Source organism: Streptomyces sp. NPDC001549 (genome assembly GCF_042894025.1).
Taxonomy (GTDB): domain Bacteria; phylum Actinomycetota; class Actinomycetes; order Streptomycetales; family Streptomycetaceae; genus Streptomyces; species Streptomyces kutzneri.
Genome location: NZ_JBIAVJ010000026.1, coordinates 1 through 55,909, shown reverse-complemented (window position 1 = coordinate 55,909; position 55,909 = coordinate 1). Strand labels below are relative to the sequence as shown.

Genomic DNA, 55,909 nt, shown 5'->3' with positions numbered 1-55,909 from the left:
TCGACGAGGCCCACCGCCGGGCTGCCCGTGGCGCGGATGTGGTGGCCGGCTTCGTGGAGTGCCACCGGCGCCGGCACACCGAAGCGAGGCTCGACGGCCTGGAGACCCTGCCACCGGCCGCCCGCGAGTACCGCGGTGGCCGGTACGCCGAACTGGACGGGGAGGCTCTGCTCGCCAGGCGGCCGCAGGTGGTACTGATCGACGAACTCGCCCACACCAACGTCCCCGGGGACGGGCGGCGCCCGAAGCGCTGGCAGGACGTCGAGGACATCCTCGCCGTCGGGATCGACGTCGTCACCACGCTCAACATCCAGCACCTGGAATCACTCAGCGACGTCGTCGAGAAGATCACCGGGGTGCCGCAGCGGGAGACCGTACCCGACGAGTTCGTGCGCCGCGCCCACGAGATCGAGCTGGTCGACATACCGCCCGAGGGGCTGCGGCGCCGGATGGCGCACGGCAACATCTATCCGCCGGAGCGGATCGATGCCTCGCTGGCGAACTACTTCCGTCCCGGCAACCTCATCGCACTGCGGGAGCTGGCGCTCCTGTGGCTGGCGGGACGTGTGGACGAAGCCCTCCACAAGTACCGCACCGAGCACGGCATCGGGGACGTCTGGGAGACCCGGGAGAGGGTCGTGGTGGCTCTCACCGGTGGCCCGGAGGGTGAGACCCTCATCCGCCGCGCGGCACGCATCGCGAGCCGGTCCGCCGGCGGCGAACTGCTCGCCGTACACGTCGCCCGGAGCGACGGGCTCGCCGTCGGCGTCTCGCATGCGGCGCTGGCCGGACAGAGGGCCCTCGTCGAAGGCCTCGGCGGCAGCTACCACTCCGTCGTCGGCGACGAAGTACCCACCGCCCTGGTGGACTTCGCCATGGCGGAGAACGCCACCCAACTGGTCCTCGGTACGAGCCGCCGCCGTCGGCTGGAACGATTCCTCACCGGCCGGGGCATCGGCGACACGGTCGTGGCGCTGTCGGAGGACATCGACGTCCACATGGTCACGCACGAGCGGGCCGGCCACGGCCGGCTGCTCCCCTCCCGCCGCCGTACGCTCCCCACGTCCCGCCTCATCGCCGGACCGGTGGCCGCCCTGCTGCTCCCCTTACTGCTCACCCTCACGCTCGACCGCATGCGCGGCACGCTGAACCTCACCAGCGAGGCGCTGTTGTTCCTCGTAGCCGTCGTGGGCGTGGCCTGCATCGGCGGGGTGGTCTCCGCTCTGATCGCGGCGCTCACCGCTGCCCTGCTCCTCAACTACTGGTTCATGGCGCCAGTGGGCGAGTTCACCATGAGCGACCCGGACAGTGTGCTGGCGCTGGTGGTCTTCGCCGTCGTCGCCGCCACCGTGGCAGCCGCGGCGGACCGGTCCCTGCGCCTCTCCCGCCGTGCCGCGCGGGCCACGGCAGAAGCGGAAACGATGTCGTCGCTCGCGGGCAGCATCATCCGAGGCGACCAGACGATTCCGGCCCTGCTGGAACGTACACGGGAGACGTTCGGCATGGACACCGTCGAACTGACTCCCGAACCGCCCGACATCGGTCCGGGAACGGAGAGCGGACGTCCCGCCCGTCGCGAGGCGGGCCCCGCCCTTGCGGTGGCGGCCGGGCACGAAGCCTTCCTCGTCCTGCGCGGTCGTACGCTGCCGTCCTCCGAGCGACGCGTGCTGGCCGCCTTCGCCGCGCATGTCGGCGCGGCGGTCGAGCGGGCCCGGCTGGCCGAGGCCGCCGCCGAGGTCGAACCCATCAAGGCCGCCGACCGCCTGCGCACCGCCCTGCTCCGAGCCGTGAGCCACGACCTGCGAACCCCCTTGGCAGGGGCGCTGGCCTCGGTCAGCTCGCTGCGCAACCAGGAGGTCGAGTTCTCCGCCGAGGACCGCGCGGAACTCCTGGAGTCCGCCGAGGTGTCCTTGAACCGGCTCAACCGCCTGGTGGAGAACCTGCTCGATCTCAGCCGCCTGCAAGCCGGCGCGCTCACGCTCGACCTGCGGGCCACCACGCTGGAGGAGGTCCTGCCGGCCGCACTGGAGTCGCTGGACCTGACGCCCGGGAGCGGGCCCGCCATCGATGTGCAGAACCTCGAATCGGTACCGGCGCTTCAGGCCGATCCGCCCCTGCTCGAACGGGTACTGGCCAACCTCGTCGGCAACGCGGTCCGCCACGCACCCGCGGACCGCCCGGTGCTGGTGACCGCCAGCGCCCTGGCCGGGCGGGTCGACATAAGGATCGCCGACCGCGGCCCCGGGATCGCCACCGACGACCGCGAGCGCGCGTTCGAGCCTTTCCAGCGCCTCGGCGACCGCGACAACACCGCCGGACTCGGGCTCGGGCTCGCCCTGGCCAGGGGACTCACCGAGGCGATGGACGGCACGCTCACCCCCGAGGACACCCCGGGAGGAGGACTGACCATGGTCCTGTCCCTGCCCGTTGCCACCGTTGTGACAGCAGGGCGGTCCTGATCGCATGTCCTCATCCTTCCGCACTCTCCACCTGCGAGCTGGACTCGGCTATCACGCCCATCACGTGGTCGTTTGCGGGGACGACGGCTTAGCGCACCGCGCGGCACAGGGCCTCTACGCCGTGTGCGGCGAGACCATCACGGTCGTCCTGCCGTCGCAACGAGAGAGCCTCCGGGCACTTCCAGCCATCGATCTCACCTGAACCGGAATCGCGGCGCCGGTCACCTTGAACCCTGGCCCGGTCCGGTCCGGTCCGGTCCGGTTACGTCATTTTCACCATGGGGGTCTTATGTCATTCGATGAGGAATGGGCGGAGCTCAGGTCAGCGGCTGCCCGGAACCAGACTGCGATGCGGCTCAATCACCTGGATCCCGGAGGAGGCGGCGGACCGGGGCCACAGGGGGATCTGGTGGTCGCCCAGAAGGACCTGGCTGCGGTCGGCGACGCGGCGTTCACACTGCGGCAGAGGCTCGGCACCGACGGGGACCACGCCAAGACGAGCACGCACGAGGCGGCAGGCACGCTGAAGAAGGACTTCGCCCTGGGCGCCGCCCTCTCGACGGTCGCGGAGAAGTGGCACGACCAGGTGGGCACCTTGCTGGACGCCTGCGCCCACATCTCCAACCACCTGGACTACACGCAGAAGGCTCATGCCGGCGACGAGTACCGGATCGCGACGCAGTTCAAGTTCGCCCAGCTGGACAAGGGCTTCGAGGAAAGGGCGCAGCACTGATGGATCTGGACGCACTGCGTTTCGCGGACTTCTCGAAGCTGTCCACCGCGGTGGCCGACTGGACGGCCATGGCCACGAAGCTGTGGGAGCTGGAGTCGGATGCCCGAGGCGACCTCGGCGGGAAGGCGGCCAAGGCCGACTGGGCGGGCGTGAACGCGACCGTGACCCGGGAGTTCATCGGCAAGACCGCCAAGGAATTCAGCGACGCCGCCACCGAGGCCACCAGCATCGGAAACATCCTGCGGGACACCCACAGCGAGCTCGTCGACTACAAGAAGCGGCTGAACGAGGCCATCTCACGCGGCCTCGAAAAGAACCTGACCGTGGTGCCGACGGGCGGCGGCTTCACCGTCACGATGAACATCCACCCCGACCGTGCGGCCAAGGGCGCCACTGTGCCCGAGCACACCGAGGCCGACGCCACCGCCCTGCGCGACGAAGTACAGCGGATCCTGGAAGGGGCGACCGAGAGCGATACGACTGCGGCACAGGCTCTGACGATGCTGGTCGGCCAGACCCCGTACGGGTTCTCCGACGCCGCGTACTACGACCGTGACCGCGCCGCGGACGCCATGAAGGACGCCGACCGGATCGCGAAACTCATGGGGACCAAGGGGGACGACATGTCCCCGGAGGAGTTCGACAGACTCAACCGCGATCTCGCCAAGTACAAGGACGATCGCCTCTTCCAGGAGAAGCTCGCCACCACGATCGGCCCGCGCGGCCTTCTCGACTTCTGGGCCGACCTCGCCGACCCCTCCGACGGCGGCACCTTGCAGCGCTCCCGCCACGACCAGCTCGGCGACTTCCAGCGCAACCTCTCCCTCACCCTGGCCGGCGCCACCCAGTCCGACAGCCCGGCCATGCGGAATTGGGAGAACGACATGGTCAAGCTCGGCGAGGAGCGCGTCCAGACCCGCGGCAGCCAGGTCTACGGCTACCAGGTGATGAGCAACCTCATGCGCAGCGGCGACTGGGACAACCGCTTCCTGAACGAATACGGCAACGCCCTCGTCGCCACCGAGAAGAAGATGAAGCTCCCCGCCAACTACTGGAACGGCGGCGTCCCCCCTGTCCCCAAGATGAACTTCATCGGCGAGGACTTCGGCCGCGACCCCCTGACCGGCTTCATGACGGCTCTGGCCGCCAGCCCGAACGCGGCGACGGAGTTCTTCAACACCACCCAGCCCACCGACAACGCCCAGTACGTCCTCGGCGACCGGCAGACCTTCGACGACACGCCCCTCAACACCAAGGACGGCAACGCCGCACGGGAGGCCACGGGCGCCGCCCTGGTCTCTGCAGCCACGGGAGTCGACCCCAACAACATGACAACGCGTCCCGACGACCTCACGCCTGAACACCGCCAGGTTCTGGACCGCTCCCTGAAGTACCTCTCCGAGCGCGGCGACGAGTTCCCCTCCGAGATGCGCGACGACATGGCCAAGGTCCTTTCCGCCCACAGCGATGTCGTACACCACTCGGCCAGCGCCATGTCGGACACGCCGGACGACCCCCGCCAGCTCGACCGCCACCACCTCCTGGAGGTGAGCAAGCAGGTCTCCCGCGACCAGAATTCCTACGGCATGCTCAACGAGGCCATGAACCGAGAAATGATCAAAGACATCCACGCAGAGCACCCGCGTGACCCCAACGAGACGCTGCAAAATGCGGGCCGTACGGTCGGCTTCCTCGAAGAGGCCCGCTACCAGGCCCTCAAGACCGACAAGGATGACCCCACGTGGGAAGCCAAGTGGCGTTACCACGGCTTCGGCGGAGCAGCCAACTTCATCCCCGTGGTCGGCGACATAGCACAACGGGGTGTCGACGCCCTCGCCTACCAGTGGCAGCTCGACGAACAGGCGCGGATCGACGCGGGAGTCCAGGACCAGAACGCGAAGACGTTCACGCACCGGGAGAACCAGCTGAGGGCGCTCTCCGAGGAATGGGCCAAGGCGAACCCCGGGCACTCCTACACTCCGCGCACGCTGGAGCAGGAGATCAACACGTCCGCGGTGACGGGAAACGTCTCGGCCAAGGGTTTGGCAGGCACCCCGTGAGGCGCCTGCGCACGGCCATGATGGCCGCTGCGGGGGCCGCGGCACTGATCGCAGTGACCGGGTGCAGCGAGGGCAGGGAGTACGCGCTGCCAGGCGACATATGCGGCGTGGCCGTCGATTCGGCCCTCATCGCACCGCTGCTTCCGCCTGGCGCCAAGCTGGAGCAGTCGACGTACTCAGCCAGGCCGCACGCTCCGCGGTGCGAACTGACCGTGGACAAGAACACCGTCCTGACTGTGAAAGGCGACGTGACCACGGCGGACGAAGACGTCATGGCTGGCATCGGACAGCGCTTGGCAAGCTCCGGCGATCCCGCACAGATCGACGTGGGCGACGCTGCCCGCGTTGCCGACTCCATGGCCGTCGCGGTCGCACGGTGCACTTACGAGGGCAAACCCAGCCAGTTCGTCGTCGAGATCTACCCGCCCATCAAGGCCTCCGACGTACCCGCACGCCGTGAGGCCCTCACCCGTCTCATGACCGTGTACTTCCCCGCGGCCCAGAAGGCAGTGGGCTGCACGTCCTGACCGGAACGGCCGCTGGGGAATCCGCGCCGCCCCATACCCTTCGACGTAGGACGCAGCCTGTGCATCACGACCACGAACCGGTCTTCAAGCGGAGCAAGTGGGGAACGAACCGCTATTACTACAACCCTCGCAACCCCGTCGGGCTCGCCCTCATCGTCCTCACCGTGCTCGTCGTCGGGACGATGCTGATCCTCATGGCCAACCGGGCCGGACCGTTCGAGCCATCGCCTGCCCCCGCACCGTGGAAGCCCGCGCCGGTCACCACCGGCCCGCCAGGCCACTAAACGGACTGGGGTTGGCCTCGGACCGGAGCCCCGTCAGAATGCCGTAGCCATCACATCAGCGGTGCGTCAGGGTCCGGTGCTCAGGCTCATACCGGCCCTAACGTCATCCCCATGGGACGACGTTTCGCTCAGTCCGAGACCGGCGCGCACGCCGGAGCCTCGGAGCATCCAGGGCCTCTCTCACACGACATCCACTGGGCCGGCGAGAGGCGCTCGGCCATCGGTGTCGCGTCCCTCCTCTGCACAGCCCTGCTCGCCATGGACGCGGGTTTCGGCAAGCTCGACGCGACCCGCGGCGCCCTCTGGACCGGCCTGGCCGCCCTCCTCTTCGTGATCCTGCTGCCGTCCAAAATCTCCGTAGGTCCCGGTCTGCTGAGCGCCCGAGGACTGCTGGTGGAACACACTGTCCGCACCGACTCCCTCGTCTCGGTCAGGTGGTCCGACGGGGTGGCCCAGCGGATGATCCTCCGCGACACGGAGGGAAGCCAGGTCGAGATCGATCCGACCGTCCTGGCCCGCAATCCCGCGATGTGGAACCGCCTCGACACGGACACCCGCACATCGATCCAGCGCGGCACTCTGCTGCGCGGCGAGATCGCCCTGCGCCGGCTGGCATCGCGTATCGACCGCGAGACGGCCCTCACAGTCTTCAAGGTCTCAGGCCTGCAGTGATCAACGGTCGGTGACTTCAGTGCACCCGGGCAGTGGCTGACGCGAGTCACTGATCCTCCGCCGGGGAGGGCGCAGACGGGGTGATCGGCCGCCGGGAGGCCGCCGCCGGAAGCGTGAGCGTCACGGGAAAGCCGGGGCCGACGGCTGCGGTTTCCAGGGTGCCCCCCATGGTCTCCGTGAGGTCACGGCACATCCGCAGTGTCAGACTGTCCGGCGTGCGACTCGGATGTGTGCCGCATTCCGCGCCCTGCACAGCGCCGTTGGTGCCGTCCGTCATATGGATTTCCACCTGACCGGACCGGGTCTTGCCTGTCAGCCGCGCGGGCCGGTCCGGCGGGCTGTGGCGCTGGGCCTCGGCCGCCAAGGCGGTCAGCACGCGCGTGAACACGGCCGCGTCGGCGATCACGTCAGGCAGTAGCTCCGGCAGGCTGCATTGGATCGTATGGCCACCGGGACCCAAGTCGTCCAGAACGGCGGTCAGCAGCTCGTCGAGATCGACCGGTCGCAGATACAGATCCAGCGCCCCGGCGTGCAGGCGGCTCAACTCGTCGAGATCCGAGAGAAGCTGGACCGCACGCCGCACCGACGACCGGGCTATGGCGAGGTTCCGGCTCTCCCTCGTATCCGTGCCGACGCCGACGCCGAGGCCATCCAGCGCTTCGTCGGCTGTGCGCAGTGGGCCGCGCAGATCGCGGCTCGCGGTGAGGAGGAGCGAGGCCCTGGTGTGCTCGGCTGCGGCGCGCAGGCCCGTTTCGGCATCGTGGGCAGCAAGCCGGCCGTGCGAGTAGGCCATGCCCAACTGGGCCGCTCACGCTCCCAGTACGCGCTGGTCGTCGCTGCTCAGCGGGCGCCCTCGGGCAGCCAAGGTGAGGTCGTCGCCGACGGGGCTGTCCACATCCGCGTCGTACGGGCGCTCGGGTGGATCCTCGCCGGTGCTGGCGACGACGTACCAGCGGGGCTCGGCGGCATGCCCCGTATCGCGTTCCAACAGACTCACCGCCTCCAGGCCGAAGTCCTCCCGTACCTGTTCGAGCAAGGTCGGCAGGTCCTGGCCGTGCATCATGGCGGTGGCCAGCCGACTCAGTGCCCGGGCCTCGGAACTCGCGCGGACGGCCTGGTACGTGCTGCGTGCGGCCGCACCCGCGGCCATGCCGACGATGACGGCCGTGACGACGTACACCACCAGCGCTATGACGTCGGCGAGGTGCTGGACGCGCAACGAGTGCATCGGCGGGGTGAAGTAATAGTCGGCGAGCAGTCCCGCGGCAAGAGCGGCCACCAGTGCGGGAACGAGGCCACCGACCAGGGCGACCACGACAACAGCCAGCAGGTAGAGCACCAAGGCAAGGGAGAGATCCACGTGCTCGCCCAGGAGAACCAGGAGGGCGGTCAGGCCCGGGAGCATGATCGCCGCGAGCAGCATCGCCGTCCAGAAGCGCCGTGGGCCGGTGGCGCGGCTCGGGTGCGGCAGTCGCAGGGCGGAAGTCGAGCCGGCGGCGTGCTCATGGGTGATCACGAGTACGTCGATGGGGCCGGATCGCCGGATCGTCCGGTGCCCCACACCGCCGCGGAGGAACGTGGAGAGCCTTCCGCGGCGGCTCGCGCCCAGCACGATCTGCGTGACGTTCTCGGCCTCCGCGAACTGAAGCAGCGCCTCGGGGATGTCGTCGCCGGTGGTCTGGTGGTAGCTGCCGCCCAGTGACTCCACCAGGGCCCGCTGGGCGGCGAGGGTGGCCGGATCGCCGTGGGGGAGGCCATCGCTCGGTACGACGTGCAATGCCAGCAGCTCACTGCCGGGGACTCGGGCGCTGATCCGGGTGCTGCGGCGGATCAGAGTGTCTCCCTCGGGGCCGCCGGTGAGGGCGACCATGATGCGCTCGCGGGTTTCCCAGGGGGTGGTGATGCCGTGTTCCGCGCGGTAGCGCTGCAGTCCTTCCTCGACGCGGTCGGCGAGCCACAGCAGGGCGAGTTCGCGCAGGGCCGTGAGGTTGCCGACGCGGAAGTAGTGGGTGAGGGCGGCCTCGATGCGGTCCGAGGGATAGATCTCGCCGTGCAGCATGCGTCGGCGCAGCAACTCGGGCGGCAGGTCCACCAGTTCGATCTGGTCCGCGCGGCGTGCCACCTCGTCGGGCAGGGTCTCGCGCTGCGGGACACCGGTGATCTGCCGGACCACGTCGCCCAGGGACTCCAGGTGCTGGACGTTGAGTGTGGTGACGACGTCGATCCCCGCGTCCAGGAGTTCCTCGACGTCCTGCCATCGCTTGGCGTGGCGGGAGCCGGGCACATTGGTGTGGGCCAGTTCGTCGACCAGGGCGGCCTGCGGCTGGCGGGCGAGCACCCCGTCCAGGTCCATCTCGGTGAAGCTCGCCTCCCGGTACTTCATGGCGCGCCGGGAAATGATCTCCAGCCCCTCGGCGAGGGCGGCAGTGGGCCGTCGCCCATGCGGCTCGACGAAACCGACGACCACATCAGCACCGGCCGAGGCCAGCCGCTGCCCTTCCTTGAGCATCGCGTACGTCTTTCCCACCCCCGGGGCGGCCCCGAGGTAGATCCGCAATCGCCCACGCGCCATCGACGGGCTCCTGCCCGCTCGTCACACCCCCTCGGCCCCCGCATCCCATGGTGCGCCCAACCGCGCTCCCGCGCTCGCAATCCGCGCGCAGGATCGCCGGTCAGACGCCCCGATACGAGAAACGGCTGCTCTCGGGCGGCATGGCTTCCCCACACACGGTGTCGAGGACGGCGGCGAGGCAGCGAATCGGACCGTCGTCCCCGGGCTCAGCCTCCTTGGCCTGTGCCTCTCGGACGCTGCGCACGCGTGATCAACACCAGGGCGAACAGCAACACCACGGTGCCGGGCATGGTGAACATGGTGCGGTAGGCGGAATCGACCGCCAGGAGACCGATCAGCTGGGTGCCCAGCGCGATCGCGATCAGGAGTTGCGCCCAGCCGAAAAGCCTGACGCGGACGATGTGTCGCCGCTGCCAGGGCAGCAGCCAGCCCCTGCTGAGTGTGGCGATGCCGGAGCCGGCGAGCAGTAGCGCTGTGACAGCGATCAGTGCACCGATGCCGTAACGGATCCCCATGCGGGCGCTCCTTTCAGTGGGTGTGTGCCATGGGTGATTGTTGTGGGCCGTACGAGGGCCCGGCCGACCGGGCCTGCGGATCGTGGTCGATGTTCTGACCCCTTCGGATCAGTCGGCTTCGACACGGGCTTCCACGTCCTCGATGCCGGAAGGACGTCCGGCTCGGACCCAGCGGAGGTAGAAGGCTCCGCCGATGGCGAGGGTGGCGACCAGGGAGAGGACGGGCCAGCCGCGGAGGAGGTTCACCAGGAGGGTGAAGGCCACCGCGACGGCCGCCATGGCATTGAGCCAGGCGAGGGCGGGCTTGCGCTCGGTACGGGCGAAGCGGGTCATGGCCATCAGCCCTACGAGGAAGCTGACGAAGACCGCGACCGCGTAGAAGAGGACGAGTTCCTGCTCCTCCCCTGCCGCGGCCACGATGATCACTGCCGCCGCCGCCAGGTAGACGAGGACGGACCAGTACGGGGTGTGGTGCCGGTTCGTCCGGCCCAGCGCTGACGGCAGGACGCCCGGGTGTTCCGGGGATCCGGCGAGGGCCTTGAGGAGTCCGGGGCCTGCCTGGAAGGAGGAGCTGGCGGCGGCGAGGAGCAGGAGGGAGCTGGTGAGCTGGAAGGCTCCGTAGAGCCAGCCGGATCCGGTGGCGGCGTGGGCGATGTCGGCGATCTGGGTGGAGTCCTTGCCCGGGATGCCGATGTGGAGGCGTACGGCGAGCGCGGTCAGCGCCAGGGTGAGGCCCCCGACGATGATCAGAAGCAGGGCAAGGGTGCCGCGCCCGAAGCGGCGGCGGTGAGTGTCGTCCAGCTGCCCGAGCTGGGCGATGGCCGTGGACGGCGCCTCGATGCCGGTGGCCAAGGCCATTGCAACGGGGAAGGCGAGGACGACCGCGAGGGCGGAGGAGCGCCCGGGTCGGTCGAGGCCGGGGCCTCACCGATCGCGTGCGGCGAGACGAAGCCGCGTACGAGTACGACGACGCAGACGAGTACGAAGAGCACGGTCATGACGGCGAACAGCAGCCGCCCGCCGTGTCCGAACCAGGTCAGCCCGGCGACGACCAGCAGCAGGAGGAGGGCGAGCGGGACACGGAAGGGCGCGGCGGCGGGGAAGAGGGCGATCACGGCGCTGGCGGCGGCCGCGATGGAGATCCCGATGGTCAGGACGAAGTCGACGACGAGCGCGCCGATCGGAACGAACGTCCAGCGCGGCCCGAACGCGCGCCCGGCCGCGGCCGCCGCCCCACCGCCCTTGGGAAAACGGCGCACCAGCTGCCAGTAGTTGGCGGTGACCACCACGACCAGGCCCACCACCAGCGACATCGTCGGCAGCAGAAGGGCCAGATCACCGTGCAGGGCGCGCAGCGCCGCCTCGATGGCGTACGCGACGGAGGAGACTGGATCTGCGATCACGGCGAAGGCGAACGCGAAGAAGAGGACCGAGCGGCGCGGACTGCGGCGGCCGGGCCCGCCTGGCAGGGGCGCAGGCGCAGCGGGCTGCTGTATGGCGGTCATGAGGGATGCCTTTCAGGGCGAGAGCCGGAGCCCACGGAATGGCCCATGGCTCCTGACCGCCGACCAGACTTCCCGGCACACCAGTCGTCAAGACTACGTCAGAAGTCCGTTAACGAAGAGCCGAAATCCGCTGTGTTGACAGGGCACTTGAACGCTGAGCCCGCTGGCCAGCCGCATGGCTGCGTCCAGTCAGCGGCCGGTGACCACGGCTGGTCCGGTCGTCGTCAGGTCGGCGGTGCGGTTCAGGCGTGCGTCGCGGTGAGCTTCGGCTGCCAGGAGTTGAGCAAAGACTTGGGAGGCTGCCCCTTTTCGCCGCCGGGAGTGGTGGTGGCGACATCGTCCCGCGTGGCGCCGGTACACCGCCGGTTCCTGCGTACCCAGGGCGCGTCGCGCCTACCGCTACTTCTCGTTCCTGGCGGTGATCGTGCGGCGGATCCCGTACGCGGCGGCGCCCGCGGCCAGGACCGCCGCGCCGGTGATCACCGATGAGCCCGGCAGGGCGAAGGCCAGGACCAGGCAGCCTGCCAGCCCCACCACGGGAATGATCCGCGCCGGCCGTCCTTCGGCCGCTGTGAGGGTCCAGGCGGAGGCGTTGGCGATCGCGTAGTAGACCAGGACGCCAAAGGAGGAGAAGCCGATCGCCCCGCGTACGTCGGCGGTCGCGGCGAGCACCGCAACGACCGCACCGACGACGAGCTCGGCCCGGTGCGGCACCTGATTGCGGGGGTGGACGGCGGCCAGGGCGTGCGGCAGGTGCCGGTCCCTGGCCATCGCCACACCCCGCGCAGGTACGGGAGTTGGGTGTGCCGGTAGTCCGGGACGACGATCCACTTCGCGCCGCCCTTGTCGCCCTTATCGCGTCGGATCTTCTCCCCCAGGAGGAAGCCCGAGGTGAAGTCCTTGATGTCGATCCTGAACTCGACCTTCTCACCAGAGGGCGTTGCGGGAACCGCTCTGATGTCGTAGCTGTCCAGACCGGGCCAGAGGTCCACCTGGACACCGCGCTCCCGCAATACCTCGAACAGGGCGATCTCCGTGAGACCGGGAACCGTGGTGTACCGCCACGGTCCACGCTTGAGCGCCCAGTGACCGGCGGCCGGGACCGCCACCGGGATCTCCCCACGCACCTCCGGGGCGAGCACCTTCGCCTCCGCCGATAGCCGCGGTACGTCCAGCGTCGGCAGCAGTACCGGGGGCGCACCGACCTCGGGGATGGAGAACATGTAGTGGGCGCCGAGTGTTTCGGCGTGCGCCGGATACAGGCACCGCACCCGGCCCATCCGCTCCCCGGGGCGCCCGTGGACGGTTACCTTCATCGGCCATCGGCAGAACGGACACGCGAACCACCACTGTTCGAACAGGGCCGCGTGATCGATCGGCTCGTAGAACTGGAAGATCCGAGCCGGGAGACCAAGCTCCGTGATCTCCTCTTCCGTCCCCGACGGCACCGTCGACAGGCTCCGCCGGCCGTTCACGTAGTCGCCCTGTCGGCCGGTCTGCCGCAGCACCTCGTTGACGATGACCTGATCCAGCTCCCCGTCCAGCTCCTCGATCGTCGGGGGCGAACCGTCGCGCCGGGTCTTATGCCTGACTGCGTCCAGGACCATCTGCTGCTCGTACGTGATATCGAACAGCTCGTCGGCGGGGTACCCGTCGGGGTCGATCAGATGGACCCCTTCCAGTTCCTCCGGCTCGACACCCGCTGGAAGGAGACCGGCGAGGTCGCCAGTGAGGGAGTCCAAGAAACCGGAGAACGTCAAAGGGTGCGCGGGGCCCCGGGCGGCGAGGATCTCGCCATGGGCATCCATCAGGGTCTGGAGCCGCTTCGTGGGTTCCCCGTCGCCGGCGGTGAAGGCCGGGACAGCACGGGCGGCCGCCTTCATCACCCGCTCCCGGGCCTCCTGGTCAGTCATGTGCCGTGCTGGCATGTCATGAGTCACGGCCGAACCCTAAAGGCCGCCACTGACAATGCCGCCGATCAGGCGGTTTCTTCACCTTCTGGGGTAGTGAACTCCACTTGGGGGTAGAGGCGTTCATACTCTGTGCGGTATGCGCGAATGTGTTCCCATCCCGCCTCGTTGACGAACCACCAGTACTCGCCGACAGGGCCCGTGTCGTCCGCGCCAGCGTAAACAGGGTAGGAAGCGATAAACCCGCGGGCAGCGTGTCCGCCCCGGATCTTCCCGGAGTCCAGGTACATGCGGGCCTTTCCCAACATCCGCTCGGGAAGGCCCTCGTCTCCTTCCTTCGCGAGCATCACCAACTTCTCCCACAGCCATGCCGAAAGCAGGTGCTTCGGGGGGCGCCCCGTGGGGGGAATATCCAGGCCGGCGCGCACGCAGGCTCGGCCAGCACGGGTCACCTTCACCATCACTTGGCGAAGGATTCCCCAGTCGGGGACCGTGACCATCTCCTCCTCCGTCTCGATGAGCCCACGCCGTGTCAAGGCCCGCAGCGTCGACCCTGCGGCGGTGTCGTGCTCACCCTCCGTCCGGAGACGCTCCTGAATCGTGGTGTAGTCGGCCGGGAGATCCCCATGCACCGAGAAGACGAGCCGCCGCCATCGCGCAGCCGGACCAGGGCTCTTACGGTTCGCACTTGCCCTCTCCGCTCGGCGCTCGGCACGCTGATCCTCCTCGAAGATCACCCTCAGGTATGTACGTTGCCGGTCGTTGAGGGCGACCCAGGCTTTCGCGGCCTTCGTCGTTGCAGGGCGGGACACGGGGACTGCGGATCTCGAACTCTTGCCGCTGCCACTGTTGTCGCCGGACTTTTCGGAGCGAGACAGTGTGAGCACCCAGGCATCCATCACCGCTCGCACCGGGACGCCATAAACATGCGCGAGAACGGCCTGTACGCGGTTCCGCGCATCCGGCGAGGCCCAGGAAGCTGGCAGCTCTCCTCTCTCCGCCCTCAAGAGTCTGGGGCGCGAGATGGGAACGGCAACTCGACCTAGAAGGGGTCCACACATGGCGACAACTTCGGCTGCGGTCAACCCTGCGCTCATGCGGAGATCTGCCAGGAGGAAGGAGTCCGGATCGGTCTGCATGAGGTAGGACGGTTCGCACTCCAGAACCCTTGCTAGCTGCATCAATCGGTTCGGGGAGGGAGCACTCTTGCCAGTCTCATAACTCGTGATGCGGAAGACATCGGCACCGATCAAGACACCCAGATCCGTCTGGGACAACCCCTTCGCCTTCCGCGCCCTACGCAGCCTGTCGGGCCAGATCGGAACCCGGTTCCTGGTCATGCGCTAACTCTAGACACCTTGCTGTCACGTGACACGCACTGGTGATGGAGCCTGTGCGTCAGCAACACCTCCATGCGCGTCGAACTCGTCGGGCTTGCTGTGGCATGACTCCGCTCTCAGAAGCAGTTGTCCTACCGATCAGTTCGCTTGGCGATCGAACGAGGGTTCCCGCCCGGGTGGTCTTCCGGTGGCCCTGGCATAGAGATGCGGCATCCTGCACAGCTCGTGGGTGTCGAAGCCCCACGAGCAACAAAGAGGCCCCGGTGTCGCAGCCTTGTGTGCCGATGTCCGCGGAGTCAAAACTCCGTTGCCGGGATTGTGTGATTGCCTCGCGCGCCTGTACGGAACGTCGCTGACGCTCCCGGGCGGGCGGGCCTATCCCTCCGACATGACGGATCCGGAATGGGCGACCGTGCGCGACCTGTTGCCTGTGCCGACCTGGATGACCGGGAGGGGCTGGCAGCCGGAGGGCCACTGTCACCGGGAGATCATCGACGCGATCCGCGACCTGGTCACAGGCGACATTACGCGGCGGGCGATGCCGGCCGACTTCCCTCTCTGGGACCGGTACCCGACCTGGCTTCCACCACGCCCACCAGCCACTGGTAGTCGGGGCGGCGCTGGCCGGTGACCCATCTCGGCGGTGGCGAACTGTCGTTGACTGTGGTGGACCGCATGAAGTGGCACGCCTATGGCACAGTCCAACACCCGCTTGGGGGGTTCGGGTCATGGTGGCTTTGGTGCCTGAGGAACATCCAGGGCCGAGGGGGCCAGTACCCACAGCAGAGCCCGGCCGGTCAGCGGTGTCGTGGCGATCAGGGCCAGGTAGATCTCGATGACCGATCCGTCACCGCTAAGGACGTCGAGGTCGCCGGACAACCGCGACAGCAGATAGACGGCGGCATCGACAATGAGCCAGGAGGCGAGATTGGCCCCGATCCACCATTTCCATCGTCTGGTGACCTTGCGGAGCACCAGCGACTGCGACAAGCCGAGCAGGGGCCCCAGGGCCAGGCTCTGGCTCGCTGCCAACAGGTAGGCCGTGGACACATTCTTGTGAGAGGTCTGCGCACTGATCACGGCAGGCATGATCACCAGCAACCAGGCCAGCAGCGCCGGGCCGATATTGGCAGTGACCCACGCCCTGCGCGGCACGGGCACCCGCTCCCGCACGACCAGCCACTGCAGTGCCCCCAGAACACCGCCGAACAGCACGGCTCCCAGCGTCGCCACGAGCAGCGCCACCAAAACATGGTGGCTGGCAAGACTCAGGTGGAGCACGTCACTGCCCAACAGCGCCAGCACAAAACCGACGGTCAGAACGATGAGGAACGCGATCGTGTTGTAAGCGATCCACCGCCAGTACAGGCGAGCGTCCCATCCGCTCGGCGGGGTCGCCCCAAGGCCGGAATCAGAAGCGGTCATCACCCACTCCTCTGATCTTCAGCCTAATCCGCCGTCACCTTGACCACCTTGTGGACCTGGGGTGTACCGCCCAGTTCCTTGAGCATTTGTGCCACGGCCCCGGTCTCGAAGTCCCAGGTGAGCACACCCACCGCTGCATGACCCGCGTCGAGGTTGCCGGCGATGCGCGCCGCTTCCTCCTCGGTCATCTTCAGGCCCTTGTGGAAGAACCCGCCGATGATCCCGCCTCCGGCTCCGCCGCCGAGCACACCTCCGGCCAGGGACAGGCCGCCGGTGGGTATCGCCGCGACCAGGCCCAGTGCGACGCCGACCCCCATGCCTCGCTTGCCGGCCTTCCTCCCGAGCTTGTGCTGCTTGGGATTGCCGTGCTTGTCCCTGACGAGCACGCCGATCGCATCGACCTTCATGTACTCGGTGGCCTTCTCCCAGGTCCTCAGCATCTTTGCGGCCTGGTCGGCTTCGTCCTCGCTGTCGAAGAACGCCAGGACGAGTTGCTGCTGATCCCCTGCGGAGTCTTCCCTGTCTTCCCGCGGGGTCACGGCGTCCTCTCGCGTGATCCCGTGACGCTCGAGGTACTCGAAGACCTTCGCGGCGCCGTCTGACTTCCCGTCCAGCTCGGACCGCATCCAGTCCCGCAACGCGTTCTCGTGGTCGAGCAGGTCATCTCCGAGTGCCTTCAGCTCGGGGGTGCCGGCGCCCTTGCCGAGACGCTTGAACAGTGGATCGACCTCTTTGGTCTCTTCCACCGTGGCCTTCGCGAGGCTTTCGAACGTGCTGAAGTGCCGCGCGAGCGCCGCTCCGGCCCTTCCGAGTTTTTCGGCTGTCTCCAGGGTGACGTGAATGCCGGCTTCGTGGGCGAAAGGCTCGCAGTAGTGGGTGTTGAACCACTCCATCGTCGCGCACGCCGTCATCTCGTCGGCATGCTCGGGATACATTTTGGTCAGTTCTTCAAAGAGACCCACACCGAAGAACTCACCCTCCCACGCGAGCTTCAGGACCGTCTTCTCCGTGTGGCTGCCAGCGAACCGATGCTTCTCCATGAACGTCATGACACGCACCTCCGGGGCTGCGCCGAACCGGGACTCCACCTGCCCCCAGGGCATCCTCGCGAGCCGTCACCACGACCGGCTGAGCAGGGGCTCACTGTCGGCATCGGGGCCGCCACACGCCAGATCGGGGGCGCCGGTGACCTGCCACGACGCCATGCCGCGCCAACGCTCCGCCGCTCTGGAGAGCCAAGCGTGCACCGCAGGGCGGTAGCCGCACATACGCGCCAATACCGCCCATAGAACACTACCCGGGTCGGATTACCTCCGCCTGCGGCCGTGCCGAGCGGGGCGTAGACATAGCGCGGCGGCCCAGCCAGCGAGCAGAGGCCGCATCGTGTGCACATCGATCTCGATGGGACGCCGCCTCGGCCGATACCGGGCCCGGGGAGATCACCCGGCCATGGCTGGGCCTCCTTTTGGGGCATCCCAAGGCCGTCCTGGCAGGTGACTCGCTCGCGCTGTACCCGACGGTCACGCGAGGCAACAACCGACTCGCACGCGCCACCCACTCCGGCCATGCGTGAAGTACGCACAACTCAGCGGCATGCCCCAGACGTCGCCTCTCGATGCGATGTGTATCGGACCTCGTGGCGGAGCCGTACCCATCAGGGAACGGGCACGGCACCAAGGCTCAGCGGTGGTGGTGAAGACGAACGAAGGGGATCGCTCGGCGCAGCAGCTGGACCAGCTGTCTCAGCTCCGGGCCGCGGCCCCGCCTGCGGCCAGGTAGCCGTCGATGTCGCGGGCGGAGCGGTAGCCGCTCTCGATCGCTCCGTCGATGAATCCGCGCCACGTGCTCGACGAGTCGGCGCCCGCGAAGAACAGCCGCCCCTCGGTGGTGCGCAGGTCCGGCAGCACCTTCGCCAGCTGTCCCGGCCGGTAGATGCACCACGTGCCCAGCGCGAGCGGGTCGTTGGACCAGTCCCAGCCGACGATGCTCTCCACCTCGACACCCGGCAGGAGCGGCTGCAGCGCAGTCTGCATGCCCTGGACGTCGTCGAACTGGGCCATCTGCAGCTTGCTCGGGTTGGCGGAGAACACGATCAGCCACGAGCCATCCGGACCATGGGTATAGGTGACCACGAAGTTGACCGCCTGGGCCTCGGGGGCCACGATGCTCACGTTGCCGATGTCGCCCTTGACGCGGACGAAACACTTCCTGCCGGCACCCGCGTGTCGATCGGCCGACGCGGTCCGCTTGATCTCGGACAGGCCAGGCTCGAACGCCACGCTGTTCAGCACGTTCATCGGCAGCGCGATCAGAGCGGTCGGCGCGCTGACGGCCTCGCCGCTCTCCAGCTCGACCCGTACTCCGCCGTCGGTCTGGACGACACGCCGCACGGGCGAGTTGAGGCGGATATCGGCCAGGGTGGCCTGCCCGGCGATGGAGTTGATCAGCTCCCGTGTCCCCTTCACCAGCTTCGTTGCCGACAACGCGGCCATGGCCTGCGCCGCGCTGTACCCGGCCAAGGCGTAGCAGCGGAAGATCTCGCTCGCACCGGACTGATCGAGGGGGCCGAACGCGACCAGGCAGCACATCCCCTCCACCCAGTCACGCAGCGCCGGCTCGGCCTTGAAGGTGTCGAGCTGCTCGCGCATCGACCGCTTGCCCAGGCCCTCCGGGTCCGAACTCACCGTTTCCAGGAACGGCTCCGGGAACAGGGTCATGCCCGGGGCGCAGAACTCGTCGAACGCCGCCAGCGCCCGCTCGGCATCTTCGTCGGACAGGTCCACGACGCGGCCGTCGGAGACGACCGCCTGCCGCAGTCCCTCCAGCACCGGGAACGTCTCGGTCTCGACCTTGTACCGGTCGATCTCGGACCACACGTGCGGCTGCAGGGGGTGGACCCACGTGCCGCCGAACTCCATCGGATGCCCGTCGTGGTCCTTGGTGTAGGTCCGGCCGCCCAGCCGGTCACGCGCCTCGACCAGGACCGCCCGGCGCCCGCGCGCAGACAATTCACGCGCCGCCGTCACACCGGCAAATCCGCCGCCCACGATCACTACATCAACTTCAGAATCTGACGTCGCCACAATCTGCTCCCTCACGGTCGTCTGGCCTGACTCGCGAGCCACTATCCGGGAATGGGCGGCAGCTGATCACGCGCCACGCTCTGCCTGGAATTGCCATCTTTTCGATTGACCTGCTCTGGTAGGCCGGCGCCATTGTCACGCTGCGCACAGCTCCCATTCCTAGCCCACGACGAAGAACTTCATGAACGGCGAGCGGGTTCGCCACGTGGCCGTGAACCCGGCCGGGAAGGAATAGATGCCCCCGGCAACGAGCTCGATCTTCCCGCCGTCAGCAGTTTCCAGCTCGGCCTCACCCTCGATCACGTGGAACGTGTCGGTGGCCGCGGGCTTGTACGGGAACTCAGCGCCCTCCTCGGGGCCGATCCTCCACAGTCCCGATACCTGGCCCTCTTCTGCCTGGACGAGCCAATGAATCTCCCCCGTCTCCCGCCCGTCCTCAACGTAGGTTTCCCACGTCTGGGCCGTTACGGATGAGCTTGCAAAACCCGCAGTATTCATCGCTCTTTCCCTCCGCAGGGAGGCCGGCCAAGCCCGCAAATCTTCCGCGCGCGGCCGACGACAACGATGTCGGAGACCAGTCCGCTCGCTCACACCGCCGATACCGGGCGGCGTCCCCCGATACGCGGGCAGTGGCCCCACCTCTGACGCAGGAACCGCCAATTCTCCGTATGACCCTTCTGGTCGCATTCCCCCCGCGCATACACCACGGTACGCACGTTCCCGTCTTCGAGCCGCCCGTACCCGAGAACCCCGGGATGTGAGCTCGGGTCCATGCGGCGCCGGCCTCGTCGGCGCGGCGAGGCTGTCGCCCAGATCGGGCGTGAGTGAGGGCAAGGGCGCGCACTTCCCCGGGTCCCGGGGGTGAGGGCATCACAGTGTTACCGCGCGGTGCCGATGGGGTCGGCGAATCGACGAGGTCTCTTGCCTGTGAGGAGGTATCGATGACGACCTGCGTCGATCCGACGGCGTTCGAGGTGCGGATGAACGCGGCGATGTAGCCGGACGCCGACCACACGGCGACGACGAGGCCGACGACCGCCAGGAGCGATCCGACGCCGGAGTGGCCCTGGAGCTGCTGCACGGCGTCGGTGATCACGTCCCGCGCCGAGCCGGGTGCCAGTTTCTGCAGGTTGTCGAGGACCTGCTTCGTCGCGGACTCCCCCGCGAGGCCCAGCAGGGACACCAGCACGAGCAGGGCGGGGAAGAGGGCGAGGACTCCGTAGTAGGTCAGTGCTGCGGCCCGGTCGGCGAGCTCGTCGTCCTTGAATTCCTTCACGGTGCCGCGCAGCACGGCCTACCACGACCGCCTGGGCAGCTCGGTGGGCCGGTCGGGTGCCCGCTCCTCCACCTGCGGATCCGGTCCGGCCGTGCTCTCACGGCCGGTGCCCCCGCGATCGTCGTCTCCGCCTGGGCCTGGCTTGGGTGCGCGTGTCATACCCTGCGGCTTTCCACTGCGGCGCCGCTCATGTCCGCGAGGGCACGTGAGAACCCGGGCCTTGCCCGCAGGGGCGCCTGGATTGCCCCACGTCTCGGTGATGGCCGGCCGCCGCGCTTGCCCGCGGCGCGACACCAGGGCAGGGAGCCGGCGGGGCCAGGACGGCCCCCGGTGCAGGCTTCTACAGCCAGCCGTTGCGGCGGAAGGCACGGTAGAGGGCACCTGCCGCGAGCGTCATGAGACCGACGGCGAGCGGGTAGCCGTAGGTCCAGCCGAGTTCCGGTATGTGCTCGAAGTTCATGCCGTAGACGCCGGCGACCATCGTGGGGATCGCGAAGATCGCCGCCCACGCGGAGATGCGTCGCATGTCGTCGTTCTGCCAGGTGCCCACGCGAGCCTGCTGCGCGCCGAGGACCGAGTCCAGCAGTTCGTCCAGGGTCCGCACCTCGATGTCCGTGCGATGCAGGTGATCGGCGACGTCACGGATGTACGGGGCGATCTTCGGCTGGTGGTCCTTCTCACCCGGGCCGCCGGACAGGAGGCCTTGGACCACCGGAACGAGCGGCTGCACGGCGTCACGGAACTCGCGCACTTCCCGCTTGAGGGAGTAGATGCTCTCGGTGTGGTCGACGCGGGAAGACGAGAACACCTCGTCCTCGAGCCGGTTGAGCGTGGCGCTCACCCTTCGGGCGGCGTCGCTGTACGCATCGACGGCGACGTCCAGCACGGCGTGCAGCACAGCCCAGGGGCCATGGCTCAGCATGTCCGGATCGGCGTCCAGCCGACGGGCGGCCTCGGTGCAGGGATCGATCGTTCCGTGGCTCACGGTGAGAACGCTACGGGGGCCTACGAAGATCATGACGTCGCCGGTCTCCACCGCCGTTTCTTCTTCCACATACCGGAGGGTCTTCAGCGCGACGGCCAGGACGTCGCCGAAGCGCTCGCGTTTCGGACGCTGTCGCCCGTGGAGAGCGTCCTCGACGGCCAGCGGGTGAAGGCCCAGTTCCTCGGCCAGCTCGACCAGTTCACCTTCCGAGGGGCCTGCCAGCCGGACCCAGGCGAAGTCGCCTTCGCCCATGTCCCGCAGCTGCTTGAGGGCAGACTGGCAGGCGTCGTCCGGCAGCTCGCACTCCACATGCTCCGACCGGCCCGAGTCCTGGTCGTATATGACACATTCCATCTCCCGCGCATGCTTCACCGGCTCCATTTCATGCGCCCGCAGCCGGCTCTCGTCCTGCATCCGCCGTGTGGCGGGAGACACCGGAGCAGGCTCGTGTAGGCGCGCAGACGCGGGTAAGGAGCAACCCCATGAATGCGTCGAGTGAACTGGTGTCCGAGTCCGGAGTGCGGGAGCTGATCGGATGGCTGGTGCACGTCATCGAGGCGGGCGGTGCACTGATCATCTTCGTGGGCGCCGTCTGGGCCTTCGCCCGGTTCGCCACGACCGGCCTACGCAGGCGCTCCCTCATCGGCGAGTTCAACAAGATCCGGCTCAGCCTGGGCCGCTTCCTGGTCCTGGGACTGGAATTCCAGCTGGCGGGCGACGTCCTGCGCGCGGCGGTCGCCCCCGGCTTCACCGAGATCGGCCAGCTGGCGGCCGTCGCCGCCATCCGCACCGTCCTGAATTTCTTCCTCACCCGCGAGATCGCACAGGAGCGCGCCGAAATCGAAGCCGACCAGAAGGCACCCGTGCAGCGGACCGTGGCCTCCTGACCATCCGGCTCCGCGCCACCGGTGTTTGATGCCAGTCGGCGGGGAACACGAGGCTTGCGAGGTGATCGACCCTGCCCGGACGGGGCGAGCTACGCGGCCGGGTGCGGGCGGCCATGGCGGGAGCCGGTCACCGTGCACCCGCCGCCCGTTGGACCGTCTCACCGCCAGACGAACGCACCGGCTGGGGATGCGCCCCAGCGCGTATCGCTCCGCGGTCTGGGAACACGAGCAGTCATGCACGGACAACATGCGCGTCCCGCGAGCAATCCGTTCGGCCCAGCACCCGCAGCCCAGACGCCACCGTCTGGCCAAGCCGGCGCCAAGCACTCGCGCCGAAGCCGGATCAGCGGCCGGATTCGCCGCCGCATCCTGGCGTACCGGGCGATCGAATTCCTGTCCGCGCACATCCCGGACACCTCAGGCCCTGGCGAGGAATGCCTGCTCCTCGTCCACATCCGCCAGGTCGTCGGCCAGGTCCGCTACCGGATCTGCCCTGACTGCGCCCGGGGCGTCATCACCGCGGTCATCATCGACGAGCGCTTCCACAGCGCCGGCCTGGGCACGCGGGCGCTTTCGCACCTGCGTTCCCGCCACCCGACGACTGCCTGGCGCAACACTGCGACCAGGCGCACCGCACGGGATCTGCTGCGCCGCATGCGTATTCCCGCAACCGCCTCCGGCACGTCCTGCGACCATCCGCGCCGACCACTGCTTGACCCGATGCCGGCCGCTTCCTGACCAACGACCTGCCGCTCGTACGAAAGTGCTGGACCGGACCACGAGCGAGGTGGCCGGATTCGACCGCGCCGTGCCGCATCTGCTCCCGCTACGACTTGCCCGGCCTGCGCCACACCTTGGGCCGCGCAGCGGCCTTCCGTGACGGCGGCTTCACCGTCGAGAACCGCCGTCTCCCGCTCACCCCCCCCATTACCGTTTTGGTTGCCCCGCAACGGGGCGCCCGGCCTCCGGAGTTGGCATGACTTTCTCCCCCTGTCGATCGCATGTCTTGGGGGGTGGTGTCACCGGCTCCGGAGGCATCGACAGACCGCTGATTAGGGGCATGACCACCGGCCTTTCCGCAGGTCGGGAGGCTCTTCGTAATGTGGATGTGGCGATCGGTGCCGTGGGACGGCCGGGTGAGGACGACCGGAGGACGCACGTGATCGACACGAGTGACATCGGTGCTTTCCTCGGCCTGGACGTCGGCAAGGGCGAACACCACGCCACCGCCGTCACGCCGGCCGGGAAGAAGGCCTTCGACAAACGGCTGCCCAACAGCGAGCCCAAGCTCCGCGAGGTCTTCGGGAAACTGCAGGCCAAGCACGGGACCGTGCTGGTGGTCGTGGACCAGCCGGCCTCCATCGGCGCTCTGCCGCTGGCGGTGGCCCGGGACATGGGCTGCCCGGTGGCCTATCTGCCGGGGCTGACGATGAGGCGGATCGCCGATCTCTATCCCGGCGAGGCCAAGACCGATGCCCGCGACGCGTTCGTCATCGCAGACGCCGCCCGCGTCCTGCCGCACACACTCCGCTCGGTCGACCTCGAAGAAGAGACCATCGCTGAGCTCGAGATGATCGTCGGCTTCGACGACGACCTCGCCGGTGAGGCAACCCGGATCAGCAACCGCCTGCGGGGCTTGCTCACTCAGATCCATCCGTCGCTGGAACGGGTCCTGGGTCCACGAATGCAGCACCCAGCCGTGCTCAAGCTCCTCGACCAGTTCGGCTCCCCGGCCCAGATCCGCAAGGCCGGACGCCGCCGGCTCGTGACCTTGATACGTCCCAAAGCGCCGCGGATGGCCGAGCGGCTCGTCGACGACATCTTCACCGCGCTGGACGAGCAGACCGTCGTCGTCCCGGGCACCGACGCGGCCGCACTGATCGTCCCCAGCCTCGCCAACTCTCTCCAAGCGGTGCTTGACCAGCGCAAACTCCTCGCCACCCGGATCGAAGAGCTGCTGGAGAACCACCCTCTTTCCAAGGTCCTGACGTCCATGCCGGGGATCGGCGTCAGGACCGGAGCCCGCATCCTCATCGACGTCGGCGACGGCAGTTCGTTCCCGTCCGCCGCCCACCTCGCCGCCTACGCCGGTCTCGCCCCGGCAACCCGCAGTTCCGGTTCGTCGATCCGCGGCGAGCAACCGTCCCGCCGTGGAAACAAGCAGCTCAAACGGGCCTTCTTCCTCTCCGCGTTCGCCGCCCTCGCCGACCCGGTCTCCCGGGCCTACTACGACAAGAAGATCAGACAGGGCAAACACCACACCCAAGCCCTCCTCTGCCTCGCCCGACGACGAGCCGACGTCCTCTTCGCCATGCTCCGAGACGGCACCTTCTACGAACCCCAACCGGCCCCATCAGCTTGACCAAACCCATAGGGGCACCCCCCCCACCCACCAGCCCGAACTCTGCTCGCCACAACGTCCACGGCCTGCGTCGTGGCCACGGGGGGCTACTACCCGCGCGTCCGGCCTGCGCCTAGGGTAAAGGTCATGGCAGACGACCAGGACAACCGTGCCCGTCTCCGGGTGGAGCACACCGGACAGGGCGTCATCGTGCACGTCCGCGGCGAGATGGACATCGACCACGCGGACCGACTGCGCGAAACCCTGCACACCGAAGTCACCCGCCCCCAGGGATCCGACGAAATCGTCGTCGACGTCACCGATCTCACCTTCTGTGACTCCGCCGGCCTCAACGCCCTCCTCCAGGCCCGCCTCACCGCACAGGACCTAGGACGGCGCATCCAACTGCGCAATCCCTCCCGGCAGATGACGCGGCTGCTGGAAGTGACCGGGGCGGATCAGTTCTTCCCCACTACGCACGCCTGATCAGACGCTCACTTCCACCCCGGTCAACGCCCACTGTCCACGGCCCGGTCCGACGCTGAACACCCTGCCCATCCACACCGATGCCGACGACGCCCTGTCACGCCGAATCCGGCTGACCCTCCCGTCGTCCCTGCGTTCCACGAAGGCAACGCAATCACCGCCTACTTCCGGGCTCGTCGCCGGCAGGCCGGACCCGCGCAGCGAGAGTCGACACCCAGCAAGTGCGTACATCCGCGAAGACGGGGCAGACGGTGCGGACAGCCGTCAGCCAACTGGGAGGGAGCGGTCGTCATGTCTCGCTCGACCACCATGATGGGCCCCGTTCGGGCAAAAGAAGCACAAACCACAGGTACCCCGGGAACCCCGGCGGAGGACCGGGAACCGGTTCGAGTGGAGAACGCCCGTGAGATGGCACCCCGCGACGCACGCGAGCTCTCGCGTGTCTTCTTCCGCAGACTGCGCACGCTGGAGGAGGGCACGCGCGAGTACCAGTACACGCGCAACACCCTCATCGAGATGAACCTCTCCCTCGTACAGTTCGCCGCACGGCGCTTCCGTGCCCGCGTGCTCGGCGGGGGTCTGGACATGGACGACATCATCCAGGTGGGGACCATCGGGCTCATCAAGGCGATCGACCGCTACGAACTCGAGCGTGAGGTCGAGTTCTCCACTCTTGCCCTCCCCTACATCATCGGGGAGATCAAGCGCCACTTCCGCGACACCACCTGGGCCGTGCACGTTCCCCGCCGTCTCCAGGAACTGCGGAGCGAGCTCGCCAAGGCCCAGGAGGCCCTGACCGATGTCCTGGGCCGGGCCCCGACCGTCAAGGAGGTCGCCGGCCACCTCGAACTGACCGAGGAACAGGTCATCGACGGACTCATCGCAGCGAACGGCTATACGAGCGGCTCCCTCGACACCGCCGCCGGGGAGAGTGACGTACCATCCCCGACCAGCGGGACCACCCGGCCGCTGGCGGAACTCGTCGGCGATGTCGACCCCGCGATGGAACTCTTCGAGGACTTCCACACCCTCGCACCGCTACTGCAACAGCTGGACGAGCGCGACCGGCTGATCCTGCGAATGCGCTTCGGCCAGGAGAAGACCCAGGCCGAGATCGGCGCCGAACTGGGAATCTCCCAGATGCAGGTCTCCCGCCTCCTGTCCCGAACTCTCGTCCGGCTCCGCGCTGGCATGCTCGCCGGGTAGGAGGCAACCGATGACGTCCCAACCGGGGAACGCGGTGCCGTGGTCCGAGGCCGGCCCACCATCTCGGCGAACTGGTCGAGTTCCGCACCACCGGCAGCAGCTCCAAAGCGCGGCTTCACAAGGCAATGCCCTGAGACGGGGGGTCCCCTACACTGTCACGACCGTGCTGAGGCTTCCCGCACCGCCCGCGGGCATGCAACCGACCCAGGGCGCCGGCAGCGACCGCGGCATGGGCCGGGTGCCGGGATCAGAAGCCAGGGGTGAACGCGGGGGTGGGGCCACAGTGGAGACCAAGGAACCGGAGGCGGGCGGTCCGATGAGCGTTGGTCTTCCCTCCGGGAGGCAGCGCCGTCGGCTCACGCTCGCGGGCGTCCCGGGGCCGGTCGCCAAGGGCCGCGCCTTCACGCGCCAAGCACTCCGGGACTGGGGCTGGGACAGGACCGAAACCTCCGAGGACACCCTCCTCCTCGTGTCCGAACTTCTGACCAACGCGTCACTGCATGCGAACGGCTGCCGCGAACTCGTCCTGACCGCGGATGAGTCGGCCCTGCACATCGAGGTCCATGACGGCACGACAACCCCTCCCGTCCGCCACTCCGCGCCACAACGCGGCATCCCGGGCGGCCGCGGCCTGTACATAGTGGAGCGCCTGTCCGATCGCTGGGGCACACACACGTACGGGACCGGAAAGGCCGTCTGGGCCGAGATCGACGCTTCCCGGCTGGAGTACGGCACGGCAGCGGGACGCTGACCGCTCCGGCCCCGCACTGCTCACGTCGATCCAGGACCGCATGCCGAGCCGGGCCTGCCGCGCACTGGGATTGTTCGCTGCCAGGGGATGTCACGCACGGGGCGGGTGGGTGGCGGTGTCCAGGTAGAAGGAGTCGATGCTCTGGACGGCCCGCTCGAACTCCTCCAGGTTGACCGGCTTGGTCACGTAGGCGTTGGCGTGGCTGCTGTATGCGCCGACGACGTCATCGGGCGCGGAGGAGGTGGTCAGTACCACCACGGGAATGGTCTGCAGCGTCTCATCGCTCTTCAGGACCCGGAGCAGGTCACGCCCGTTCATCCGGGGCATGTTCAGGTCCAGCACGATGAGGTCGGGGCGTGCGGTGCCCGGGGCACGGAGGTGTTCGAGAGCGGCGAGTCCGTCGGTGACCTGGACCAGGTTGCGGGTACCGCGCTCGGAGAGAGCCTCCTCGATGAGCATGGCGTCGGCGGCGTCGTCCTCCACGAGCAGAACGTCGAAAGGGCGGGCGGGGCCGGTCATCATCGGATGCTCCGTGGGTGCGTCGTCGGTGTGGTTGAAGAGTCCGGGCCAGCGGCGCCGGGCGCCCTGACGGGTCATGCCGCATGCCCGGCCGATCTGGGGGTATCCGGCACCCGTGCGGGCTGCGTCCAGGGCCGCGTCCCGCTGGAGCCGTCCGGCCGCCTGCTGGAGTTGCTCAAGCACGTGCACGCGGGCCAGGGCGCGGGCCCGGCCGTCAGCCACCGGGTCCGTGAGGTCCTTCTGAAGATGGAGGGCCAAGCGCCGTGCGAGGTCGGAGACAGCGGCATCCGCAACAGCGGCCATCTCCGGCGCTGTTGTCTGCAGAACGAAGTTCTTGCCTGACATGAGCCGCAGCTTAGGCCCCAAACCGGATGACGACAACAAACGTTGTCCGAAGCCCTTTACAGTGTGCGCTGCGCTTTCTTTCGGGCCGGACGGCTCAGCGGAGGGGATTCACAGATGACCGGCAACGCGGGGCCGCCACAGGCGCGGGGGCTTTCCACGTGGACGACCCGGCGATGGCTGCGGGTCGGGGTGGCCACGGCGCTGGCCGTACTGGCCCTGCTCGGGGTGACGGGGGCGTGGATGCTGGGACGCACGACGTCCCTCAGCGAGGACCTCGTGGACGTGAAGTCTCCCGCGCTGTCCACCGCGATACGCCTGGAGTCGGCCTTGCTGAACCAGGAGACCGGCATCCGCGGCTACGGCCTGACCGGCACCTCGGACTTCCTCGGCCCCTACCAGCAGGGCCTCACGGACCAGGAGAGGGACAGCGCCCGGCTCTCGGAACTGCTGCGCGCCGACGCCCAGGGTCTCAGGGACCTCAATTCGGTGCAGGACGCCGCGAAAGCCTGGCAGAAGAGGATCGCCCGGCCGGTCGCCGCCGCTCCCGCCGGCGCGCCCTCGCCTCTGGCCGCGGAACGCTCGACGGAGGGCAAGACAGCCTTCGACGAGGTCCGCGCGGCCCTGACCGCCCAGCAGGAACGGCTGCTCACGGAGCGGGCCCGGGCCAGAGACGATCTCATGGCCACGATGAGGCTGCGCAACTGGGTCTTCGGTGCGATCGCCGCGGTCATCGCCCTTCTCGCGGGCCTGGTCTTCGAAGCCCTGCGCCGCGGCATCACCACGCCCCTGGAGCGGCTCGGCACGGACGCACGCGCCATCGCCGGCGGCGACTTCGACCGCCCCATCACCCCTACGGGCCCCGCGGACCTGCGGCGGCTGAGCAGCGAGATCGACTTCATGCGCCGACGCCTCGTCAGGGAGCTCGCCTTCAGCGAAGAGGCTCGGCGACACCTCGACACACAGACCGCCGACCTGCAGCGGTCCAACGCCGAGCTGGAGCAGTTCGCGTACGTGGCCTCCCACGACCTGCAGGAACCGCTGCGCAAGGTCTCCAGCTTCACGCAGCTTCTCCAGCGGCGTTACGGAGGGCAGCTCGACGCCAAGGCGGACCAGTACATCGGCATCGCGGTCGACGGTGCCAACCGTATGCAGACCCTCATCAACGACCTTCTCGACTTCTCCCGGGTGGGCCGTGTCCACCACGACCACGAAAGCGTGGACCTCGAAGCGGTCATGGAGCAGACCGCGTCCTCCCTGAGCCTCGGCATCGAAGAGGCCGGGGCGACCATCACCCACGACCCGCTGCCGACCCTGGTCGCCGACCCCACCCAGATGGGCATGCTCTGGCAGAACCTGATCGGCAACGCGGTCAAGTTCCACCGCCCGGGCCGAGCACCGAACATTCACGTGACTGCCGACCCTGTCGGGGAGCTGTGGCGGTTCACGGTGACCGACAACGGCATCGGCATCGCGCCCGAGTACGCCGACAAGGTATTCGTGATCTTCCAGCGACTCCACACCAAGGACGCCTATCCCGGAAGCGGAATCGGCCTGGCGATGTGCAAGAAGATCGTCGAGTTCCACGGCGGCACCATCGCCGTCGACCCGGAGTACCGAGACGGAACGCGCATCAGCTTCACCCTCGCCCCCACGCCTCCCCCGGCCCCGTCGACCATCGCGGAAGCGACCCGGGCCACCACGGAGCCGGCGCCATGACCGCAACCCTCACCCACATCGACGGCATCGCCGCGGACGAACCGGTCTACCGCATCCTCCTCATAGAGGACGACGCCGCCGACGCCCTGCTCGTCGAGGAACTCCTCCACGACACCGAACTGCGCTTCGAACTCACCACGAGCATCTCGCTGGCCGAAGCCCGCTCAGCCCTCGCAACCCGCGCCGTCGACTGCATCCTCCTGGACCTGCACCTGCCCGACGTGTCGGGCACCGATGCGGTCACCAGCGTCCGCGCCATGGCCCCGCACACCGCGGTGATCGTCCTGACCGGCCTGTCCGAGAAGCAGGCGGGCTCCGAAGCGATGGCCGCCGGGGCCCAGGACTACCTCGTCAAGGACAAGGTCGAAGCCGAACTGTTGCGCCGCACGGTCCGCTACGCCGTCTACCGGAGCCACACCGAGCGCGCGGCGGCCGAAGCCCAGTCGGCCCGGCAGCGCGCGGAGGAGAACGCCCGGCTGGAACGCGGACTGCTGCCCCGGCCCCTCCTCGACACCTCCACCGTCACGGTGACCACCCGCTACCTGCCCGGCGCCGAACAGGCCCTGCTCGGTGGCGACTTCCTCGACGTCGTGGAGGGTGACGACGGACTGCTGCACGCCGTCGTCGGTGACGTCAGCGGACACGGTCCCGACGCTGCCGCCCTCGGCGTCTGCCTGCGCATCGCCTGGCGCTCGCTCGTCCTGGCCGGCCACCACGGCACCGAACTGCTGCACCTCATGGAACGCCTGCTGATGGCGGAGCGCGGCACCCAGCCCCTGTTCGCCACGGTCTCGCTCCTCACCCTCGACCAGAAGGCCGCCGCTGCCATCCTCTACCTGGCGGGCCACCACGAACCCCTGCTCACCACCTCGGGAAAGACCCTGGAGGTGGCCGCCGAGCACGGTATCGCGCTCGGCATCGACCCCGGTCACCACGACTGGCCCGCCACGGTCATCCCCCTCCCGGACACCGGGGCGCTCACTCTCTACACCGACGGCCTCACCGAAGGGCACAACGGGGACGCCGTCGGCCGGCTCGGCATCGAGGGGCTACTGCCCCTGATCAACACCACACCGTCCGCGGATCCTGCAGCGCACCTGGACAGCCTGATCCGCCAGACCAGAGCGCTCAACGCCGGAAGACACACCGACGACCTCGCAGTACTCCGCCTCAACTGGGGTTTCCACCCGGCCTGAAATGCAGGGCTCGGTGGGAGCCGGGAACCGGCGGCGTTCAACGCCGCACATCCTGCCCGCGGCAACTCCATTCAGCCCCGTTACGGGCGCCCCTTGGGGCTGTCGGCGCAAGCCCCCGGTCTTGGCTGTCAGCTTCCGTCGGTCGCCGTGCGGGCCCGTACCTCCTCCGGGGTGAGGTAGTGGTCCGTGTACTCGAAGTCGCGCAGCGTCCCCGGCTTGTACGTTTGGAAGCCGGTCCGGACGAAGTCGTCGCCGGCCACGGCGTTCAGGAGCCAGTTCGTCATCACCCGGGTCTTCGCGGCCCCGGTGCGCAGCGCCGCCCAGTGGTAGCCGCGGGCCACGGCCTGGGCGGGCATTCCGCGCAGGGGGATGCCGAGCGGCCGGGAGACGCCGTCGCGGCCGCCGAGGTCCACGACCAGTCCGAGGTCCTTGTGGACGTAACGACGCAGCGGCGTGCCCCGCAGTGTGGCGACGACGTTGTCGGCGGCGACCCTGCCCTGGCGCATGGCGTGCTGCGCGGTGGGTGGGCACACCGCACCGTCCCCGCCGCTCGCGAGGTCGGGTACGGCGGCCGCGTCACCGAGTGCGAACGCGCCGTCCGCCCCCGGCACCCGCAGGTCCGGGGCGACGACGAGCCGGCCGCTCTTCGCGGTCTCGGCGCCCAGCGTGGCGATGAGTGGGCTGGCGGCGACGCCGGCGGTCCAGATGAGGGTGCGGCAGGGCAGTACGCGCCCGTCGGTGAGGGTGACGTCCTCGGGGCCCGCCTTGGCGACGGAGGCGCCGAGCGAGACCTCGATGCCGCGGCGGCGCAGCACGTCGAGGGCTGCCCGGCCCAGCCGGTCGCCGAGCTCGGGCATCAGCTTCGGCGCCACGTCCACGAGGTGCCAGCTGATCTCGCGCCGGTCCAGCCGGGGGTAACGGCCGGCGGCGTTCGTGGTGAGCCGCTCCAGGGAGGCGGCCGTCTCGGTGCCCGCGTAGCCGCCGCCCACCACGACGAAGCCGAGCCGTGAGGCCCGTTCCGCCGAGCCCGGTGCGGCGGCGTCGGCCAGGTCGAGCTGGGCGATCACGTGGTCGCGCAGGTGGGCCGCCTCGGCCAGCGTCTTCATGCCGCGGCCGTGCTCCGCCAGGCCTGGGATGTCGAAGGTACGGGTCACACTCCCCGGCGCGAGCACAAGGTGGTCGTACGGCTGGTCCACCAGCTCCCCGGTGATCTTCCGGATGACGCAGACCTTGGCCCGGGTGTCGACGCCCACGGCCCCGCCGGGCACGATCCGGGTCCGGTGGCGGCGGCTGCGGCGCAGCGAGACCGCCACGGACTGGGGGGTGAGTACCCCGGAGGCCACCTGCGGCAGCAGGGGCAGGTAGAGCTGGTAGGAGAACGGAGTGACCAGCAGGATCTCCGCCTCCCCGGGTGACAGCGTCCGCTCCAGGCGGCGTACGCAGGAGACGCCTGCGAAGCCCGCGCCGACGACCACGATCCTCGGTCGTGCCATGATGTCCGTCCCTTCTCAGGTGTACGGGTCCCCGGCACGCCTTCCCCGGCCTGCCGCACCCACCCACACGGGGCAGGCGTTTTCGTTGCCTGCATGTCAGCTGGCCAAGAACTCGTCGAGGAGCTTGTCGAGGTCGAGGAACTCTTCCCCCGCGCCGGTGACGGCGTACGACTGCTCCAGGAAGCATGCGATCGCGCGGGCCTCCAGGAAGAGAACAGCAGTACCTTGCGGCTCGGCGCCGGGGCCTCGTAATCCGACGCGGAGTTCGTCGGCGCCCGCTGCCGTGCGGGGGCTGAACGTGACGTCCCCCTCGCCCACCGGACGGTGGAGCCCCTCGGCAAGCATCTGCCGGTCGAAGTGCCAACGGGCCAGGACCGTGGGGCCGTCGAAGAACGTGGCTTGGACCACGTACGGGTCCTCGGCGTCATACGAGAACCGGGCAAGGAGAGGCACACAGCCCCTCGGCGCGTCGAGGCGGGCAACGATCAGAGCGGACGCAGACACACAGGACATCGACAGGCCTCCGAGATGGGCTGCTTCTTTGCACTCGTCTGCCCCGCTTCACCCCTGCCACACCGGCCCGGCCGAGGGAGCAGCCGGGAAGGCCGCACGGTCCGAAGGCCTTCAGGGCGGCTGGTCCGCCCATCCGGGCCTCTTTCTGATCCTCGGCGACACGCATGTCCTGAGCGTGCAGCCCTCCGCTCCGGTGGAGATGTGCGCGGCACCGGCGGCTTGGACTCCGGGGAACGACAGCCGTCTTCGGACCTCCGTCGACGGCGACACGTGGCGCGGGCCACCACCTCTACGAGCCCAAATCCGAGTGACGCGTGAAGGACCTTGACGCACCGAGTCTCTCGGCAGCCGGCCTGAGATGGACGCCGGCTGCTCAGACTGGGGCGGCCCAGGTAGGACAGTTCAGATCCGTTGGGCGCGGTGGAGGAGGCTGTGGAGTCCGTGGGCTCGTAGGGCAGCCCGGGCGGCGTTCGCGCCCGGGGCGCCGTGGACGCCGCCGCCGGGGTGGGCGGCCGCGGAGGCGAGGTAGAGGCTCTTCACGGGTGTCTCGGGCCGGCCGGTGCCGGGAGTGGGGCGGAAGATCGCCTGTTGGTGGAGGGCGGTGGTCCCGTTGTTGATGGCACCGTTGTGGAGGTTCTCGTTCATGGCCTGGAGGGTCGTGGGGGCGAGGGTTCTGCGGGCGCCGATAACTTCACGGAAGCCGGGTGCGAACCGTTCCACCTGGGCCTCGATGCGGTCGGCCATGGCTTCCTGTTCGCGGGCGTCCCAACGGCCGGTGATGCGGTCGGGGCCGGCGTCGGAGGCGATGTGCTGCGGGATATGGGTGTAGGCCCACGCCGATTCCGTGCCCGCCGGTGAGCGGCTGGGGTCCGCCGTGGTCATCTGGCCGAACAGCGCGAAGGGTTCGTCGGGGACCTGCCCCATGGCGATCTGCGAGGCGAATCGGGTCAGGCCGTCGACGCCGTCGGCCACGTGGACGGTCCCCGCCCCGGCGGCCTGCGGCGCCGTCCACGGCACCGGGCCGGTCAGTGCCCAGTCGACCTTGAACGTCGCGAAGTCCCACTGGAAGCGTTCCAGGTCCCGCAGGAGGCGGGACGGGAGGTGCTCCTCGCCGACGAGGTCCCGGTACAGGGCGGGTGCTGACGTGTCGGCCAGTACGGCCCGCCGCGCGCTGACGGTCTCCCCGCCCGCGGTCCTGACCCCGACCGCCGTGCCACCGCGTATGACGACGGACGCGACCCGCTCACCGCAGCGCAGAACGCCACCTCGGCGCTGAAGACGGCTCACGAGCGCCCCGGTCAGGGCCCCGGCGCCACCTACGGGCACCGGGAAGCCGTGGCTCTGTCCGAGCATCGACATCAGCCAGCCGAATCCGCCGCTGCCGACGGCCTCGGGGGCCAGGTCGGCGTGCAGGGCGTTCCCGGCCAACAGGAGCCGGCCGCCTTCCCCGGCGAACTCCTCCTCACCGAGGCGACGCACCGGCAGGGCAAGGTTCCGGGCCAGCCGAAGTCCACCAGCAACCCGCAATTTCGCCGCGAGCCGGACACCGGACCGGACCGGAGGGAATGGGGTGAACAGGGCTCGTACCAGGTCGGGACCGACCCGGCTCCACACCTTGTACATGGCCCGCCAGGCGTCCCCGTCAGCTGCCGCGAATCCTGCCAGCCCGGCCGAGGTCTCTTCCACGCGGCGCTCCAGTACAGCACACCTGCCGTCCTTCAGCGGGTGGGCCAGTACGGACGGGGCCTGACTCCATCGCAGGCCCTCGGCCGCGAGGTCGAGGCGTGCGAGGACCGGGGAGGCGGCGGCCAGAGGGTAGAACGCGCTGAAGAGGTCCGAAACGTAGTCGGGGTGGACGCCGCGGTCACTGCGCACGGCCCCTCCGGGCTCCGGCTGTGCCTCAAGCACCTCCACGCTCCAGCCGGCGTCGGCCAGGAGGTTCGCGGCCACCAGACCGTTGGGGCCCGCGCCGATCACCACCGCGTCAGGCATGGGGGACCCTTGCGTGATCCTGTTCCACGATCCTGGCCAGGCGGGCCAGCATCCCCCGGTGGCGGAGCTGGAGGAGCGCTTCGATCGCGGGGTTGTGGAGGGTTCCGCCCAGGCCGCGCAAGGGGTGCTCGTCGCAGACGACCAGGGTTTCCTCGCCCCACGGCCGGAGCTGGAGGAAGATCCTCGCGGTGCCCAGCGACTTGAACGACGCTTCCAGTTCCAGTTCCCGGCCGGCTTCCCCATGGCGTACGGTCGTCACCCCTTCTGTCGACCAAGGGCCCAGCCGCACGGTGTAGCGCAGCCGGGATCCGACCTCCGGCCAGGCCTGATCGAGCGGTGCGGACTCGGACGGGCCCACCACCCACTCCCCGTACAAGGCCGGATCGGCGAGCACCGCCCACACCGCCTGCGGGGACCGGTGAATCAGCTGGTTGCGGACGGCCATGAGAGACCTCCTGCCGGGAAACGGACAGTGTGCCGGGACCGCGCGAGCCGGACAGTGCACCGGCTGTGTGCGCTTGCCCCTCGGCCGGCGGTCTTTTGGCCGGCGGCCGGGCGACCCGCATCAGTAGTCACGTCACCTCGTGCGCCCCACCGGCGCTCGTGCTCAGACACGCCGGGCCGCGGCACTGCCCCTCCGCGTCTCGGCGCCTCTTTCTTTCGGCCATGTCCCGGCCCTGCTATCCGCCGCTGCGCTTGCCGGGCGGGTCCTGGGGGTCCACTCCTGTGGAGGCGGAAGCGTCTTTCGTTCCACTGGGACGCTGCGACCGGCCCCGGGGGCCCAGGTCGTGCATGCCCTTCGCCCCAGAGCCCTTGCTCTGGTCCTCCCCGCGTGCTCCCCTGCTCTTCACCGGCTTGCCGTGGGGGTTTCCGGCCTCTTCCTTGGAAACCGTCCGGCCGGGCCCCTTGTCCGGGGCGTACTCGTCCGGGTGGAAGGAACGGTGGGCACTCGGGTTCTCCTGCTGACGGGTCTCGTCCACGTCCGGCGACCAGCCGTGCTGCTTGGTGCCCTCGTGGCGACTCGGACCCTTGCCGTGGGCGGGCTGGGACGGCTTCGGCTGCTTCGTCATTGGCCTGGCCTGCTGTCTGTATGGGAGAGGCGCGCGCATCGTTGCCAGCGCGTCTACCGTTGGTCTTCTCATCGTCCCACCGTCCACCGAAGCGGTCGCGTCGACTCCACACACGGCACAGGCAGCGAAAGCCTGGTCACGTGCCAAACCCATGGCTGATCGGCCGCTGCTCGGCTCGACGAGCGAGGTCAGGCAGCAGCAGTCGTGCGCGCCAGCTCGCTCACCACGTCGGTCAGGCGCCCTCTTCGAAGGTGCGCGGCGCGCTGCCGGGCGGCTCCGCCGCCGGAGCGCCGCACCCGGTCGAACAACTCCTCCGCCAGGTCCAGGTCTCCGGTCGCAGCCAGCCCGGGCACCGCGCGTTCCAGCAGCCGCTCCGCCAGTACCAGGGCCGGAACGTACTCTCCCCGGGCGGGATCGAGGCCCTCGCCGGTCAGCCCGCGACGGGCTGCGAGAGCGTGGGCAGCGTGGAGGCGTGGGTCGCGAAGGTCCGGGGGTGGCTGTCCGTTGCCGATGTCGGGCATGAGTGAGGTGGCCAGGCCTCGTACCAGAGCGGTGAGCAGTACGACCACGTCAAGGTCTGCGTTCACGTCGCAGACGCGGATCTCCAGTGTCGGTACGTGCTCGGACGGCCGGGCGTGCCAGTAGATCATCCGGCGGTCCAGCAGGGTGCCGCTACGGACCAGGTGGTCGGCGAGGCGTTCGTAGCCGGCCTCGTCGAGCAGGGGCGCGGGACCGACGCCCGGCCACCGCGCGTACTCGACCGACCGGTGACTCGCCCAGCCGCTGTCCCGCCCCAGGGAGAAGGGCGAGTTGGCAGCCATCGCCTGGAGCGTCGGCAGCCAGGGCCGCATCTGGTTGGCCAGTGCGAGGGCCTGGGCGTGTCCGGTCACTCCGACATGGATGTGGCAGCCACACACCAGACCGTCGTACCCACCCGCCAGAGCGGGCCACCGAGCGGCCATCCGCTCATAACGCTCACCCGGGGTCACGGTCAGAGGACGCGCCGGCGGGACGGCGGGAGTACCTGTGGCGACGAGCAGGCACCCCTCGCCGGCCGCCGCCTCCCCCATCACCTTCCGCAGCAGCGCCAGTTCGGCCCTCAGTGCGGACAGACTCGGCGTGGGACGGGTGCAGACCTCGACCTGTGCGCCGAAGAACTCCGTCTGCGCCTGCTCGCCCAGGACCGGGACCGCGGCATCCAGGACACGAGGGCCCCGCGCCACGGGCATGACCGTACGCCGGTCCACGAGCAGGAATTCCTCCTCGACGCCCACCGTCATCCGGTGGGCTCCCCGCGGTAGCACGGCCTTCGACTGTTCGATGCCGCGTACCGGGACGATCACCATGGCACACATAGGGAAGCCTTTCGTCGAACGGGCCGGAGTAGGCCGCAGTCGGCTCACCTGCACTGCCTCGCGTCTACCCCTTCGATCGGCCGCCAGTCGGTCCAGGAGTGCCTCCCCCGCATCCGACAGCACGCCATGGCGCGACCGGAACCCCCGGCTGTTCTACGATGCCGTTGAGGGCCTCGGGGCGTGCAGGACCGGAGGTCAGATGCCGGAGCAGAGCCGGGAATCCGAAGCAGACCCGATCAGCGGCACCCAACCACGGGCAGCGATGGGTCGGCCTATCGGCTGCCTCAGATACCGGGATGGACCGGTTCGCCCGGCTTGTATCACGGGTGCTCAGCCTGCCGGTGGCCTTCGTTTCGCTGGTCGAGGAGGAGCGGCAGATCCTGCCCGGACTGTTCCGTCTGCCGGAGCCCTGGGCGGGGAGCCGCGCGCTGCCGCTGTCGCACTCGCTCTGCCAGTACGTGGTGGCCTCCGGGCAGCCCTTGGTCGTGCCCGATGCCCGCGCCGACGACCGGCTCCGTACCAACCCGGCCATCGCGGATCTCGGGCTCATCGCGTATGCGGGGATGCCGCTGACCGACGCCGACGGGCTGGTCCTGGGCTCCCTGTGCGCCATCGACCACGAGCCCCGTATCTGGAGTGAGGGCGAGCTCTGCGACCTGGAGGATCTGGCCGCGGCCTGCTCCGCCGAGCTGTGCCTGCGCATCCTGTCGGCGCAGAGCCGATCCGCGCAGGAGGTACTGGAGACCGCGCGGGCCGCCGCCGAGCGCGCCCGAAACGACGCGCAGCGCCTGGAGCAGGAAGCTCAGGCCGGCATGGACCACGCAGAGCTACTGCTGAGGGCGTCGGAGGAGCTGGCGCAGACGTCCGGGCTGGAGGACGTACGACGACGGCTGCGCGACCTGTTCGTCGGCGTCGGAAAGCCCGCCTACGTGGGACTGTTGGTCGCCGGCGAAGACGAACTGCACCGGGTCCCCGACCCCGACATCGCTCACACGGTGGAACGCGAGGTCCTCACCCTGCCTGCCGATGCGGCGTTCCCGAGTACCCAGGCCATGCGTGAGCGGCGCACGGTGTTCGTTCCCGACCGCGAGGCAATGGTCGCCGACTACAGCCCCGAGGCGGTCGGGTTCTTCGACCACATGGGGTTCGCCACGGTGCTGTGCCTGCCCCATTGGGGAAGCCGCGCCCTCTTGGGTGTACTCGCGATCTGCTGGGCCAAGCGGCACGAGGTGGGCGTCACGGAGCGTGCCACTCTCACCGCCGCGTCCGGCTACATCGCGCAGGCGGTGGAGCGCGCCCTGTACCTGGACGAGCGGGTCTCCGTCGCCCGGGAGCTCCAGGCCGCCATGCTCACCGACCTCCCCCTCACCGACCATGTCGAGATCAGCGCCCTGTACCAGCCGGCCGCGGACGACCACCTGATCGGCGGGGATTGGTACGACGCCTATCACCTGCCTCGTGCTTCCGCCTCCGACGGAGAGCCCACAGCACTCATGGTCACGGTGGGTGACATCACCGGCCACGACGTGCACGCCGCTACGATCATGGGCCAGATCCGCAGCATGCTGCGGCAGGCCACTCTCGACCACCCGCCTTACAGTCCCGCCACTGCGCTGACCGCCCTCGACGCGGCGTGCTCGGTCCTGCCCATCGAGGTCGGCGGCACGCTGGTCCACGCCCGCCTCGATCCTGCCGGCGACAGCCCCGATTGGACGCTGACCTGGTCCAACGCCGGCCACCCGCCGCCCCTGATCCGTACTCCCGACGGGCATGTGACCCAACTGGTGGAGCACGACATACTGTTTCACCGGTCGCTCGGTCCTTTCGACCGCACAGAGCACCAACGTCGGCTCTCGCCAGGCTCGACGCTCCTGCTCTACACCGACGGGCTCGTCGAGCGCCGCGGTCACGATATGAACGCCGCCGTCGCACAACTCGTCGCCCTGCTCGCCCGCCACGGAAACCGCCCGCTGGACGAACTGCTCCGCCGGATCAGCAACTGGCTGGCGGACCCGTCTCCGGAGGACGACGTCGTCCTTCTTGCCGTGCGTACCCCCGTAATCGCGCAGCGATAACGGTGTGGACACGACCTCCCAAGGCGCCCCTCCGATCTCCTCAGCTGATGGTTCGTGCGCCGCTAGTGCTCGGGCAGGGGCGTGCGCAGTGCGCTGCGTTCGTGGTCCCAGGCTTCGCGGATGTGGCTCGCGAGACGGTCTTCGAGGAGGACGGTCGCCGCGCAGCCGAACGCGATGTCCTCTTCGAGGTCCGGTTCGTCGGCGAGCAGGCCGCCGATGACTTCGTGGCGGACGACTTGCTCGTGGACGGCGTCGGCCTCGACGTGTTCGGCGTAGAAGTGCTCGGCGGCCGACCCCGCGCCGCAGCGCCGCATGGCCTTGGCCAGGCGGCGGGAGCCGGGTGAGGAGGTGACCTCGACGCACGCGAAGTGACCGACGAGCGCTCCGCGCATGGCCCGGTGCAGCCCGAAGAGCGACATCAGGTTCACGGTCGCGAGCGGGGGTGCCGGCGCCTGGTCCAGGTAGCGGCCGTACGTGGGGTCCAGCCGGAGGTCGGTCATGAGGTCGGCGAAGAGCTGTGCATGGATGCGGTCGGCGCGGCCGGCGCCGAACTCGTCGTACTCGATGGCCACCATCGCGGCCTTCGCACGGCCGGTGAGGCGGGGGACGACCCAGACGTGCGGGTCGGCTTCCTTGAGGTGGTAGAGGGAGCGCAGGGCCGCGTACTCGCGCAACTGCCAGAGCTCACCCTGGGTTTCGAGGCGGTGGCTGAGGCTGTCGGAGAGGTCGACGGGCTCGACGAGCAGCGGGCCGAAGGCGTCCTCGACCGACCGGGGAGCGTCGGACAGCTCAGTGCGCAGGGCGTGCAGGAAGCGGGCTTCCATGGCCTCGCGCAGGCGCAGCAGGTCCGGATCCCATTCGCGCTCGTCGTCCACGCCGCCGAAGCCGCGGTAGTGCAGTTCGTACAGCAGGTAGAGGGCGAGTTGAAGGTCCTCACCCCACGGGTCGGCCTTCAGTACGGATCCCGGCGCGTGCACGGGCGGGGTTCCCCTCCGAAGGGCCCGAATGACGGCGTCGGAGAGTTCGCCCCGTCCCTCGACGAGGCGCGGGCCGGCGGCGGTCGCGGTGCCGGTCGGGCTGGAAGGGGTCATTCCTGGTTCCTGTTCTCGGGCGGTGACGCGGCCCGTTCGCGGCGGCGGTGACTGGTGTCGCACCACGGGTACGTACGGCTGCGGCGGCAGGTGCACACGGCGACCATGAAGCGGTCGGACCGGGCCACCGTCCCGTCGTCCAGGATGATCTCGACCGGGCCCTGCACCAGGACCGGGCCCTGGCACTCCACGGCCACCCGCCGGGCGTCCCCCGTAACGGGGATCGGGCACGGGGTGGGGTCAGGGGCGCTGGGCACGGATGACCACCAGCTCTTCGCGTTCTTCGGCTTCGGCCGCCAGGCCCTGCTGTTCCAGCCAGGACCGTCGCGACCGCAGGACCGGGCCCCAGGGCACGGAGGCCGTCGCCGTGACCTCTGCGGCCAGCCCTGCCCCCGCCAGCCGGTCCCGGGTCTCCTCGGCACCGCACATCCCCGAGTGCACCATGAGCAGGATTCCGCTGGGCCGCAGCAGGGCCGGGGCGTCCGCGCAGATCCGGTCGATGACCGCGCGCCCGTCGAGTCCGGCGTCCCAGGCCCGTTCCGGCCCGCGCGAGGGCAGTCGGTTGTCCGGGGCGGGGACGTACGGGGGGTTCGAGAAGACGACGTCGAACCGCCGTCCCGTGGTGCGTGCCTCGAAGTCTCCGTGCAGGACGCGCATCGGAAGACGGTGAAGCCAGGCGTTCAGCCGGGCCGTCGCCACCGCGGGCCAGGACACGTCGACCGCCGTGACCCGGGCACCCCTGGTCGCGGCGTGCAGCGCCAGGGCGCCGGTGCCCGTACCGATCTCCAGGACCTCGGTACGGGGCCCGAGGTCCTCATGGGCGAGTGCCGCGGCGAGCAGCCTGGTGTCCGCCTGCGGCTGGTAAACGCCCGGCAGGGCCACCAGGCCGCCGGGCAGCGTGGTCAAAGAAAGAGCTGTACTGGGCACCGTACCTCCGGTTTCGCCGCGGCTCGCAGAGCGAGTCACTGCGATTGACGACGTACTGCGCCTGCCCTGACTGAGGCGCCCCATCCGATGGAGCGTCGCTCTTCGGAGGATCAGACCAAAAACACGCGCCTCTGATTCCTCAATGCCTCCACGCCACTGGAATTTTCCCGCAACCAAACAGTCGGGAAAATGATGAAGAATTCAAAATTTGGACAGCAAACCGTCGGCTGCGCAAGCGAAGCAGACTTACCCTCAACCGCGATGCGGTAGGTAATAAAAAACGGCTCACCGCGTTAACCCACCGGCAGAGCTACTGTGGGAAGGACCCATACGGGGCGAGCGGCAGAATGAGGCGGCTCATAGCGGTGTCCACGTCAAGCAATGAAGTCATAGGCGCACCCTGTTGGGTGAGCCTGATGACGGGAGATCTCGCTTCCGCTCAGCGGTTCTACGGTGCCGTGCTGGGCTGGACGTTCCGACGGACCCGGCTCGGCGAGCGGCTCTCCTTCGCTTTTCACGACAGCGCTCCGGTCGCTGGTTTCGGGGCACTCGCCGAGAGTCTCTCGCTGCCCGCCGCCTGGACACCGTACTTCGCCGTTGCCGACGCCGACGTGACCGCCGCGCGTATCCGCGAGCGAGGCGCCACCGTCACGGTCGGCCCGCTGGCTTTCGGAGCGGGCCGGGCCGTCCTGGCCGCTGACCCGGACGGGGCGGTCTTCGGGCTCTGGCAGGGCCAGATTTTCAGGGACTGGAGGGTCGGCAGCGGCACCGCTCCCGCCTGGCTGGAACTCCGTACGCGCGACGCCTTCGCCGCCGCCATCTTCTACGGGGAGGTCCTGGACTGGGCCGGCGAATCGCCCCAGTCTTGCGTGGTGGCCTACGAACACGACCACGTCCTCTTGCGCCACGGCAACGACACGGTGGCACGGATCAGTGGCGGAGCGGTGGACGAGGATCCCGACCCACACGTTCGTCCAGGATGGCACGTCCACTTCCGAGTGCCCGATCTGGAGGCCGCCGTCGAAGCGGCCACCACTGCAGGAGGCAGTATCGCCTCCCCAGTGGAGACCTCCAACGCCAGCCGATGGGTCACCCTCCGCGACCCGGAGGGCGCCCTGTTCGCAGTGCTGGCACCACAGGGGTGACTCCGCCCCGGCGGGAGCAAGGACGCGGCCCAGGGGCCGGAACGCAGAAGGTTCGGGGCAGAAGGCCAGCCCGGTCTCCCCGCGAGCAGTCCGGAGACGATAAGGGGTCAACGGGGCGCGGCGGCAGGGCACCGTCCGGTACGCCTCCGCCAGTCGACCGCGTGCCGGAACCGCCGCAAGACCCAGACAGCCGGCTGGCGGACTGCGCCCATGGCCGGCGGCCGGCTGTTAGGGCTGGCGGCGCAGAGTGCCGGGCTCCGGGGGGCGTGGTGCAATGTGACCTGTCGGGTGCCGCCTCGGCGCGGATCTTCGTGCATCCGGGACGGAGTGCCGGTCGGCATCAAGCAGTAAGGGGTCTCTGTGACCGCAGGAGAGCCGGACGACGGGCAGGCCTCTCGCCCTCCCGTGAGCGGAAGCCGGCGGGGCAGGGCAATGACTTTGGCGGGGACCTTGGAAGCGGCCGAGGCCGCCGCACCTGTGGAGTCGCTCGACGTGGTCGCGCGCATGCTCAAGGAGCACCTCGGGGCCGCGTCGGTGTCGTTCCTGATCACTGACTTCACCGGCAGTTCGGTCGTGCGGCTGGGCGCTGCGGGCAGCGTCGAGACCGGTGAGCCGGCCCGGCGCATTCGGCTGCGGGGCACCCTGTACGACGACGTGATCCGCAGCCAGCGGCCGAGGGTGGAGGACAGGGGCGAGAGTGAGCTGGTGCGGGTCGTCGCGCCGGTGACCAGCCGCGGGGATGCCATCGGGCTCCTCGAACTGTTCCTGCCCGCGGCACCAAGCTCGCAGGTGATGCGGGAGATCGGCGAGACCGCGCACGCGCTGGCGTACATCGTCATCGCGAACCGGTCCCACACCGATGTGTACCAGTGGGGCCGACGCACCAAGCCGCTGAGCCTGGCCGCAGAGATCCAGCACCGGCTGCTCCCGGCGTCCCTGGCATGTGAGGCGGCACAGTTCGCGGTAGCCGGAGCACTGGAACCCGCCGATCACGTGGGGGGCGACACCTTCGACTACGTGATCGACCGGGATACGGTCCAGCTCTCCGTGACCGACGCCATGGGCCACGACGTCGACGCTGCGCTGTTGGCCACCCTGGTGGTGGGCGCCCTACGACGGGCTCGGCGGGCGGGTGAGGACCTCGCGGAACAGGCCCGCCAGGCCGACCAGGCCATGCGCGATCACGGCCGCCGGGGCTACGTCACCGGTCAACTGCTGCGCATCAGCCTGCTCGACGGCAGGGCCGAGTTCGTCAATGCCGGGCACCCCTGGCCGCTGCGGATGCGCGACGGGGAGGTACAGGAGATCGTTCCCGAAGTCGATCCGCCGTTCGGTCTCAGCCTCCAGGCCTCCCACGCCAACACCTACCAGGTGCAGTCGCTGGACCTGCGGCCCGGCGACCGGCTGGTGATGCTGACGGACGGCATGCTGGAGCGCAACGCCGAGAGCCTCGACCTGTCGGATCTGATCGTCCGCACCCGCGCGCTGCATCCCCGCGAGGCCGCCCGCACCCTCATCGGAGCCATCGTCGACGCCAGCGACGACCATCTGGACGACGACGCGACCGTCATGTGCCTGGATTGGCACGGCATCGGCAACTCCCAGCGTGACGCCGCCACAGGCGCCGACCTCACCAACGCCTCACGGCCGTCAAGGGCAGGACGGCCCGCTCCCGGGCCATGACTCGGGTCGCATAGGGGGTCGCGTCGGGCAACCGGGGCGTTGGCCCGGCTCGCGGCACCCCATTGAGAAGACGCGGCGCGTGTCGGCGAAGGCGCCGGCACCGCAGCATGTTCTCCACGGAACCGACTGCATGGGGACAGAGCGGGTCTTTTGCCGTAGAGGGGGCAGGCGCTGTGTAGGTCCACCAACGGAAGGAGGCTCGATGGCCGCACCCGTTCTCAATCAGCCCGTGCCCCGCACCGGTCAGCCCACGACAACCGCACGCGACGCCGCTCGCGCCTTCCTCCACCGCGCCGCCCAGGTCAGACCCCCTGCCCATCCCTCGAACGCTGACAGCGTCCTCCTGGTCGTCACCGAGCTCGTCACCAACGCCCTCCGCTACACCGGGGGACCCTGCGCCCTCCACCTGGAGCTGCACGGAGATCACCTCGAGATCTGTGTCACCGACACCAGCCCCTGCCGGCCCCAGCCCCGGCCGCCCCACACGGACGGAACCGGCGGCTGGGGATGGCTGCTGATCAACAATCTCACCACCCACGTCCACATCGAACCCACCCCCGAGGGCGGCAAAACCATCTGCGCCCACTCCCCTTGGTAGACCCGGGAGGTCGCACAAGATCGCGCCGACATCGAGCACGACCAGAAGGGGCCCGAGTTCACTCCGAGACTGCGCGAAGGGTCCCTTGTGACGTGGACCGAGCATTGAGCGCAGGTCGGCGGGGCAGACGGATGTCGGAGGTGGTCGATCTTGCCCAGATGGGTGGATGCGCCGCGCAGGATCCGGTCGGCGGCCACAGAGCGGGCCGACTATCTACGCCGCGCTGTGCGGGGAGCCGGGAGCGAGCGTGACGAGGTACTGCTCGGTGCCAAGACCGTGATCGCGGCGATGGCGGCGTGGGTGCTGGCCCGCTACCTGCTGCCGCCGTCGGTCGCGACGTTCGCGCCGTTCACCGCGCTGGTGTCACTCCAGGCAACCGTGTACCGCTCGGTACGCGACTGCCTCCAGTACGTGCTGGCGATGACAGCGGGAGCCACGCTCGCCGCCACCCTGGCGGCCGTCGTCGGCATCCACGGCTGACGTTCGGCCTCCTCACCCTGATCGCGCTCTGCATCGGCAGGATCCGGCGCCTCGGGCAGCAGGGCACCCAGGTCGCCATCGTCGGCTTCTTCGCATTCTCCTCCGGCCAAGGACAGATCGACTACATCGGCCACCTGGTCGCGTCCGTTGGCATCGGCGCGCTCTGCGGCCTCGTCACCCACCTCGTCCTTGCTCCCGCCCGGCACACCGGCCATCGGCAGCAAGCCGTCACCGATCTCTACATCGCCATGACCCAGCGCCTCAACGACCTCGCCGACACCCTCGAAGCGGAGAATCCCGACCGGGATCGGCTGCGTCAGTGACGCCGCGACTGGCGCAGGCTGTCCGCCGAGTGCGAGCGCATCCGTCACACCATCGAAGCCGAGATCGAAAACGGCCGCATGAACCCGCGCCGAACCGTCAGCGGCTCCGGCGAGGCCCTCCCCCGCGCCCGGAAGCAATCACTGTCGCCGAACGCAGCATGGACCACCTGCGCTCCATGACCCGGACCCTGGACTACGCCCTCGACAGCGGGGAACTCGGGAATCTCCCGGCCACTTTCCGGCCCCGCTTCAGCGCTGTCCTACGCGCGGTCGCCACCGCGATGGGGGATATCGGCCAGGCGTCCGCCACTGATCCGAACCTCCTCGACGCGAAGATCGACGAAGCAGCCGTAGAACTCGACCAGGTGCAACAGCAGGAACGGACCACCCGTGAAGCCTCTCCGGCCGTGCACACCTCGCAGGGCACGCTCCTCACGGATGCCGGCCGCCTCCTGGCCGATCTCCGATCGGGCCGGCAGAGCCTCGCCAGGACCTGAGGACCCTCGATTCCACACGGCCCGTGTGGTGTGACGTAATCGCGGGGCGGGGTAGGCACGACAAGAGAGGCGTCAGCCGCCGAGGCAGCCGGACGCCGCCCCGCAATCGGGTCGCCTGTAGGACCGACCGCGCCAACACCCCCAAAGGTGCCACCACCCGCCGTGGACAGGCCGGTGAATCGTGGCGTCGGCAAGGAATGACCATGAAAGCGGCAGTGTACGAAGGACCGCGGACGGTGACGGTGAAGGACGTCCCCGATGCGAAGATCGAGCACCCCGGCGACATCCTGGTGAAGATCACCACCACCAATATCTGCGGCTCCGACCTCCACATGTACGAAGGCCGGACCTCCTTCGAGACCGGCCGGACCCTCGGCCACGAGAACCTCGGCCAGGTCGTCGAGGTGGGCAAGGCCGTCAGCAAGGTCAAGGTCTGCGACTGGGTGGTCCTGCCCTTCAACATCGCCTGCGGCTTCTGCAAGCAGTGCGAGCAGGGCCTCACGAACTACTGCCTCACCATGCAGCCCAAGCCGGACATGGCCGGCGCCGCGTACGGCTTCGCCGAGATGGGCCCGTACCAGGGCGGCCAGGCGGAACTCCTGCGCGTCCCGTACGGCGACTTCAACGCCCTGCGCCTGGGCGAGGACGCCGCCGAGCGCCAGCTCGACTACGTGATGCTGGCCGACATCTTCCCCACCGGCTACCACGCCACCGAGATGGCCGGCGTCAAACCCGGCGACCAGACGATCGTCTACGGCGCAGGTCCGGTCGGCCTCATGGCCGCCTACTCCGCGATACTCAAGGGCGCCGGCCGCGTCTGGGTCGCCGACCACCAGCCCGATCGGCTCCGGGTCGCCGAGGAGATCGGCGCGATCACCATCAACACCGCCGACCAGGATCCGGCCAAGGTCGTCAAGGAAGCTACCCTCGGCCTGGGCGCGGACAACGGCTGCGAATGCGTCGGCTACCAGGCGCACGACCCCCAGGGCAAGGAAGACGCGACCCTGACCATGAACGGGCTCATCGATTCGGTCCGGTTCACCGGTGGCATCGGCGTGGTCGGCGTGTTCCTGCCCGAGGACCCGGGAGGCGCCGAGGCCCAGGGCGAGCTCGAAGCCCAGGGGAAGGTACCGCTGGACTTCGGCATGCTCTGGTTCAAGGGCCAGCGCATCGGCACCGGCCAGGCACCCGTCAAGCGCTACAACCGGGCCCTGCGCGACCTGATCGCCGGCGGCAAGGCCGAGCCCAGCTTCCTCGTCTCCCATGAACTCGGCCTGGGCGAGGCGTCCTCGGCGTACGAGCACTTCGACAACCGCGACGACGGCTGGACCAAGGTCGTCCTCCACCCCAACGGCACGAACGGCTCCAGTCACCGCGCCTCCAGGCGAGGCAGCAGGAGCTCGGGAGACGGCTCCTCCCATCAGACCCTGGAGGAGCTACGTCGAGAAGCGAAGGCGCAGGGCGTCGAAGGCCGTTCCCACATGAACAAGCAACAGCTGGAGCAGGCCCTCAAACCTTGACCACCGGCTGACGGGCGGGTTTGGCGACTGGTTGACCCATGACGCGAATCAGTGGCCGAGGGCGTTCTTGAGCTGCTGCTTGGTCATGGTCGAGCGGCCCTCGATGCCGCGCTTCTTTGCCTCCTGATAGAGGTTGTCCTTGGTGCGCTCGGAAGAGCCTCCGCCTCCGCTGCCGGACTTCTGTCCGCCGCGCTGTGAGGCCGACTTTCCCTGCGTGGAACTGCGGCTGGCCGTCTTGCTCTCCCCGGACCGCGCACGTTCCTTGTTCACTGTCCGAGACGCCATCTCCTCCTTCGCCCGGCTCTCGGACATACCGCGCTTCTCGCCGGACTCCTTGATGTGCTCGTACTGCCGCTCACGCTTCGGGCTGGAACCTCGGGGCATGACGAAACCCTTCATCGACGGTGTCGTGTCACGGTCATCGTGTGCACCCCCGGAGTGCCTCGCATCTCGTCGACACCTGGGAGGGACATGCATCGCCGTGAGCGGCATGCCGCTCACCTACGGACCAGACGGGTGCAGCGTCCTGGAGCTCCGCACCCTGGCAGATTGAGCCAAAGGGGATGAATGGGACCGCTTGCGATATCAAAGCGGGGTGCGCGGGTAGCCGGAACATCATGGACCCCAACAATCACACCCCGCTCCGCGCTGTCGCGCTCGTCTGCACCCTGTCCCCCTCCCCCGCGCCGTCCAGCTCCCAGCTGCTGGCCGAACAGACGATGGCCGCCCTCGCCGAGCACGGCGTGACCGGGAAGACCATCCGCATCGCCGACCACGACGTGAAGCCCGGTGTGAAGACCGACATGGGCGACGGAGACGCCTGGCCGGAGATCCGGGACACCATCCTGGGCTGCGACATCCTGATCCTCTCCACGCCCGTCTGGCTCGGCCACCCGTCCAGCATCGCCCAGCGCGTCCTGGAGCGGCTGAACGCGGAGATCTCCGAAACCGACGACGAAGGCCGCCCGCTCACCTACGGCAAGGCCGCCGCGGTCTGCGTCGTCGGCAACGAGGACGGCGCGCACAAAGTCAGCGCCGACCTCTTCCAGGGCCTCAACGACGTCGGGTTCTCGCTCGCCCCGAACGCCGTCACCTACTGGGTCGGCGAAGCCATGCAGAAGACCGACTACCAGGACCTCGACAAGACCCCCCAGAAGACGGCGGCCACGACCAAGACCCTCGCCGCCAACACCGCCCACCTCGCCCGCCGCCTCAAGGCCGCCCCCTTCCCGGCGAGCTGACCCACAGCTCACCCTGCGCGCCACGGAGACCGGAGAAATGAATGCCGTCCCAGAAAGCACCCAGCGTTTCCGACCCCGTCACCCGCCACCCGCGCCCGCCGTTTCCCGACCAGGAGCAGGAGCACCCCGGCTCGACCGAGGAGATGGATCCCCGCCCGGACCACGGCGAGCACTCCTACCAGGGCCACGACGTACTCCTGGACCGGGCTGCTCTGGTCACCGGAGGCGATTCCGGGATCGGCCGGGCTGTCTGCCTGGCCTTCGCCCGCGAGGGCGCGGACATCGTCTTCACCCATCTCGCCGAGGAAGCCGACGAGGCCGCCGAGACCGCCCGTCTGGTCGGCGAGGCAGGCCGCAAGGCCGTTCCCGTGCTGTGCGACATCCGTGAGGAGGCGCGGTGCGAGGCCCTGATCGACCGCGCGATGAGCGAGCTGGGGCGTATCGACATCCTCGTCAACAACGCCGCGTACCAGATGTCCCAGCCCGACGGGATCGAGGCGATCACCACGGAGCAGTTCGACCGGGTGATGAAGACCAACCTGTACGGGATGTTCTGGCTCTCCCGCGCGGCACTCGCTCACATCCCGCGGGGCGGATCGATCATCAACACCGCGTCGGTGCAGGGCTACCAGCCCAGCCCGCACCTGCTCGACTACGCGATGACGAAGTCGGCGATCATCTCCTTCACCCACGGGCTGGCGCAGATGGTCGCCGAGCGCGGTATCCGCGTCAATGCCGTCGCCCCCGGGCCGGTCTGGACGCCGTTGATCCCGGCGACCATGCCCGACCTGACGGAGTTCGGCAAACAGTCGCCCCTGGGCCGAGCGGCCCAGCCGGCCGAGATGGCTCCCGCCTACGTCTTCCTCGCCTCGCCCCAAGCCAGCTACATCACCGGGGAAATCGTCAACGCCACCGGCGGCACACCCCTCCCGTGAGCCGCCGCAATCAGGTGCGTGCGTCCCGCTTCCAGCGGCCCCATTCATCCACGGTCGGAAGAAAGGGCCCGCAGGCCTGATCCAGGCATGGCCATCACCCCCACCACGACGTCGGCACCCCTGAGGAGAACGATCATGACGAAGCAGCAGCCTGAAGAAGACGCCGCCAGGAACGAACTGCCGGGCCAGCCGGGCCCGGTACCTCCGCCGGTAGCCGAGCCCACCCAGCCGGCGGAGCCGCTGCCCCCGAAGCCGGATCAGGACGGCCCCGAGACGGTGAGCCCCACCGGGCAGCCCACCGGAGCGGACCAGGCCCGCGTAGCGCAGAGCGGTGCGTACCTGACCACCGCCCAGGGCGCCCGTCTGCCGGACACCGATCACTCTCTCAAGGCCGGACCTCGCGGACCGGTTCTCCTCCAAGACCACCATCTGCGCGAGAAGATCACCCACTTCGACCACGAGCGGATCCCGGAGCGGGTCGTCCACGCGCGTGGCGCCGCCGCTCACGGCGTCTTCCAGGGCTACGGAACGGCGAGCGAGGTGTCGAAGGCCGCGTTCCTCGCCAAGGGCGTGGAGACACCCGTGTTCGTACGGTTCTCCACCGTCCTCGGCTCACGCGGTTCGGCCGACACCGTGCGCGACACCCGCGGGTTCGCGACGAAGTTCTACACCGAGGAAGGCACCTTCGACCTGGTCGGCAACAACATCCCCGTGTTCTTCATCCAGGACGCGATCAAGTTCCCCGACGTCATCCACGCCGCCAAGCCCCATCCGGACCGCGAGATCCCGCAGGCTCAGAGCGCGCACGACACGTTCTGGGACTTCGTGTCCCTGCACACCGAAGCCACCCACCACACCATCTGGAACATGTCCGACCGCGGGATCCCGAGGTCGTTCCGCATGATGGAGGGTTTCGGCGTCCACACCTTCCGCCTGGTCAACGCGGCCGACGAGAGCGTGCTGGTGAAGTTCCACTGGAAGCCGAAGCTCGGCGTGCACTCCCTCGTCTGGGAGGAAGCACAGCTGATCAATGGCATGGACCCCGACTTCCACCGCCGGGACCTCTTCGACGCCATCGAATCCGGCGCCTTCCCGCAGTGGGAACTGGGCATCCAGGCCTTCCCCGACACCGAGGACCAGACGTTCGAGGGCATCGACCTCCTCGACCCCACCAAGATCGTCCCGGAGGAGCTCGCACCTGTGCAGCCCATCGGCCTGATGACCTTGAACGCGAACACGAAGAACTACTTCGCGGAGACGGAGCAGGTCGCCTTCCACCCCGGCCACCTGGTCCCGGGCATCGACGTCACCGACGACCCGCTGCTGGCGGGGCGGCTATTCTCCTACCTCGATACGCAGATCAGCCGGCTCGGCGGCCCCAACTTCGGCCAGATCCCCATCAACAGGCCGCACGCCCCCGTCAACGACATGCTCCGCGACGGCATGCACCAGACCGCCGTCCACACCGGCATCGCCCCCTACCACCCCAACAGCCTCGACGGCGGCTGCCCCTTCCTCGCCGGAGCCGACATGAGCGCCTTCATCGAAACGCCGGTGAAGATTCCGGCGGCGAGCAAGGTCCGCGAGGCACCGGCCTCGTTCTCGGACCACTTCACCCAGCCGCGGCTGTTCTGGCTGAGCATGACGCCGCCCGAACGCGAGCACATCGTCGCGGCCTACACCTTCGAACTGAACAGGTGCTACGAGCAGGCCATCAAGGAACGCACCCTCCAGGTCCTCGCGAACATCGACACGGAGCTGTGCGAACAGGTCGCCACCGGCCTCGGTCTGCCGGCCCCCGCGGCCACCGAGCCGCTTGCCGAGCCCGACCCCAGCCCCGCCCTCTCCCAGATGGGAGGGACCTGGCCGACCGATGGCCGCGTCATCGGCATCATCGCCGACGCTGCCTCCGACCTGGACGGCGTACGGACCGCCCGCCAGGCCGTCCTGGACTCCGGAATGGTTCCCCTCGTCATCGCCCCGACCGGCGGCACCCTCGACGGTATCGGCGACCCGATCACCGTTCAGCGCACCTTCGCCACCACCCGCTCCGTCGAATTCGACGCCCTGCTCCTGGCCGGAGTGCCCCAGGCCGGCACGGACGCGTACGGCGCCCGCGACGCAAAGGCCGGCACGGCCCAGCCCCCCGAAGCCCCCGACCCGCGCGTACTTCTGCTCGTCACCGAGGCGTACCGGCACGGCAAGGCCATCGGCGGCTGGAACGGCGCCGAGCGGCTCCTCGAAACGTGCGGCATCGCAGTGGACGACCCCGGCATCGCCACCGGCGAAACCAGCACGGCGCTCGTGGAGGAGCTGACGCAGGCGCTGGGCGAGCACCGCGCATGGGACCGCTTCCCCGCCAACCTCTGAAGCCGTCCGCCTTTCGCCGACCACCCGCGAGCCACGGGTGGTCGGCGACAGGCTGTCGAAGCTCGCGCCTCGGATCCGGGAGGAACAGGCGAGGCCGCTCGTGTCACCGGCTCGTCCCCAGGCACTTCTGGGAGCTTGGGGAGCATGGCGAAGACTTGCTGTTGTCATCATCGACATGCCGAACACGTACGACCTGGCTCTGTTCACGAGAGGAAGTCGTGAACAAAGCCATACGACCACCAGGACGCGGATGAACTGATCCCCTCCGGCGAGCAGGCCCTGCCTGCCGTAATCCGCCTGCCGGAAGAAGCACGTCGACGCGGGCAGGTGACGGAACGGTGCTGCTGTACTCCGCGCTGGACGCCCACATCAGGCGCTGTCCGTCGCCATTGCCCGTGACGCCGTCGCCCCCATCCACCCGGACCTGGCCGATGCCGCCCTGAGGATGATGGAGATCAACATGGCGGCCCGCATCGTCTCCGAGACAGAGGCCCTCACCTGAAAAGGCGGCGCTGGCGCGCGTTTGGCAGTTGGCGTCTCATTCGCCGAGTTGGTGGTCCCCGGTGGAGGCAATACGGGTAGTCAAAGAGAGTGGGGGCCGCCGTCAGTGCTTGGCGCTCGGCACAGCCAGGGGCTCGCCCGGAGCCCTCTTTTTCGCCGCCTCCATCTGTACGCCGAGTTCGGTGAGGCGGTTACGTCCCATGGCCTTGCGGACATCGGGGAACCACTCCTTCTCCTCCTCCTCGACGTGGTGCCGCACGTTTTCCATCAGCACGCTCATCTTGGCGTCGAACCGCTCGTCGGCCGCGTCCAGGTCTTTGAGCTCGGAGAGCATCCACAGAACGACGTGGTGCTCCTCGATGCTCTCCAAGACGTGGTCCTTGGTGTCGGGTGCCGCCTCCCGGGCGGCCGGGTAGAAGATCTTCTCCTCGATCCACGTGTGCGTGGTCAGCTCGTCGATCACCTTGTCGGCGATCTTCCGCTTCTCCGCGTGAGCGTCGTCGCCGGCCTTCTCGAACTGCTTGAACAGCTTCTCGACCGTCTTGTGGTCTTCCTTGAGCAGCACGATCCCGTCCACCAACGCCTCCGAGGCTTCGCCGTACCGGGCGGCGCGGCCCGCCACCCCACGCCCGTTTACCCGGCACACGCTCGCAGCGCTCGCCCGGAGCGATGGATTGGCCCGGATGGACGACGCGCCTACGCCGTCCGCTGGGGGCGCCGAACCGCCGCGCACGCATACCGACCGATATAAACCCGTTCGACGTCTGGTATGTCCGTGGATCGCGGGTAGGGGCCGCGCATGACTGCTATCGAAACGCTCGCGGCCGAAGGCCAGGCCTCACTCTTCCTCATCTTCGCCGGAGTGGTCCTGGTCGTCCTTCTGATCGGTGCCTTCTGGTACGGGAGCCGACGCAGGCGCCGGGAGGCACCGCCCGCCGAGCAGAACCCTGTCGCACAGCGCCGCGGGGACTCCTGGCAGACCCCGGAAGAGCATGCACGCGACCAGAAAGACCAGGAGTATCCCCGCCCGTGAGCCCGACCGATCCGACCGGCTGAGCCCGTCGATTCGTTGACAGGTGCGCACCGATCCGCACGGCGGACACCCCGAGCAGCGCGACGGAGACCGCCCGGCTGCAGGTGCGGCACGGGATGGCCGCCACCTTCAGGGTTGGAAGCGCCGGCAGCATTCTGATGGCCCTGCTCCCCTGCAGTGCCGAGACCGCGCAGCAGGCATTGCCCGGGCCACCGACGTCGCCGACGTGACCGTCACGTGCGCCGCCCAGGCGGCCGCAGCCCTGCGCGGCGACGGGCCACCCGCGGCGACCAAGGTCGAGGCCGCCCTGCGGACAGCGATCGACGATGCCTTTGCCACGGCCCACCCGCCCAAGCCGGCGCTCCTGCCGGGCCGCATGGATGCGGCCGAGCAGCTGGTTGCCGTCCGCCGTCCGGACGGCGCTCCGGTCCATCGACCGCAGAACTGAGACCGAGGCTCCCCCATCGGGGGGCCGTTCGTTCGGGTGCAGTCGAGGCCGGGGCGGGATGGCAGTGTCACGGCGGGTAGGCGTCGGGTGTGAACTCACGCACCCTCGACACCTCGCCCACGGCCAAGCAGACCGCGGCCCTCGAAACTGCCTCGACATGGTGGCTGACGACTCTGGACCGGCTCGAGCGGACCACGGTGGCCGATCCGGCCATCAGGGTGTTGCAGCGGGGAATCCGTTCACTCCGGCTGGGCGGCTTGCGCGATCTGCTACGCGGCAGGCCGCTGGGCCACCCCGTGCACCCCATGCTCGTACAGGTACCCGTCGGATGCTGGCTGTCAGCCTCGGTACTCGACGTCGTACCCGGGGCACAGCACGCGACGACCACACTGACCGCCGTCGGACTGGCCGGGGTCGCCCCGGCAGCGATGGCCGGCTGGGCGGACTGGGCAGACCTGCCACCCGAGCAGGCTCGGGTCGGCCTGGCCCACGCGGCCTCCAATGTCGCTGCGGTGGCCTGCTATACCGCGTCCCTGACGGCACGGCTTCGCGGCCGCTCGGCGAACGGGCGGCTGTGGTCCTTGGGTGGACTGGCTGCAGTGGCCCTCAGTGGTGCCCTGGGCGGGCACGTGGCGTACCGACAGGCCGTCGGAACGCACGCCACGACGTGAAGGACACCCACGTGCCCCCGCTCCAGCCCGACTCCGATGAGCCCCAGCCGGTCAGCCGACTCGCGTGCTGACCCTGCCCGTGCCCTCGCCGAGCCGGGCCTTCATATCAGGAGGTGGGGGGCGTTGCGGTGTGGTCCGGATGGTGGCGGGTGCGGCGAATCGTCTTGAGACGGGCCTCCAGGAGGTGATCGCGCCCACCGGCCAGCTCGTCGACGATGTCGTGTTCCATCCCGGCGAAGGGCCGGTAGTACGTGGAGTTGTAAGCCTCGATGATCTGGAAGGTCCAAAGCCCCGGGATCACGTTGCGGCCCACGATGTCCCGCTCGACCCGGGCGGCCTGCTCCTCGTGACCCGCTTCGCGCAGGAGCCGGACGGCGTCGCTGAGCTCGAAGTCCGCCGTCCCGGTCAGCTGGTGGAAACCGTAGAGGTGACCCCGGGCCCGCTCCGTGGTCTCCAGAGCCTTCGACAGCGCACCCAGGGCGCGCACCGTCTCCTCGTCGACACCGTCCGGCACCTGGTGCGCCGGGTCCATCTCGCGATTGCTGTCCATGGAAGTTGTTCTGCCCGAAGGCTGCTTCGCCGAGCAGCCGATTGGGCCGAGCGGCGTAATGCAGTCTCGTCAGACGGCTCGGCAACCGGCACGTTTCCGTCGAGACGCCATCACGGATATCTACGGAATGCGGGCGAGCTCTCCTGCCCGGCCACCAGGATAAGAAACAAGTAAAAATCGAATGCATGCCCCGGATGCGGTCGGGCAGATGAGGCTTCGGAGGTTGATAACCATGGTTCCCCTGCTTCTTGTTCTTCTGCTGGTCCTGATTCTCTTCAGCGCTGGTTTCGCGGTGAAGATTCTCTGGTGGGCCGCGATCGCAGTCCTGATCCTGTGGCTCATCGGTTTCATGGCCCGTCCGAAGGGCGGCAGCGGCCGCTGGTATCGCTGGTAGCCGTACGGCAGCAGTGCAGTTCAGACACTGCATGGCGGTGGCCGGTCACCCCGTTCCTGGGGGTGACCGGCCACCGCCGTGTCGTCGTCGGCGAGCCCTCGTGAACCTGTAGCTGCTAAGAAGTCATCTCATTTGGCTGGTTGGGTAGGCTGTCGGTCGTGGTGGGGATCGTTGAGCGGCTGGTGCCGGATGAGTTGTGGGTGTTGTTCCA

At 69.0% G+C, this 55,909-nt stretch carries 53 protein-coding genes and 4 pseudogenes (1 of these 57 cut by a window edge); 30 read left to right on the top strand and 27 right to left on the bottom strand.

The window, feature by feature from the left end; genetic code table 11:
* The 6 genes from ACFY04_RS33275 to ACFY04_RS33250 all read left to right on the top strand — a co-directional run.
* Nucleotides 1–2,459 carry the 3' portion of an ATP-binding protein gene (locus tag ACFY04_RS33275; protein WP_389122596.1) on the top strand. It extends 112 nt beyond the left edge of the window, so only the last 2,459 of its 2,571 coding nucleotides appear in the window; the start codon falls outside the window, past its left edge; it ends in the stop codon at nt 2,457–2,459.
* Between the two features lie 409 nt (nt 2,460–2,868).
* A complete protein-coding gene (locus tag ACFY04_RS33270) occupies nt 2,869–3,192 on the top strand; it encodes a hypothetical protein (RefSeq protein WP_326586606.1) in 324 nt (107 codons plus the stop codon).
* Nucleotides 3,192–5,252, top strand: a complete 2,061-nt coding sequence (locus tag ACFY04_RS33265) for a hypothetical protein (protein ID WP_266448522.1) — start codon at nt 3,192–3,194, stop codon at nt 5,250–5,252. Before ACFY04_RS33270 ends, ACFY04_RS33265 begins: the two co-directional genes overlap by 1 nt.
* A gap of 17 nt (nt 5,253–5,269) precedes the next feature.
* On the top strand, nt 5,270–5,779 hold the full coding sequence (locus ACFY04_RS33260; protein WP_389122593.1) for a hypothetical protein: 510 nt from the start codon (nt 5,270–5,272) through the stop codon (nt 5,777–5,779).
* A gap of 59 nt (nt 5,780–5,838) precedes the next feature.
* Nucleotides 5,839–6,063 carry a hypothetical protein gene (locus ACFY04_RS33255; protein WP_326594038.1) on the top strand — a complete coding sequence of 75 codons (225 nt, stop codon included), beginning with the start codon at nt 5,839–5,841 and terminating at the stop codon, nt 6,061–6,063.
* A gap of 111 nt (nt 6,064–6,174) precedes the next feature.
* A complete protein-coding gene (locus tag ACFY04_RS33250; RefSeq protein ID WP_389122591.1) occupies nt 6,175–6,735 on the top strand; it encodes a hypothetical protein in 561 nt (186 codons plus the stop codon).
* Between the two features lie 46 nt (nt 6,736–6,781).
* Here ACFY04_RS33250 and ACFY04_RS33245 read toward each other — a convergent pair whose 3' ends face one another.
* From ACFY04_RS33245 to ACFY04_RS33215, 7 genes and pseudogenes are all read right to left on the bottom strand, one after another.
* On the bottom strand, nt 6,782–7,528 hold the full coding sequence (locus tag ACFY04_RS33245) for a sensor histidine kinase (protein ID WP_389122589.1): 747 nt from the start codon (nt 7,526–7,528) through the stop codon (nt 6,782–6,784).
* A gap of 15 nt (nt 7,529–7,543) precedes the next feature.
* On the bottom strand, nt 7,544–9,307 hold the full coding sequence (locus tag ACFY04_RS33240; RefSeq protein ID WP_389122588.1) for a DUF4118 domain-containing protein: 1,764 nt from the start codon (nt 9,305–9,307) through the stop codon (nt 7,544–7,546).
* Between the two features lie 206 nt (nt 9,308–9,513).
* Complete coding sequence (locus tag ACFY04_RS33235; protein ID WP_389122587.1) at nt 9,514–9,822, bottom strand: hypothetical protein; 309 nt, start codon at nt 9,820–9,822, stop codon at nt 9,514–9,516.
* 108 nt (nt 9,823–9,930) lie between these two features.
* Nucleotides 9,931–10,674 carry a hypothetical protein gene (locus ACFY04_RS33230; RefSeq protein ID WP_389122585.1) on the bottom strand — a complete coding sequence of 248 codons (744 nt, stop codon included), beginning with the start codon at nt 10,672–10,674 and terminating at the stop codon, nt 9,931–9,933.
* Nucleotides 10,569–11,327 carry an amino acid permease gene (locus ACFY04_RS33225; RefSeq protein ID WP_389122584.1) on the bottom strand — a complete coding sequence of 253 codons (759 nt, stop codon included), beginning with the start codon at nt 11,325–11,327 and terminating at the stop codon, nt 10,569–10,571. The genes ACFY04_RS33230 and ACFY04_RS33225 overlap by 106 nt, the downstream gene beginning before the upstream one ends.
* A 399-nt stretch (nt 11,328–11,726) precedes the next feature.
* Nucleotides 11,727–12,104 (bottom strand): annotated as a pseudogene (locus ACFY04_RS33220) (amino acid permease); the annotation flags it as partial.
* Between the two features lie 56 nt (nt 12,105–12,160).
* Nucleotides 12,161–12,550, bottom strand: a pseudogene (locus ACFY04_RS33215) (hypothetical protein); the annotation flags it as partial.
* A 144-nt stretch (nt 12,551–12,694) separates the two neighbouring features.
* Here ACFY04_RS33215 and ACFY04_RS33210 point away from each other — a divergent pair.
* Entirely contained in the window at nt 12,695–13,354 is a 660-nt protein-coding gene (locus ACFY04_RS33210; RefSeq protein WP_389122759.1) for a hypothetical protein, read from the top strand.
* On the opposite strand, the gene ACFY04_RS33205 is transcribed toward ACFY04_RS33210, so the two are convergent.
* The 7 genes and pseudogenes from ACFY04_RS33205 to ACFY04_RS33175 form a co-directional block, all read right to left on the bottom strand.
* Nucleotides 13,306–14,577 (bottom strand): helix-turn-helix domain-containing protein, encoded by a 1,272-nt coding sequence (locus ACFY04_RS33205; protein WP_389122582.1) that lies wholly within the window; start codon nt 14,575–14,577, stop codon nt 13,306–13,308. The two genes, ACFY04_RS33210 and ACFY04_RS33205, sit on opposite strands and share 49 nt — an antisense overlap.
* A 726-nt stretch (nt 14,578–15,303) precedes the next feature.
* Nucleotides 15,304–16,002, bottom strand: a complete 699-nt coding sequence (locus ACFY04_RS33200; protein ID WP_389122580.1) for a hypothetical protein — start codon at nt 16,000–16,002, stop codon at nt 15,304–15,306.
* Nucleotides 16,003–16,025: 23 nt separating this feature from the next.
* Nucleotides 16,026–17,051: a hypothetical protein gene (locus tag ACFY04_RS33195; protein WP_389122578.1), complete on the bottom strand. Its 1,026-nt coding sequence runs from the start codon at nt 17,049–17,051 to the stop codon at nt 16,026–16,028.
* Between the two features lie 693 nt (nt 17,052–17,744).
* Nucleotides 17,745–19,055, bottom strand: coding sequence for a flavin monoamine oxidase family protein (locus ACFY04_RS33190; RefSeq protein WP_389122743.1), 1,311 nt, complete (start codon nt 19,053–19,055; stop codon nt 17,745–17,747).
* 189 nt (nt 19,056–19,244) lie between these two features.
* On the bottom strand, nt 19,245–19,583 hold the full coding sequence (locus tag ACFY04_RS33185) for a cupin domain-containing protein (protein ID WP_389122576.1): 339 nt from the start codon (nt 19,581–19,583) through the stop codon (nt 19,245–19,247).
* A 463-nt stretch (nt 19,584–20,046) separates the two neighbouring features.
* Nucleotides 20,047–20,520, bottom strand: a pseudogene (locus ACFY04_RS33180) (YhjD/YihY/BrkB family envelope integrity protein); the annotation flags it as partial.
* Nucleotides 20,521–20,701: 181 nt separating this feature from the next.
* Nucleotides 20,702–21,700, bottom strand: coding sequence for a magnesium and cobalt transport protein CorA (locus ACFY04_RS33175; RefSeq protein ID WP_389122574.1), 999 nt, complete (start codon nt 21,698–21,700; stop codon nt 20,702–20,704).
* A 128-nt stretch (nt 21,701–21,828) separates the two neighbouring features.
* Here ACFY04_RS33175 and ACFY04_RS33170 point away from each other — a divergent pair, with 128 nt between their 5' ends.
* The 6 genes from ACFY04_RS33170 (at nt 21,829) to ACFY04_RS33145 (ending at nt 27,017) form a co-directional block, all read left to right on the top strand.
* A complete protein-coding gene (locus ACFY04_RS33170; protein ID WP_389122571.1) occupies nt 21,829–22,233 on the top strand; it encodes a DUF1622 domain-containing protein in 405 nt (134 codons plus the stop codon).
* Nucleotides 22,234–22,467: 234 nt separating this feature from the next.
* Nucleotides 22,468–22,971 (top strand): hypothetical protein, encoded by a 504-nt coding sequence (locus tag ACFY04_RS33165; protein WP_389122569.1) that lies wholly within the window; start codon nt 22,468–22,470, stop codon nt 22,969–22,971.
* Nucleotides 22,972–23,392: 421 nt separating this feature from the next.
* Nucleotides 23,393–24,595, top strand: a complete 1,203-nt coding sequence (locus ACFY04_RS33160; RefSeq protein WP_389122567.1) for an IS110 family transposase — start codon at nt 23,393–23,395, stop codon at nt 24,593–24,595.
* A gap of 126 nt (nt 24,596–24,721) precedes the next feature.
* Nucleotides 24,722–25,060, top strand: a complete 339-nt coding sequence (locus ACFY04_RS33155; protein WP_389122565.1) for an STAS domain-containing protein — start codon at nt 24,722–24,724, stop codon at nt 25,058–25,060.
* Nucleotides 25,061–25,351: 291 nt separating this feature from the next.
* Nucleotides 25,352–26,266 (top strand): SigB/SigF/SigG family RNA polymerase sigma factor, encoded by a 915-nt coding sequence (locus ACFY04_RS33150; RefSeq protein ID WP_389122562.1) that lies wholly within the window; start codon nt 25,352–25,354, stop codon nt 26,264–26,266.
* 316 nt (nt 26,267–26,582) lie between these two features.
* Nucleotides 26,583–27,017: an ATP-binding protein gene (locus ACFY04_RS33145; protein ID WP_389122560.1), complete on the top strand. Its 435-nt coding sequence runs from the start codon at nt 26,583–26,585 to the stop codon at nt 27,015–27,017.
* A gap of 90 nt (nt 27,018–27,107) precedes the next feature.
* Here the strand turns inward: ACFY04_RS33145 and ACFY04_RS33140 are convergent, their stop codons facing one another.
* Complete coding sequence (locus ACFY04_RS33140; protein ID WP_389122559.1) at nt 27,108–27,881, bottom strand: response regulator; 774 nt, start codon at nt 27,879–27,881, stop codon at nt 27,108–27,110.
* A gap of 114 nt (nt 27,882–27,995) precedes the next feature.
* On the opposite strand from ACFY04_RS33140, the gene ACFY04_RS33135 reads away from it, so the two are divergent.
* Both ACFY04_RS33135 and ACFY04_RS33130 read left to right on the top strand, forming a co-directional pair.
* Nucleotides 27,996–29,597, top strand: coding sequence for an ATP-binding protein (locus ACFY04_RS33135; RefSeq protein ID WP_389122557.1), 1,602 nt, complete (start codon nt 27,996–27,998; stop codon nt 29,595–29,597).
* Complete coding sequence (locus ACFY04_RS33130; RefSeq protein WP_389122555.1) at nt 29,594–30,793, top strand: PP2C family protein-serine/threonine phosphatase; 1,200 nt, start codon at nt 29,594–29,596, stop codon at nt 30,791–30,793. Before ACFY04_RS33135 ends, ACFY04_RS33130 begins: the two co-directional genes overlap by 4 nt.
* A 128-nt stretch (nt 30,794–30,921) precedes the next feature.
* On the opposite strand, the gene ACFY04_RS33125 is transcribed toward ACFY04_RS33130, so the two are convergent.
* The 6 genes from ACFY04_RS33125 to ACFY04_RS33100 all read right to left on the bottom strand — a co-directional run bounded on the left by ACFY04_RS33125 (nt 30,922) and on the right by ACFY04_RS33100 (nt 37,207).
* A complete protein-coding gene (locus tag ACFY04_RS33125; protein WP_389122554.1) occupies nt 30,922–32,286 on the bottom strand; it encodes an NAD(P)/FAD-dependent oxidoreductase in 1,365 nt (454 codons plus the stop codon).
* A 96-nt stretch (nt 32,287–32,382) separates the two neighbouring features.
* Entirely contained in the window at nt 32,383–32,739 is a 357-nt protein-coding gene (locus ACFY04_RS33120) for an SsgA family sporulation/cell division regulator (RefSeq protein WP_389122552.1), read from the bottom strand.
* A gap of 462 nt (nt 32,740–33,201) precedes the next feature.
* Nucleotides 33,202–34,791, bottom strand: a complete 1,590-nt coding sequence (locus tag ACFY04_RS33115; RefSeq protein ID WP_389122551.1) for a phytoene desaturase family protein — start codon at nt 34,789–34,791, stop codon at nt 33,202–33,204.
* Complete coding sequence (locus ACFY04_RS33110) at nt 34,784–35,236, bottom strand: SRPBCC family protein (protein WP_389122548.1); 453 nt, start codon at nt 35,234–35,236, stop codon at nt 34,784–34,786. Before ACFY04_RS33110 ends, ACFY04_RS33115 begins: the two co-directional genes overlap by 8 nt.
* Nucleotides 35,237–35,471: 235 nt before the next feature.
* Nucleotides 35,472–35,861, bottom strand: a complete 390-nt coding sequence (locus ACFY04_RS33105) for a hypothetical protein (RefSeq protein WP_352164618.1) — start codon at nt 35,859–35,861, stop codon at nt 35,472–35,474.
* 188 nt (nt 35,862–36,049) lie between these two features.
* Entirely contained in the window at nt 36,050–37,207 is a 1,158-nt protein-coding gene (locus ACFY04_RS33100) for a glutamate--cysteine ligase (protein WP_389122545.1), read from the bottom strand.
* A gap of 305 nt (nt 37,208–37,512) precedes the next feature.
* Here ACFY04_RS33100 and ACFY04_RS33095 point away from each other — a divergent pair, with 305 nt between their 5' ends.
* Nucleotides 37,513–39,291 (top strand): SpoIIE family protein phosphatase, encoded by a 1,779-nt coding sequence (locus ACFY04_RS33095; RefSeq protein WP_389122543.1) that lies wholly within the window; start codon nt 37,513–37,515, stop codon nt 39,289–39,291.
* Nucleotides 39,292–39,353: 62 nt separating this feature from the next.
* Here the strand turns inward: ACFY04_RS33095 and ACFY04_RS33090 are convergent, their stop codons facing one another.
* Genes ACFY04_RS33090 through ACFY04_RS33080 form a run of 3 tightly spaced genes read right to left on the bottom strand, consistent with a single transcriptional unit; the run spans nt 39,354 to nt 41,279 of the window.
* Nucleotides 39,354–40,382, bottom strand: a complete 1,029-nt coding sequence (locus tag ACFY04_RS33090; RefSeq protein ID WP_389122540.1) for an iron-containing redox enzyme family protein — start codon at nt 40,380–40,382, stop codon at nt 39,354–39,356.
* Nucleotides 40,379–40,639: a CDGSH iron-sulfur domain-containing protein gene (locus ACFY04_RS33085; protein ID WP_389122538.1), complete on the bottom strand. Its 261-nt coding sequence runs from the start codon at nt 40,637–40,639 to the stop codon at nt 40,379–40,381. The genes ACFY04_RS33090 and ACFY04_RS33085 overlap by 4 nt, the downstream gene beginning before the upstream one ends.
* Nucleotides 40,623–41,279, bottom strand: a complete 657-nt coding sequence (locus ACFY04_RS33080; protein ID WP_389122740.1) for a HemK2/MTQ2 family protein methyltransferase — start codon at nt 41,277–41,279, stop codon at nt 40,623–40,625. The genes ACFY04_RS33085 and ACFY04_RS33080 overlap by 17 nt, the downstream gene beginning before the upstream one ends.
* A gap of 446 nt (nt 41,280–41,725) precedes the next feature.
* On the opposite strand from ACFY04_RS33080, the gene ACFY04_RS33075 reads away from it, so the two are divergent.
* The 6 genes from ACFY04_RS33075 to ACFY04_RS33050 all read left to right on the top strand — a co-directional run bounded on the left by ACFY04_RS33075 (nt 41,726) and on the right by ACFY04_RS33050 (nt 47,555).
* Nucleotides 41,726–42,454: a VOC family protein gene (locus ACFY04_RS33075; protein WP_389122535.1), complete on the top strand. Its 729-nt coding sequence runs from the start codon at nt 41,726–41,728 to the stop codon at nt 42,452–42,454.
* Between the two features lie 432 nt (nt 42,455–42,886).
* Nucleotides 42,887–44,137: a PP2C family protein-serine/threonine phosphatase gene (locus ACFY04_RS33070; protein WP_389122533.1), complete on the top strand. Its 1,251-nt coding sequence runs from the start codon at nt 42,887–42,889 to the stop codon at nt 44,135–44,137.
* Between the two features lie 202 nt (nt 44,138–44,339).
* Nucleotides 44,340–44,735, top strand: coding sequence for an ATP-binding protein (locus tag ACFY04_RS33065; protein WP_389122531.1), 396 nt, complete (start codon nt 44,340–44,342; stop codon nt 44,733–44,735).
* A 288-nt stretch (nt 44,736–45,023) separates the two neighbouring features.
* Nucleotides 45,024–45,215, top strand: a complete 192-nt coding sequence (locus tag ACFY04_RS33060) for an aromatic acid exporter family protein (RefSeq protein ID WP_389122737.1) — start codon at nt 45,024–45,026, stop codon at nt 45,213–45,215.
* A gap of 499 nt (nt 45,216–45,714) precedes the next feature.
* Nucleotides 45,715–46,035, top strand: a complete 321-nt coding sequence (locus ACFY04_RS33055; protein ID WP_389122529.1) for a hypothetical protein — start codon at nt 45,715–45,717, stop codon at nt 46,033–46,035.
* Nucleotides 46,036–46,238: 203 nt separating this feature from the next.
* A complete protein-coding gene (locus tag ACFY04_RS33050; RefSeq protein WP_389122526.1) occupies nt 46,239–47,555 on the top strand; it encodes an alcohol dehydrogenase catalytic domain-containing protein in 1,317 nt (438 codons plus the stop codon).
* Nucleotides 47,556–47,603: 48 nt separating this feature from the next.
* On the opposite strand, the gene ACFY04_RS33045 is transcribed toward ACFY04_RS33050, so the two are convergent.
* On the bottom strand, nt 47,604–47,939 hold the full coding sequence (locus ACFY04_RS33045) for a plasmid stabilization protein (protein ID WP_389122524.1): 336 nt from the start codon (nt 47,937–47,939) through the stop codon (nt 47,604–47,606).
* 233 nt (nt 47,940–48,172) lie between these two features.
* Here ACFY04_RS33045 and ACFY04_RS33040 point away from each other — a divergent pair, with 233 nt between their 5' ends.
* From ACFY04_RS33040 to ACFY04_RS33025, 4 genes and pseudogenes are all read left to right on the top strand, one after another.
* Nucleotides 48,173–48,796, top strand: a complete 624-nt coding sequence (locus ACFY04_RS33040) for a flavodoxin family protein (RefSeq protein WP_389122522.1) — start codon at nt 48,173–48,175, stop codon at nt 48,794–48,796.
* Between the two features lie 41 nt (nt 48,797–48,837).
* Entirely contained in the window at nt 48,838–49,731 is an 894-nt protein-coding gene (locus ACFY04_RS33035; RefSeq protein WP_389122520.1) for an SDR family oxidoreductase, read from the top strand.
* Between the two features lie 135 nt (nt 49,732–49,866).
* A complete protein-coding gene (locus ACFY04_RS33030; RefSeq protein ID WP_389122518.1) occupies nt 49,867–52,101 on the top strand; it encodes a catalase in 2,235 nt (744 codons plus the stop codon).
* A 321-nt stretch (nt 52,102–52,422) separates the two neighbouring features.
* Nucleotides 52,423–52,603: pseudogene (locus ACFY04_RS33025) on the top strand (isochorismatase family protein); the annotation flags it as partial.
* 102 nt (nt 52,604–52,705) lie between these two features.
* Here the strand turns inward: ACFY04_RS33025 and ACFY04_RS33020 are convergent.
* A complete protein-coding gene (locus ACFY04_RS33020) occupies nt 52,706–53,179 on the bottom strand; it encodes a hemerythrin domain-containing protein (RefSeq protein ID WP_389122735.1) in 474 nt (157 codons plus the stop codon).
* A gap of 222 nt (nt 53,180–53,401) precedes the next feature.
* On the opposite strand from ACFY04_RS33020, the gene ACFY04_RS33015 reads away from it, so the two are divergent.
* The 3 genes from ACFY04_RS33015 (at nt 53,402) to ACFY04_RS33005 (ending at nt 54,754) form a co-directional block, all read left to right on the top strand.
* Nucleotides 53,402–53,635, top strand: coding sequence for a DUF6479 family protein (locus ACFY04_RS33015; RefSeq protein ID WP_389122516.1), 234 nt, complete (start codon nt 53,402–53,404; stop codon nt 53,633–53,635).
* 226 nt (nt 53,636–53,861) lie between these two features.
* Nucleotides 53,862–54,083, top strand: a complete 222-nt coding sequence (locus ACFY04_RS33010) for a hypothetical protein (RefSeq protein WP_389122514.1) — start codon at nt 53,862–53,864, stop codon at nt 54,081–54,083.
* Between the two features lie 89 nt (nt 54,084–54,172).
* Entirely contained in the window at nt 54,173–54,754 is a 582-nt protein-coding gene (locus ACFY04_RS33005; protein ID WP_389122512.1) for a DUF2231 domain-containing protein, read from the top strand.
* A 106-nt stretch (nt 54,755–54,860) separates the two neighbouring features.
* Here ACFY04_RS33005 and ACFY04_RS33000 read toward each other — a convergent pair whose 3' ends face one another.
* Nucleotides 54,861–55,304, bottom strand: coding sequence for a hypothetical protein (locus tag ACFY04_RS33000; protein ID WP_389122509.1), 444 nt, complete (start codon nt 55,302–55,304; stop codon nt 54,861–54,863).
* A gap of 232 nt (nt 55,305–55,536) precedes the next feature.
* Here ACFY04_RS33000 and ACFY04_RS32995 point away from each other — a divergent pair, with 232 nt between their 5' ends.
* A complete protein-coding gene (locus tag ACFY04_RS32995) occupies nt 55,537–55,698 on the top strand; it encodes a hydrophobic protein (RefSeq protein WP_389122507.1) in 162 nt (53 codons plus the stop codon).
* Nucleotides 55,699–55,909 lie beyond the last annotated feature (211 nt).

Bases quoted from the DNA above. Each gene is read 5' to 3' on its own strand.
- ACFY04_RS33090 (WP_389122540.1), bottom strand. From the start codon at position 40,382: ATGACCCCTTCCAGCCCGACCGGCACCGCGACCGCCGCCGGCCCGCGC.
- ACFY04_RS33035 (WP_389122520.1), top strand. From the start codon at position 48,838: ATGCCGTCCCAGAAAGCACCCAGCGTTTCCGACCCCGTCACCCGCCAC.
- ACFY04_RS33235 (WP_389122587.1), bottom strand. From the start codon at position 9,822: ATGGGGATCCGTTACGGCATCGGTGCACTGATCGCTGTCACAGCGCTA.
- ACFY04_RS33170 (WP_389122571.1), top strand. From the start codon at position 21,829: ATGAATGCGTCGAGTGAACTGGTGTCCGAGTCCGGAGTGCGGGAGCTG.
- ACFY04_RS33065 (WP_389122531.1), top strand. From the start codon at position 44,340: ATGGCCGCACCCGTTCTCAATCAGCCCGTGCCCCGCACCGGTCAGCCC.
- ACFY04_RS33115 (WP_389122551.1), bottom strand. From the start codon at position 34,791: ATGCCTGACGCGGTGGTGATCGGCGCGGGCCCCAACGGTCTGGTGGCC.
- ACFY04_RS33195 (WP_389122578.1), bottom strand. From the start codon at position 17,051: ATGACGTTCATGGAGAAGCATCGGTTCGCTGGCAGCCACACGGAGAAG.
- ACFY04_RS33165 (WP_389122569.1), top strand. From the start codon at position 22,468: ATGCACGGACAACATGCGCGTCCCGCGAGCAATCCGTTCGGCCCAGCA.
- ACFY04_RS33050 (WP_389122526.1), top strand. From the start codon at position 46,239: ATGAAAGCGGCAGTGTACGAAGGACCGCGGACGGTGACGGTGAAGGAC.
- ACFY04_RS33110 (WP_389122548.1), bottom strand. From the start codon at position 35,236: ATGGCCGTCCGCAACCAGCTGATTCACCGGTCCCCGCAGGCGGTGTGG.
- ACFY04_RS33055 (WP_389122529.1), top strand. From the start codon at position 45,715: ATGACCCGGACCCTGGACTACGCCCTCGACAGCGGGGAACTCGGGAAT.
- ACFY04_RS33040 (WP_389122522.1), top strand. From the start codon at position 48,173: ATGGACCCCAACAATCACACCCCGCTCCGCGCTGTCGCGCTCGTCTGC.
- ACFY04_RS33240 (WP_389122588.1), bottom strand. From the start codon at position 9,307: ATGGCGCGTGGGCGATTGCGGATCTACCTCGGGGCCGCCCCGGGGGTG.
- ACFY04_RS33140 (WP_389122559.1), bottom strand. From the start codon at position 27,881: ATGTCAGGCAAGAACTTCGTTCTGCAGACAACAGCGCCGGAGATGGCC.
- ACFY04_RS33225 (WP_389122584.1), bottom strand. From the start codon at position 11,327: ATGACCGCCATACAGCAGCCCGCTGCGCCTGCGCCCCTGCCAGGCGGG.
- ACFY04_RS33155 (WP_389122565.1), top strand. From the start codon at position 24,722: ATGGCAGACGACCAGGACAACCGTGCCCGTCTCCGGGTGGAGCACACC.
- ACFY04_RS33030 (WP_389122518.1), top strand. From the start codon at position 49,867: ATGACGAAGCAGCAGCCTGAAGAAGACGCCGCCAGGAACGAACTGCCG.
- ACFY04_RS33150 (WP_389122562.1), top strand. From the start codon at position 25,352: ATGTCTCGCTCGACCACCATGATGGGCCCCGTTCGGGCAAAAGAAGCA.
- ACFY04_RS33075 (WP_389122535.1), top strand. From the start codon at position 41,726: ATGACGGGAGATCTCGCTTCCGCTCAGCGGTTCTACGGTGCCGTGCTG.
- ACFY04_RS33105 (WP_352164618.1), bottom strand. From the start codon at position 35,861: ATGACGAAGCAGCCGAAGCCGTCCCAGCCCGCCCACGGCAAGGGTCCG.
- ACFY04_RS32995 (WP_389122507.1), top strand. From the start codon at position 55,537: ATGGTTCCCCTGCTTCTTGTTCTTCTGCTGGTCCTGATTCTCTTCAGC.
- ACFY04_RS33095 (WP_389122543.1), top strand. From the start codon at position 37,513: ATGGACCGGTTCGCCCGGCTTGTATCACGGGTGCTCAGCCTGCCGGTG.
- ACFY04_RS33070 (WP_389122533.1), top strand. From the start codon at position 42,887: ATGACTTTGGCGGGGACCTTGGAAGCGGCCGAGGCCGCCGCACCTGTG.
- ACFY04_RS33200 (WP_389122580.1), bottom strand. From the start codon at position 16,002: ATGACCGCTTCTGATTCCGGCCTTGGGGCGACCCCGCCGAGCGGATGG.
- ACFY04_RS33045 (WP_389122524.1), bottom strand. From the start codon at position 47,939: ATGCCCCGAGGTTCCAGCCCGAAGCGTGAGCGGCAGTACGAGCACATC.
- ACFY04_RS33185 (WP_389122576.1), bottom strand. From the start codon at position 19,583: ATGAATACTGCGGGTTTTGCAAGCTCATCCGTAACGGCCCAGACGTGG.
- ACFY04_RS33205 (WP_389122582.1), bottom strand. From the start codon at position 14,577: ATGACCAGGAACCGGGTTCCGATCTGGCCCGACAGGCTGCGTAGGGCG.
- ACFY04_RS33130 (WP_389122555.1), top strand. From the start codon at position 29,594: ATGACCGCAACCCTCACCCACATCGACGGCATCGCCGCGGACGAACCG.
- ACFY04_RS33100 (WP_389122545.1), bottom strand. From the start codon at position 37,207: ATGGTGATCGTCCCGGTACGCGGCATCGAACAGTCGAAGGCCGTGCTA.
- ACFY04_RS33175 (WP_389122574.1), bottom strand. From the start codon at position 21,700: ATGGAATGTGTCATATACGACCAGGACTCGGGCCGGTCGGAGCATGTG.
- ACFY04_RS33135 (WP_389122557.1), top strand. From the start codon at position 27,996: ATGACCGGCAACGCGGGGCCGCCACAGGCGCGGGGGCTTTCCACGTGG.
- ACFY04_RS33245 (WP_389122589.1), bottom strand. From the start codon at position 7,528: ATGGCCTACTCGCACGGCCGGCTTGCTGCCCACGATGCCGAAACGGGC.
- ACFY04_RS33145 (WP_389122560.1), top strand. From the start codon at position 26,583: ATGAGCGTTGGTCTTCCCTCCGGGAGGCAGCGCCGTCGGCTCACGCTC.
- ACFY04_RS33015 (WP_389122516.1), top strand. From the start codon at position 53,402: ATGACTGCTATCGAAACGCTCGCGGCCGAAGGCCAGGCCTCACTCTTC.
- ACFY04_RS33000 (WP_389122509.1), bottom strand. From the start codon at position 55,304: ATGGACAGCAATCGCGAGATGGACCCGGCGCACCAGGTGCCGGACGGT.
- ACFY04_RS33125 (WP_389122554.1), bottom strand. From the start codon at position 32,286: ATGGCACGACCGAGGATCGTGGTCGTCGGCGCGGGCTTCGCAGGCGTC.
- ACFY04_RS33265 (WP_266448522.1), top strand. From the start codon at position 3,192: ATGGATCTGGACGCACTGCGTTTCGCGGACTTCTCGAAGCTGTCCACC.
- ACFY04_RS33060 (WP_389122737.1), top strand. From the start codon at position 45,024: ATGGCGGCGTGGGTGCTGGCCCGCTACCTGCTGCCGCCGTCGGTCGCG.
- ACFY04_RS33250 (WP_389122591.1), top strand. From the start codon at position 6,175: ATGGGACGACGTTTCGCTCAGTCCGAGACCGGCGCGCACGCCGGAGCC.
- ACFY04_RS33260 (WP_389122593.1), top strand. From the start codon at position 5,270: ATGATGGCCGCTGCGGGGGCCGCGGCACTGATCGCAGTGACCGGGTGC.